Raw genomic sequence first — 57,053 nt, 5'->3', positions numbered from 1 at the left:
GTAGGCCCGAGCCTTGCGCCGGCCACGCATGCGTGCGGCGTGCCAGGGCACGACGCCCAGGGCGCCCATGGGGACGAGCACGACCGTGGGCACCCGGCCGTAGCCGCGCGGGAGCCGGTTCAGCAGCGGTTCCATCACCGCCGTACCGGCCCAGGCGCACACCTGTTCAAGGGCGGCGCGGCTCGTGGCGGGGCTCGGGACGGGCTCGGGCGGGGTGTCGTCCTCGGGCGGGCCGCCGGCGTCGCGGCCCGGGGTGCCGGTGGCGCGGTAGGCGGTGAGCGGGGGTGCGTCGAGGGTGAGGTGGGGCAGGTCGAGGGCGTCCGTGGTGCCGTCGGCCTTGACGATGACGGCGGCGCCGGAGCCGTGCCGGGGGCCGAGGAGTCCGGGCACCTCCTCCTCACCGGCCACCAGGTAGACCAGTGCGGTCGCGCCCATCGCGCGCAGCGCCGGGCCGATGTCCCCGGGTGAGGGCACGTCGAGCAGGCCGTGCTGCCGGGGGGAGTCGGCCAGTGCCTCCAGGACCCGTCGGCGCAGTCGGCTGGAGGGCCCCGCGACCGCGGTCTGAGCGGCCATCAGCATCTCCTCCCCCACCACGGGCGCACTGCCCGCCGCCTGCCACTCCCGCGCGAGTTCGGTCTTGCCCAGTTCCCTCAGCATGTCGGGCACGGTGGTGACCACGGTCGCCGCGTGCAGGACGAGGCCGCGCCCCGCGTCCAGGGCCTGTACGGCGTCGGCGTGGGCGCCGTCGGCCAGGCACCAGCGCGCCACGTCGAGGGCCTGGCCGCCCGCCAGCCGGGCGGTCTGGGCGGCATGGGCCGTACCGGACTGGAGCAGGGAACTCCAGGCCGCCGCGCGCAGGCAGTCGAGGCCGACGCGGCGGGAGGCGTCGTAGTTCAGGCGTCTCGTGCGGGCGTCGTGCGTGTACTCGTCGCCGCGCAGGCGGTAGGCCCTGGCCAGCGACATGCCGGTGCCGCCCCACAAGGGGTGGTGCGGGCCACCGGCGAGTTTCAGGGTGTGCCGCAGCCAGGCGATGCCCTGGTCCAGGTGGTCGGGGCGGCCGGCCGGAGGTCCCATGGGGAGTCCGGCCATGGTGCAGTGCGCCACTCCCAGCGAGCCCGTGGCCCGGATCCATCGCTCGTCGTCCGGTTCGAGCAGCTCCAGTGTGGCTTCCTGAAGCTCCATGGCCTCCAGCATTCCCTGGTGGTCCATCGCCGGCAGGGCGCGTGCTCCGACCGCGAAGGCCGCCTCGGCCAGTTTGTCGGCCTGGGCGTTGCGCGGCAGCCCCGCGATCCGGCGGCGGATCTCGTGCGCGGGTGTGGCGGCGCCCGCCCCTTCGGCAGCGGGTTCGAAGCGTCCGGTGCGCCGGGCTCGCAGGAGGCCCAGGTGGCTCCGGGCGCCTTCCAGGTTCGATTCGAACGCGAGCATGTCGATGTGTTCGGCGGGCAGTTCCTCCAAGGCCCGTTCGAGCACGCGGATCTGCTCGGCCAGGGCCTCCTCGTCGGCGCTGCGGGCCGCCTGGTGCACACGGAACAGGGCGATCTGGGCGTTCAGAGCCACCCGCTCGTCCGGTCGCAGTGCCGCGGTCCCGACGATGCGCGCCATGTCGTCCACGGCGGTGTCGAAGTCATCCTCTCCGCCGCCCAGTTGGGCCAGATAGGTCCGCAGGATGGCATGGGCGAAGTCGAGGTTCTCGCGGGTCCGGGTGCCGGACGGAACTGCGGCCCTGGCCCGTTCGATCCGGGCGATGGCACGCTCGATGTCGGCGGGGTCGGTGAGGTGCCGCAGGCCGAACGCGCTGTTCTTGACCACGACGTCGGCCTGCCAGATCTCGTCCGCAGGCCCGTGGTCGCGTACCTCCTGCCAGAGCTCCTCCTCGCGCACGGGATCGAAGAGCGGTTGTTCGAGCCGCAGGATCGGCAGCACGCTCAGCACATGTCCCGCGCGCAGGCCGGACATGACGGTGCCCCGGGGCAGCGCCGCCCAGTCCTCGATCAACCGGTCGTACGCCTGCCGCGCCGTCGTACAGCTCAGCCGGTCCAGTACCAGTTGGGTCATGCCGGCCAGCTCCAGGCCGTTCACGACGCCCTCGATCCGCTGCTCGATCTCCCAGCGCAGCGCCTGGAGGTCGTACGGAGTCGTCATCTCGCATCCCCCGCTCCCGATCGCGCATCCCCCGCTCCCGCGGGCCGCGGCGCGGTCCGTGTCCGGTACGGCGCCAGCACCCCGTTGAGCCAGCGTTCCCCCTCCTCGGTCCCGAAGTCGACGCCGGGCGCGCCCGTGGGTTCCAGCACCGGCGGCCCGCCCCGGTCGTCGAAGAGGATCGCGACCCGGTCGGCGGGCTCGCGCTTGGACGGCCAGACGAAGCCCTGCGCCCAGGGCTCGGTGTGCCGGCGGATCCAGTGGCCCCAGTCGCGGGTCTGCGGGTAGTCCGCGCCCTCGGTGTGCACCAGCCACGCGTCCTGCGCCACCGCGGCGAGATCCGCGCCGGACATCAGCGAGACGACCTCGATGTCGGCGGCCAGTCGCAGGAAGGACAGGCTGCGGCGTTCGAACGCCACACGGGGCAGCAGCCGGTGGCCCGCGTCGGAGTCGAACGGCAGTGAACGCAGCAGCACCTCGCAGACGGCGGCACCGACGCCGAAGCCGACGTAGAGGTAGCCGTAGCGGTCGTAAGGGGTGCTGTCGAAACGGCCGCCGTAGTAGAAGGCGTGCGAGGGGCGGGCGTTGTAGGCCGTCGGCGGGCGGTGGGTGGAGTGCACGCGGTACACCGGTGTACCGGCACGCAGGACGGCGCGGGTCGGTTCGCCCGGCAGGGCCTCGGGCGGCGGGTACTTGCCCATGGGCTACTCCTCCCCCTCCGGACCGGCCAGTTCCCGGGCCGCGCCGAGCAGTTCGGCGTCACGGCCACGGCCCAGCAGGGCCGCGGGGGTGCCGTCCCACCATGTCGTACGGGACAGCCACCAGTCGGCGGCGCCCCAGGGGTCGGTGGCTGCGCGCAGTACGGAGTTGACGTCCAGGACGATCCGCCAGGGCATGGCCCCGGCCTCGAACTGGAAGAGGGGCAGCCGTCTGCGGCCGTCCGGGCCGGAGAGGACGATCAGCCGTGGGTCGGCGCTCTCGGTCCAGGGCGTGGACGGCTCGCGCAGCAGGCGTTCGCGGACGGGGCCCAGGACGGGTCCGACCATGGGGTTGCCGTCGAGGACGAGCATGCACAGGTCGGCCGCCGCGTACCCCTCGTACAGCTGCTGGGCCGGGGGCTGCGCCGTGAACCGCCCGGTGTCGCCGTGCTGTCGGAGCCGGGCGGACTCGTCGGCGGGGAGGGCGTCGAGGAGCGTCTCGGCGGCGGCCAGGACGCCGGCCGGGTCCGTGGCGTCCACCCCGGCTCGCAGTCGGGACAGCCGCTCGCTCAGCGTCCGGCGTGTGCCGGGTTCGAGCAGGCCGGACAGTCTCTGCCAGTCGGCCGCGGCGGCCGCGAGCACCATGGAGGGGTTCACCCGCACCTGGTCCCTTTCTCCTCGGTGTGGGCTGACGCGTGTGCGGCGGGGAGCCGTTCGCGCGCGCCCAGCGTGTGGGCCAGCAGGTCGGCGACCAGGGGGCGGCGGACGACGAGGTGGAGGTCCGTGTCCCGGTCGGTGCCGGCGTCCAGCGCGGCCCACAGGGCACTGACGCCGGTCTGCGGGGGCAGTCCGCCGCGGCCCGCGCCGAGCAGGGGGAAGCAGATCGACCGCAACGGCGGTGTGAAAGCGGCGCGTTCCTCGGACAGCAGGGCCAGGGCGCGGGCCGCGGCCGTGACGACGTCCTGGGCGGCGACGTCGTAGTCGTTGGTGCCGGGCCTCGGGACGGCGACGGCGGCGTGGTACAGACGGCGGATGCCCCGGGCCGCGAGGGCGCCCGGCTCGGTGGGGGCGACGGTGCCGGGCAGTGCGGGGCGGCCCAGCAGCCTTTGTGCCGTGCGCCAGGCGAGCAGCGCGTCGTGCACGGGGTCGGCGGTGACGTCCCCGGCCGTGCCGCGCACGGCGCCGGCGCGGCGCAGGGAGGCGGACACGGAGGCCTTGAACATCGCGGGCAGGGAGAGGTGTGTGTTGGTCGGGGAGACGATCACGTCGACGTTCCGCAGGAGTTCGACGGGGTGGACGTGCAGCAGTACGTCGCGGGAGCCGACGCGGAGGGAGCGGTGCTGCAAGTGCGGCGCGAGGAGGGGTGGTTGAGGCGTGGCCGCGCGCTGCGGGGCGACGCCGGCCAGCCAGCACACCTGTTCGGCGATCTGGGCCAGGACCATTTCCTCCTGGCTCTTGCGGAAGCGCTCGACGCTGACGCTGTACACCTGGGCGGCGAGTCGGCGCCGGTCCGCCGCCGGGCGGTCGCGCAGGCCGGGCGCCAGGCCCAGCGAGTAGCCTGCCGCCTGCTCCAGGTCGCCGCCGCCGAGCCGGGACACGGCCGTGCGCAGCAGGTTCTCCACCTCGACGGGCCAGGCGTCGGTCACGGCGGCGGAGTGCGCGGCGGCCGCCCGGCGGAGCAGCGGGACACCGAGCTCCCGGATCCGGACCAGGCCCTCGACGCGGACCGTCTTCACCTCCCTCAACACGGACGCGACCTCGAACTGCGGTGCACCAGACGACATATGCCCATGATCCGCCGCGCGCCTCACCGGCCACAAGGGCCGGGGGTCCATGAGGGCCGTGGTCTATGGGGACCTGGGGGGGACCGTGGTCCGCGGGGGCCGGGGGTCCATGGGGACCCGGAGGGACTGTGGTCCGCAGGGGCCGGGGGCCCGTGGGGACCGGGGCCCGTGGGGACCGGGGCCCGTGGGGACCGGGGCCCGTGGGGACCGGAGAGGCACGGAGAGCGGGGGCCGTGGTCCGCGAGGACCGGGGGGACCCGGAGGGACCGTGGTCCACGGGACCGGAGGCCCGTAGGGACCGGAGGCCCGTAGGGACCGGAGGCCCGTAGGGACCGGAGAGGCACGGGGAACGGGGGCCGTGGTCCGCAGGGTCCGTGGGTCCACGGGGTCCGTGGGTCCACGGGGTCCGCAGGTCCACGGAGTCCGCCCCGGTCAACCGGCCCCGCCCTTCACGCCCACGGCAGCCACGCCCGCACCTCGAACCCGCCATCCGGCGTGGGCCCGTGCTCCAGGTGGCCGCCCGCCAGGGTCGCCCGTTCCGTCAGGCCGATCAGGCCTTGGCCGGAGCCGGGCACGGGGGGGGCGCCTCGCCCTCGGGGGCCGGGTTGTGCACGGAGACGGTGAGGCCGTCGCCCGGTGCGCCGGTGACGGACACCGTGACCTCCGTGCCGGGCGCGTGCTTGCGGGCGTTGGTGAGGCCCTCCTGAGCGATGCGGTAGGCGGTGCGGCCGACGGAGGACGGGACGGCGGCGGGGTCACCGACACGCTGGTCCAGGGAGACCTTCATGCCGGCCTGGCGGGACTCGGCGACCAGCGTGTCCAGTGCCCCGAGAGTCGGTACCGGCCTGCCCGTGTCGTCCGGCTCGCCCGCCCGCAGCACACCGATGATCTCCCGCAGGTCCTGGAGGGCCTCGTGCGCGCTCTCCCGGATCACACCCGCCGCCCTCGCGGTCTGGGCCGGGGGCGCGTCGGGCCGGAACTCCAGGGCGCCCGCGTGCACGCTCAGCAGCGTCAGCCGGTGGGCGAGTACGTCGTGCATCTCCCGCGCGATGGCCTCGCGGGCGAGCCGCTGCGCCTGCTCGGCCCGCAGCCGCGCCTCCGTCTCGGCCCGCCGGGCACGGTCCCTGAGGCTCACCAGCAACTGCCGCTTGGCCCGTACGAACATGCCCCAGCCGACGATCGCCACCGTGAGCAGCACGGCGAAGAGCACACTCACCAGGTAGGGAATGTCGCCGTCGGGGCGCAGCCAGTAGAACAGCGGGACCAGCGCGACGTTGACACCGCCCACCCAGGCCACGTACCGGAAGGGGCGGTGCACCGCGAGGGTGAACAGGGCGATCACGGCCGTACCGCCCGCGGTGTCCGAGACGAGGCTGACGGGGGTCAGCGCCACGGCAAGCCCCAGCGGCCAGCGGCGGCGCAGCCAGACGGCCGCGCAGGCCAGCGCGCCGATGACCTGGTCGACGACGGCCAGCCCTTCCGGGACATGAGGGTTCTTGACGAGGGCTTCCAGGGCGACCGCCCCCACCAGCACGGCCAGCAGGAAGCAGCAGAAGTCGACGGCCCAGTCGCGCGCGGTGCGCCGGGGCCGACGCCCGTCCCGTTCGGCGTCGGGGTCGAGTTCGTACAGCAGGGCGGACGGGATGAACCATGTGCGTCCGGTGAACAGCGAGGGCGTCTCCCCCGCCGGCACCGTGGCGGCCTGCCCCGCGTTGTCACCACTCACGGTCGACAAATCTACGCAGCCCGGTCCCGCTCCACCGCCTCCCGGGCGGGATCGTCGACCAAAGTCGTCACACCGGAGACTTTCGACGCCGTCGGACGGGCCCGAACCGGGACTTCAGTCACCGGACGCCCGCCCCGCGGCCGATGTGATCGGGGGTCGGCTGGGCGAGGCTCATGGCATGAAGCAGGTACTGGAGATTCTCGGCTTCCTCGCCCTGGTCCAAGGCGTGGCGGGCCTGGTGCACGAGTTCACCGACTGGAACTGGGGGCTCGTGCAACGACTGGGATTCCTCGACGGCTACGAGATCTACGCGAGCGTCACCCTGCTCGTGCTGGGCGTCGCCCTGTTCGCGGCGGCCGAGAGCCGGAAGTCCGTCTGAGCAGCGGACGGACCTCCGGCACCACCCTTGCGGGCCCGGCTCAGCAGCCGTAGTCGACCAGGTCGAACGACTCGTAGTGGTCGGCCGTGTAGTAGTCCTCCTGGTTCTCCTCACCGGTGACGATGCGCCGCGCACCGCGGTTGGAGGAACCGGGGGTCTTGACCGTGTACTCGTGGTAGTACCCGGTCGACTGCTGGGGCAGGATGCCCTCCCGATTCTGGAAGACGGTGCCGTCCTGCTCGTACGGGTAGGGGCCGCCCTGTTCGATCAGGTCGAGCGTGTCGTGGGCCTGGGACGGCAGTTTGCTGTAGCAGATGTCACCGACGGCGGTGGGGGCCGCGTCGGCCGTGGTGGCGGAGACGGTCCCGCCGATGAGGAGAGCGGACACGAGGGCGGCTGCTGCGCCGAGCCGCGAGGCGCGTGGGGGGAAATTCATGCGCTCATGATGACGCGCGTAGACAGTGGCATGTCAATGTCAAGCGCGGAGATTTTCCCGTCAAGTCCGATGAGTTTGCGGGAAGTTAACCCTTTGGAGTGAGGCGGCTACGAGTCCTCCGGCAGTTTGTACTCGCCGTACTCCGGCCGACCCGCCAGGTCGTACGTCTGCATCGAGACGCCCGCGCCGCTGACGCTCCCTCCCGTGTGCCGGAACGCGGTCGGTACGGCGCCCTCCGGGAACAGCCGGAACCCGGTGCCGAGCACGACCGGGAAGGTCAGCAGGTGGAGGGTGTCGACAAGGTCGAGGGACAGCAGGGAGCGGACGAGGGCGCCGCTGCCGTGCACCTGGAGCTCGCCATCGGTGCGCTCCTTGAGGTCGGTGACCTCCTTGCCGAGGTCACCGGAGAGCACGGTGGTGCCCGCCCAGCCGGGGTCCTTCAGGGTCGAGGAAGGGACGTACTTCGGCAGTGAGTTGAGCTTCGAGGCGACCGGATCGGCCGGGTCGGTCACCTTCGGCCAGTAGGAGGAGAAAATGTCGTACGTACGGCGCCCGAGCAGGAAGGCGGCCGGGCGCGCGAAGACGTCGTTGACGAACCGGCCGAAGTCCTCGTCGGCGTACCAGAAGCTCCAGCCGCCGTGGGTGAAGCCCCCGCGGGTGTCCTCCTTGGGCCCGCCGGGGGCCTGGTAGACGCCGTCGAGGGTGACGAAGAGGGTGGAGACGAGCTTGCCCATGGCGGGTGCCTGCCTTTCCGGAACGAAGAGGGTCCGTTGTCATGGGTACAGACCCCGCAGGCACCCGCAACTCATCGCTGGGCCGTACGACACGCGCGCGTCTCGCCGGGGACCTCGATGTACGTTCGCCGCCAGCGTCGCCGTCGGGCGGCCGCTGGGATGGAGGCATGACTTCACAAGGAACTTCTCGAACGACTGCTCAGGCGACTACTCAGACGGCTTCCCAGGAAACCCTGCACGGCAAGGTGGCTCTCGTGACCGGCGGGAGCCGGGGCATCGGCGCGGCGACGGCCCTGCGGCTGGCCCGGGAGGGCGCGGACGTGGCCGTCGGCTATGTGAACGACAAGGAGGCGGCCGAGGAGGTCGTACGGGCCGTGGAGACCCTGGGGCGCCGGTCGGTGGCGCTGCGGGCGGACGCCGGAGACGCCACCGACGCGGCCGAAGTGGTGGACGCGGCGGCCGAGGCGCTGGGCAGGCTCGACGTCCTGGTGAACAACGCGGGCGTGGGGGTTCTCGGGCCGCTGGAGACGCTGTCCCTCGAGGACGTCGACCGGGTCCTCGACATCAACGTACGGGGTGTCTTCCTGACGTCCCGGGCGGCCGCCGCGTGGCTGCCCGAGGGCGGGCGGATCATCACGATCGGCAGTTGCATGGCACAACGCGTGCCGGGGCCCGGAGGGACGCTCTACGCGATGAGCAAGGCCGCCCTGGCCGGTCTGACGAAGGCCCTGGCCAGGGAGCTGGGCGGGCGCGGGATCACGGCGAACCTGGTCCTTCCCGGCCCGATCGACACGGACATGAATCCGGCGGACGGTCCGCACGCGGAAGGCCAGGCGGCGATGACCGCGCTGGGGCGGTACGGGACGGCGGACGAGGTGGCGTCGATGGTCGCCTACCTCGCGGGGGCGACGTATGTGACCGGTGCGGAGTTCTCGGTGGACGGCGGGCACGCGGCGTGAGGCCCACAGGGCGCACGTGACGTTCATGGGGGTGCATGTGGCGTACATGGGGCGCATCGGTGCTGTCAGGCCGGTGCGCCCCATGGGTCGGGGCCGGCTCAGCCGCCGAGCTCCTGGTGTCGCGCCGCGAGACGCCTCGCGCCGTCCTCGGTCAGGGAGCCGAACAGGCGCAGCCGGGAGATGCCGCCGTCCGGGAAGATGTCCACGCGCGCGTGCGTGCCGACGGCCGGCTCCGGGAGGATGAAGCGGTGGTTGGTGTCGGGCTGGAGGCGGGTGCGCGGCAGGATCTCGCGCCACTCCCCGTCCTCGCCGTCCTTGACCGACACGGACGCCCAGCCGGCGCTGTTGCCCTTGAGGTAGGCGGTGTCGATCTCCAGGGCGCGGATCCGCGCCTGCGAGGCCAGCCGGTAGCGGATCCAGTCGTGGCCCTGGTCGCGGCGGCGCCGGGTCTCCCAGCCGTCGTCCATCTTGCGGGAGCGGCCCGGCTGGATGGTGTTGGAGGCGGGCGAGTAGAAGAGGTTGGAGGCGTCCTCCGCCTGCCCGCCGTTCTCCAGGGCGACGACGTCGAAGGTGCCCAGCGTCTGCAGCCACTCGGGGTCCGGGACGACCTCGCCGTACACGCGCAGGCGGGCGATGCCGCCGTCGGGGTGCTGATTCACCCGCAGGTGGGTGAAGCGCTGCTCGGCCGCGACGGAGAAACCGTTCGCCGCGTGGCCGCCGACCGGGGTGCGCGGGACCAGGGTCGTCCACTTCACGTCGTCCCCGAGGAGTTCCTCCGGCGACGGGGAGCCCGGCACGGACGCGCCCTCGACGGACACCGCCTGGGGGTAGTTGCCGCGGAAGTGGGCCGTGTCGACGACGATCCCGCGGATCACGCCGGGGGCGCCGAGACGGACCAGTGCCCAGTCGTGGTCCTCGGCCGTCGGCCACGGATGCCCGGCGGAGGCGCCACGCCGCCGCCGTGTCTCCCAGCCGTCCATGATCTTGCCCTTGTGCCCGAAGTGCTCGGGGTCGAACTCGGCGGGCTCGGGCACCAGGAGGTTCTCGCGCTGGGCGAAGAACTCGTCGTTGGCGGCGAGGACACCGGCCCCGAGGCGCCGGTCGGCGAGGTTGGCGTACTGGGTGAAGGGGAAGTCGGCGGTGCGGTAGTCCGCGTACGGGTCGCCGCCTCCGTAGGGGTTCGCGTCGCCGGTGAAGCTGGGAATCGCCGTCACGGGATGGGTGCCTTTCGGGAGTCGGCCGGTGGGATACGGGTGCGGGGAGGTCTACGGCTGCCGGGTGAGGAGTCGGCCCTTCGGTTCGGTGAACTCGCCGTCCGCGACGATGCGCTGCCCGCGCAGCCAGGTGGACTTCACGACGCCGTACAGGGTCTTGCCCGCGTACGCCGTGACGTGGTTGCGGTGCTGGAGGGCCACCGGGTCGACGGTGAAGGTCTCGTCGGGTGCGAGGACGGCGAAGTCGGCGTCGCGGCCCGCCGCGATGGCGCCCTTGCGGGTGTCGAGCCCGACCAGTTCGGAGGTCCGCGCGGACATCCAGCGGACCACGTCCTCCAGGCCGTGACCGCGCTCGCGGGCCGCTGTCCACACCGCCGCCAGGCTCAGCTGGAGCCCGGAGATGCCGCCCCACGCCGTCGCGAAGTCGTCCGTCTTCAGGTCGGCGGTGGACGGGGAGTGGTCGGTGACGACGCAGTCGACGGTGCCGTCGGCCAGGGCCTGCCAGAGCAGGTCCTGGTTGGCGGACTCGCGGATGGGCGGGCAGCACTTGAACTCGCTGGCGCCGTCGGGGACTTCCTCGGCGGTGAGGGTCAGATAGTGGGGGCAGGTCTCCACGGTGAGGCGGACGCCCTCCGCCTTCGCCTCGGCGATCATGGGCAGCGCGTCACTGGAGGACAGGTGCAGGATGTGCACGCGCGCGTGGAGGGCCTTGGCCTCGCGGATGAGCTGGGCGATGGCGGTGTCCTCGGCGTCCCGGGGGCGGGAGGCGAGGAAGTCGGCGTAGCGGGGGCCGGGCCGCTGCGGGGCGGAGGCGAGGAGGTGGGGGTCCTCGGCGTGCACGATGAGCAGTCCGTCCAGGGCGGCGATCTCGGCCATGGAGCGGGCGAGCGGGTCGCGGTCGAGATGCGGGAACTCGTCCACGCCGGACGGCGACAGGAACGCCTTGAAGCCGAAGACGCCGGCCTCGTGCAGCGGGCGCAGGTCCTTGATGTTGTCGGGCAGGGCACCGCCCCAGAAGCCGACATCGATGTGCGCCTTGTCGGCGGCGACCCGCTGCTTCGTGCGGAGATGCGCGACGGTCGTGGTCGGCGGGAGGGAGTTGAGGGGCATGTCGACGAGGGTCGTGATGCCGCCGGCCGCCGCGGCGCGGGTGGCGGTCCAGAAGCCCTCCCACTCGGTGCGGCCCGGGTCGTTCACATGCACATGGGTGTCGACCAGGCCGGGCAGCAGGACGTGGTCGCCCAGGTCCTCCAGGCGGGCACCCTCCGGTACGGGCGCGTCGTACGAGAGGACGGCCGTGATCGTGCCGTCGGTGACGGCGACCGAGGCGGCGCGCGTCCCCTCGGGAGTGATGACACGCGTCGAGCGGAGCACCAGTTCAGCGTCGGACACCCGAACCCCTTACTTCCACCTACCGGAATTCAACTTCCTGTTGAAGGAGTTTCACTCCCTCTCCCACGCCAGTCAAGGGCACACTGGACCTCGGCGCCTTTCACATGACTACTCCTGGACGTTTCCACAAAGCGGAATTAAACTTCCAGCACGCAGAACGTAGCTACGTACGAGCGGGGAGTCAACCGACTGCCGGGTAGGCTTCTGCTCTTCCGCCGCCAGCCCCGAAAGGAACGCGCCGTGCCGACGTCCAGCGCCAGCACCACCGACTCCGCCCGGTCCTCCGCCAACGGCGGCGTACAGTCCCTGGAGCGCGCCTTCGACCTGCTCGAACGGATGGCGGACGCGGGTGGCGAGGTCGGCCTGAGCGAGCTGTCCGCGAGCAGCGGGCTGCCCCTGCCGACCATCCACCGTCTGATGCGCACACTGGTGGCCTGCGGATACGTCCGTCAGCAGCCGAACCGGCGGTACGCGCTCGGCCCGCGCCTGATCCGTCTCGGCGAGTCGGCCTCCCGGCTGCTGGGCACCTGGGCCCGGCCCTACCTCGCCCGGCTGGTCGAGGAGACCGGCGAGACGGCGAACATGGCGCTGCTGGACGGGGACGAGATCGTGTACGTGGCGCAGGTGCCGTCGAAGCACTCGATGCGCATGTTCACGGAGGTGGGCCGGCGCGTGCTGCCGCACTCCACGGGCGTGGGCAAGGCCCTGCTCGCGAGCTTCCCGGCGGAGGAGGTGCGCGCCCTGCTCCACCGCACGGGCATGCCCGCCGCGACGGAGAAGACGATCACGACGCCGGACGGGTTCATCGCCGCCCTGGAGGACGTACGCCGGCAGGGCTACGCGATCGACGACAACGAGCAGGAGATCGGGGTCCGCTGCCTGGCGGTCTCGGTGCCCGACTCCCCCACCGCCGCGGCCATCTCCATCTCCGGCCCGGCGGGCCGGGTCACGGAGGCGGCGACGGACAAGATCGTGCCGGTGCTCCAGCAGGTCGCGGCGGAACTGTCGGAGGCCCTGGCCAACCAGAGCCCCGCCTGACGTTCGGCACGAGTGCGGGGCTCTAGCCCTCCCCGCGCACCGGCCCCCCGAAGAGGTCCACGGCCCGGCGGACCTCCGACAGGCCGGGCGACAGCGCGCTCACCGAGCCGATCGCGCCGGCGATCAGCAACAGGGAGCGGCGCAGCCGCGGGATCTCAGGGATGCCGGCGACGGCCATCGCGTCCAGCGCGGCCAGTTCCTCCTCGGCGATGACCCGGTCGGCGAAATCGCCGGGATGGGCGGCGAGCCGGCGGCGCAGCCCCGACACGGCGGAGCGCAGCTCCGTCACGCGCGGGTCCTCGTCGCCGCTGGTCACAGGCCCCTGCCGCTTCTGCTCCACGCTCCGCAACACAGTCCTCCCCCTCGCACCTCGTCGTGCGCGTGCCATTCCGACGCGAAGTCCCCCACACCGGGCAGCGATCGGACGCCCGGACGGTCGGTGCGGGCGACAGTAAACGACAGGGCCCACCAGGCGCCAGTCCATTGCGTCATCGACTTGCTCCGCTGCGTGACTTCTCGGCCCGGATCGTGCGGTATGCAGGATCCATGACGACACGGAAGACGCGGGAAGAGGCCCAGGAGGTTGCCGGGCTCCTGCTCGCCGCCGGGGGCGGGCGACGACTCGGAGGGCGGCCCAAGGCACTACTCCTCCATCGAGGGCGGCCGCTCGTGGAGCACGCGGTGCGGGTGCTGCGGGAGGGCGGTTGCTCCCGGGTCCATGTAGTACTGGGCGCCCGGTCCGAAGAGGTGCGTGAACGGGCCGTCCTGCCGGACTGCGTCCTTGTCGACAACCCCGCCTGGGAGCAGGGCATGGGCACCTCCCTGCGAGCCGGTCTCGACTCGCTCGCCGGTACGGGCGCCCGGGCCGCCCTGGTCTCACTCGTCGACCAGCCCGGCATCGGCGCGGAGGCGGTGGCCCGGGTCCTCGGTGCGTACCGGGGCGAGGAATCGCTGGTGTCGGCCGCGTACGCCGGGGTGCGGGGCCATCCCGTCCTGTTCGGTGCCGCCCACTGGGCGGGCATCGCCGCGACTGCCACCGGGGACCGGGGGGCACGCGCCTATCTGAAGGAACACGAGCCGGCGATCGCGCTCGTCGAGTGCGGGGACGTGGCCCGGCCCTTCGACATCGACACCGAGGCCGATCTGGCCCACCTTGAGTGAGCGGGGTGGCACGGAGCGCCACCTTTCCTCGATCCGAAGAGTCTCGACATCAACACACGATTGAACTTCCACTATGAGGAAACTAGTATCCACAGTTCAGAAGCGCCCGAGGGCTCCGCGGGTGCCGAACGCCGTATCCGGGAAGACTGGCACCCGGTGCCGAACCGCCGCCTCGTCTTCGTAGCTCGCTGAAGGAAGTGACCGTTCATGTCCGCACCAGCGCCGTCACCGCTGGCCATCGTCGACGCCGAGCCCCTGCCCCGGCAGGAGGAGGTCCTCACCGAAGCGGCACTGGCCTTCGTGGCCGAGCTGCACCGGCGGTTCACGCCCCGGCGTGACGAACTCCTCGCCCGCCGCGCCGAGCGCCGCGCCGAGATCGCCCGCACCTCCACCCTCGACTTCCTCCCGGAGACCGCCGCGATCCGCGCCGACGACTCCTGGAGGGTCGCCCCGGCCCCGGACGCGCTGAACGACCGCCGGGTCGAGATCACCGGCCCCACCGACCGAAAGATGACCATCAACGCCCTCAACTCGGGCGCCAGGGTGTGGCTCGCGGACTTCGAGGACGCCTCCGCGCCCACCTGGGAGAACGTGATCCTCGGCCAGCTCAACCTGAGCGACGCCTACACCCGGAACATCGACTTCACGGACGCGAAGTCCGGCAAGTCGTACGCCCTGAAGGCGAACGAGGAACTCGCCACGGTCGTCATGCGCCCGCGCGGCTGGCACCTCAACGAGCGTCACCTCGTCGACGCGGACGGCACCCCGGTGCCCGGCGCGCTGGTCGACTTCGGCCTGTACTTCTTCCACAACGCCAAGCGCCTGCTGGGCCTCGGCAAGGGCCCGTACTTCTACCTCCCGAAGACGGAGTCGCACCTGGAGGCCCGCCTCTGGAACGAGGTCTTCGTCTTCGCGCAGGACTACGTCGGCATCCCGCAGGGCACCGTCCGCGCGACCGTCCTGATCGAGACGATCACGGCGGCGTACGAGATGGAGGAGATCCTCTACGAGCTGCGCGACCACGCCTCCGGGCTGAACGCGGGCCGCTGGGACTACCTCTTCTCCATCGTCAAGAACTTCCGTGACGGCGGCGCCAAGTTCGTCCTGCCGGACCGCAACGCGGTCACGATGACGGCCCCGTTCATGCGCGCCTACACCGAACTCCTCGTCCGCACCTGCCACAAGCGCGGCGCGCACGCCATCGGCGGCATGGCGGCCTTCATCCCGTCCCGCCGGGACGCTGAGGTCAACAAGGTCGCCTTCGAGAAGGTGCGCGCCGACAAGGACCGCGAGGCGAACGACGGATTCGACGGCTCCTGGGTCGCCCACCCCGACCTGGTGCCGATCGCCATGGAGTCCTTCGACAAGGTCCTCGGCGAGAAGCCCAACCAGAAGGACCGGCTGCGCGAGGACGTCGACGTCAAGGCGGCCGACCTGATCGCCGTCGACTCCCTCGACGCCAAGCCCTCGTACGCGGGCCTGGTGAACGCCGTGCAGGTCGGCATCCGTTACATCGAGGCCTGGCTGCGCGGGCTCGGCGCGGTCGCGATCTTCAACCTGATGGAGGACGCGGCCACCGCCGAGATCTCGCGCTCGCAGATCTGGCAGTGGATCAACGCGGAGGTCGTCCTCGACAACGGCGAGCAGGTCACCGCCGAGCTGGCCCGCAAGGTCGCCGCCGAGGAACTCGCGAACATCCGTGCCGAGATCGGCGACGAGGCCTTCGCGGCCGGCAACTGGCAGCAGGCGCACGACCTGCTGCTGACGGTCTCCCTCGACGAGGACTACGCCGACTTCCTCACCCTGCCCGCGTACGAGCAGCTCAAGGGCTGAACAGCCGGCGCCTGATCAGTCACCGCTCCGAGTGGCCCAGGGTCTTTCCCGGGGCCACTCGGTCGCGTACGGCCTTCTTCACGGCGGTCGGTTCGGGGAAGCCCTGCTCGCGCCGGTCCCAGACGACCTCGTCGCCGACGCGGACGACGAACACGCCGCCCTTGCCGGGCTTCAGCGCCAGTTCCGTCAGCTCCGCCTCGAAGGTCGTGAGCAGTTCCTGAGCCAGCCACGCCGCCCGGGGCAGCCAGCGGCACTGGGTGCAGTACTCGATCTCCACACGGCCACTCATCCGAGGTGCACCGACCAATCCTGTTGGGCCGCGGGCTTTCCGTGCAGGTCGGGGACCTGCTTGAGCCACGCGGGTCGTCCTTGCTGGGTTCTGGCCGCCCGGGCGGCCTCCTCTGCGGCGAGTTCCTCCCGGGTGGGGAAGCCGGTGGGCAGCCAGGCCCCGGAGGACCGCACGCGCGCGTGGAGGTACGTCACATACGCCTCGCGTGCCTCGTCCGGGCCGGCGAAGCCGGGCTCGTCCGCGAGCCAGGCGTCAGGGACCTCCGCGAGGATGCGGCGCAGCAGCTCCTCGGTCACCCGGGGCGCCAACTCGGCGTCGGCGGCCCGCACATCGGGCCCGTAGTGGCCGAGGGCGTGGTGCCTGAAGTCGTAGGCCTTGGCCGGGTCGGCGCCGTCCCAGCGGTGGTGGAAGACCAGGGCGGCGCCGTGGTCGATCAGCCACAGGCGCGGGGGTGCGACGCCGAGGGTGGGCCAGACCATCAGGTTGGAGCTGTGAACCGTGCGGTCGACGTTCACGGTCAGGGCGTCGAGCCAGACGATCCTGCCCGCCTCCAGCGGGTCCACGGGGAAGACGCGGGCGATCTCCGGGGTGAAGTCCCGGGCACCCGGCAGATAGTCCATGCCGAGGTTCACCCCCGCGCTGACCGCGTGCAGCTCCCGCACCTCCTGGTGGGGCTCGGCGTCCGCTACCGCCGGGTCGAAGTGCACGAGGACCAGTTCCGGGAACCGCAGCCCGAGGGCACGGGCCAGTTCCCCGACGATCACCTCGGCGACGAGCGCCTTGCGGCCCTGGGCGGAGCCGGTGAATTTGACGACGTAGGTGCCCAGGTCGTCCGCCTCGACGACGCCGGGGACGGAGCCGCCGGAGTGCAGGGGTGCGACGTAGCGGGTGGCGGTGACCTCTCTCAGCATGTGCGCCCCTCGCTTCCGGCCTCTGGGATGACCTGAGCATTGTAGGAATTGATCGCCCCGGTGCGGGTGCGCAGGTCGGCGAGCATCGGGGCGTCCGTGCCGTCCAGGGCGGTCAGCGCGCCGCGCCACCGGGTCAGGGCCGCGTGCTCGTCCCCGAGCGCCCTCAGGACGTGTCCCAGCTCGTACTCGGCGAGGCCCCGCCCGTAGGAGTCGCCGCGTGCGGCGGCTTCCCTGATCAGGGCCTCGCACTCCTCCCGGGCGGGTCCGGGTCGGCCGAGTGCCCGCAGGGCCTGTGAGCGGCCCAGGCGGGTCTCCCGCTCGGCGTTCCAGTGACCGGCGCCGGAGGCCGTGGCGCTCAGCGCCTGGTCGAAGCTCCGCAGGGCCTGGGCGGGCTCGCCGAGGGCCAGGTGGGCGCGGCCCGCGTTGCACAGGGCGACCTGTTCGAGCACGGCACTCCCGCCCTGCCGGGCGAGGTCCCGGCTGCGCAGGTGGAGCGAGAGGGCGGAGCGCGGGTCGCCGAGTTCGGCGACGTTCCCCTGGTGGCCGAGGAGGGTCGCCTCCTCGGCCGGCGCGAGGGTGTCGGGACGCAGCGCGAGACACCGTGCGAGCGTCGCCCGGGCCTCGGCGCCGCGGCCGAGTTCCCGCAGCAGCGCGGCGCGGTTGCCGAGGTGCCGCATCCGGGCCGCGTCGTCGGAGAGGTGCCCGCTGAGCTCGACGGCTTCGTCCAGCAGGAGCAGTGCCTGGCGGACACGTCCGGCCGAGTAGTGCGCGGAGGCGAGCTGGCCGAGGGCCCGTGCCTCGGCCGCGGCGTCGCCGCCCGATCTGGCGAGGGCGATGGCGTGCCGCGTCAGGCGTTCCAGGTCCCGGGCCCGGCCGCGGTCGTGCAGATAGGGGAACAGTGAGTTGATCAGTTCCAGGGTGCGGCCGGGTCCCAGGCGTCCGTCAGCGCCGGAGTCGGCCAGGAAGAGCAGGTTCGCCGACTCCGTGTCGCCCCAGGCGAGTGCCGCCGCCGCGTCGGCGAAGGCCGGGGCGTCCCCGGGCTGTTCGGGCGCTCGGCCGGGCCCAGGCCGGAGGGCGGCGGCGCATCGAGCGAGCCGCTGCCGGTACCAGCGCAGGGCCCGTTCGACGGCGTCGGTGTTCCCGGCCCGGGCGTCCGGCAGGCCTGCGAGTTCCCGGGCGAAGTCGCGGACCAGGTCGTGCGGGACGTAGCGGCCCCAGTGCGTCTCCTGGAGCAGCGCCACCTCCGTCAGGCGGTCCAGGGCCTGTTCGGCGCGGCGTTCGGAGGAGCCCGTCGCGACGGCCATCAGCGGTGCGCCGTACTCGGGCAGGTCCAGTGCGCCGACGAGGGCGAGGGCCGTGGCGGCGTCGCGGTCGCGGGGGTCGCCGGAGCCGGTGAGTGCCTCGTGGGCCGCCGTCAGGGAGCGGCGGACGCTGAGGTCCTCCAGTTCGAGGTGGTCCAGGCGGTCCTCCACCCGGTCGAGGCGTTCCACCAGTTTCTCCACCGACAGTGCCGTCCGGCTCCTGAGGCGGGCCGCGCAGACGCGCAGCGCCAGGGGCAGGTGGCCGCACAGGTCCGCGAGCCGGGCGACCGCCCGGGCGTCGGCCGCGGCCCAGGTGCGGCCCGCGGCCCGCTCCAGCAGGAGGGCGCCGTCCCGCGGCGGGAGCGGTTCGAGCCGGACGTGTGTGGCGGCTCCGAGGGTGGCCAGCGGCTGTCTGCTGGTCAGCAGTACGGCGCAGCCGGCGCCAGCCGGGAGCAGGGGGCGCACCTGGCTCACCGATGCCGCGTCGTCGAGGACGAGGAGGGTGCGGGTGGCGGCCAGGGCGGAGCGCAGCAGGGCGGAGCCGGCCTCCTCGTCGCCGGGGATCCGCCGGGTGTCCACCCCCAGGCCGTGCAGAAGGGCGGCGAGGGCGTCGGCGGGTGTGAGGGGGGCGATGCCGGGTGTGGCGCCGTGCAGGTTGAGGTAGAGGCGGCCGTCCGGGAACGCGGGCCTGAGCTGTTCCGCGATGTGCAGGGCGAGACCTGTCTTGCCGACGCCCGGCATGCCGCTGATCACCGCGCACGCGGTGCCGGTGCGGTCCGATTCCAGGGCGGTACGGATCGCGGCGATGTGCTCGGCGCGGCCGACGAACCGGTCGGGCGGCGCGGGGAGTTGCTCCGGCCGCGGGGGCATCCGCCCGGGCACGTCAGGGGGTTCGGACTCGGCGGCGGTTAACGGGGCGTCGGAGGTGGGCGGTTCACGGTGCGGCCGGTGCGTGGCGCTGCGGAGCACCTCCTGGTGGGCGTCCTGGAGGGCCGGGCCGGGCTCGACCCCGAGTTCCTCGGCCAGGGTCCGGCGCAAGGACCGGAAGCGGGCCAGTGCCTCGGCTCGGCGGCCGGTGCGGCCGAGGGCGAGGATCAGCTGGCGGTGCAGCGCCTCCCGGAACGGATGCTCCTCGACGAGGAGGCCCAGCTCGGCTGCGAGCCCTTCCGGACGACCGAGGCGCAGCAGGGCCTCGAAGCGGCATTCCAGCGCCTGGAGCCGCTGTTCCTGGAGGAACGTGACGACGGGGTGCCCGGCGAGAGCGGGCACGTCCGCGAAGGGGGTGCCGCGCCACAGGGCGAGCGCGTCGTGAGCCGCGCGCTCCGCCGCCTCCCAGTCCTCCCGGCTGCGGGCCTCCACAGCCCGGCGCACCCTCCCCTCGAATGCGTCACGGTCCAACTCGTCGACGTCGACGCGCAGTTCGAGCCCGTGGGGCATGGTGCGCAGCCGGGTGCCGCCGGTGTCGCGGAGGTCGCGGCGCAGCCGGGCGACGTGGTTGTGCAGCGAGGCGGTGGCGGTCGGCGGCGGGTCCTCGCCCCACAGCGCCGCCGTCACCGTGTCCGGCGGCACGGTGCGGTTCGGTTCCAGCAGCAGGACGGCGAGCAGCGCGCGGGGCTTCGCTCCCCGGACGACGAAGGCCACGCCGTCGTCGTCGGCCGTCGTCAGTGCTCCCAGTACCTCGAACCTCACCAGCACTCCCCCGCGTTCGGCATCGGCCCCGTGCTCGAAGAGCGTCACACATCGCTGTTAGCGGCGCGTGGGGGCCCTGTTAGGGCCGGTCGGAACGATGCCCTTCCCACGAGCCGAGAGAGGTCGGTGCACATGTCGACACGCCCGCTACGGACGACGCTGGTCTGCGTGACGGCGATCGCGGCGACGGGTACGGCCCTGCTGTCCGCGCCCGCGGCCGCGGCCGCGGCGGACACACGAGGGTCCGGGCACGGCGCCACCCGAGCCGCCATGGACGCCGCCGTCGCGGCGGGTGTGCCCGGTGTCGTGGCGGAGGTGCGCGACACCCATGGGGTGTGGAAGGGCGCCTCGGGCGTCGCCGACCTCACCACGAAGCAGCCGCGCGGCCACGGCGACCGGTTCCGCGCGGGAAGCGTCACCAAGACCCTGGTGGCCACCGTCCTGCTCCAGCTCCAGGCGGAGGGCAGGGTCGACCTCGATGCCACGGTCGACCACTACCTGCCCGGACTGGTGCGGGGGAACGGCCACGACGGCACGAAGATCACGGTGCGTCAGCTGATGAACCACACCAGCGGCATCTTCAACTTCACCGACGACGCCACGTTCGCGAAGAAGGTGCTCGGCATCGACTTCCTGGAGTCCCGCTACGACGACTGGACTCCGCAGCAGGTCATCGCCCTCGCCCTGGAGAACCCTCCCCAGTTCGAGCCCGGCACCTCGTGGAAGTACTCCAACACCAACTACCTGCTGCTCGGGCTGATCGTCGAGAAGCTGACCGGGCGGCCCTACGCCGAGGAGATCGAACGGCGCGTCACCGGGCCGCTGGGGATGCGCGCCACGCGCTTCCCCGGAACCGACCCGCATGTGCCCGCGCCCACCCGGCACTACTCCACCTTCACCGAGGACCCGGGCAAGACCTACGACGTGACCGAGCTCAACCCGTCCTGGGCCTGGGCGGCGGGCGAGATGATCACCAACTCCGCCGACCTCAACCGCTTCTTCGGCGCGCTGTTCGGCGGCAGGCTGCTGCGTCCCGCCCAGCTCCGGCAGATGACGAGGACGGTGTCGACGGAGGGCAATCTGCCGGGCCAGCGCTACGGCCTGGGCCTCATCGAGTACGAGACGAGCTGCGGGGTCCCGGTCTGGGGCCACTCGGGCGGGATCCACGGCTCCTCGACCCAGTCCTTCGGCTCCAGGGACGGCCGCCACATGATCACCCTGAACTTCAACGGGGACTGGGTCGGCGGCGGCAAGAACGTCGTCTCGGCCGAGTTCTGCCCGCCCCGGAACCCTTGATAAGGCTAGCCTTGCCTTACTTTCGCTAGGCTGTACGGACAGATCAACGGACGCGCACACCCCGGGAGCCCTCCTTGGGCGAGCCGTGGCCCGTGGTGATCGAGGAGGTCCACGACCGGCTCACCGAGCGGGACCGGGACATCCTCACCCGCTCCCCGCTCGAGATCGACGAGGTCTATCCGCACTGCCCGCAGTCGCTGCGCCGCTCGGGGGTATGGATCCGGCCTCGTGGCGGACGGGCTGAGATCACGGTTCAGGCACCCCCCTCTCGGCATTAACTAAGGTTAGGCTAACCTTCGCCGCGTGAGATCAGGTGAAGAAACGGCCGGCGGACAGCGTCTGCGCGGGCATCAACTTTCGGCCACGGGTGTGACCGTGTCGTACGACGGCGTGGATGTCGTGCACGACGCGGCGATCGCGCTCCGGCCCGGTGAGGTGACCGTCCTGGTCGGCCCCAACGGCAGCGGGAAGTCGACGCTGCTGCGGACGATCGCCCGGCTGCAGCGGGCCCGCGAGGCCGCGCTCAGGATCGACGCCGGCACCGACGGCCTCGCCCTGACCGCCCGGGAGTTCGCGCGGTACGTGGCCCTGCTGACCCAGGGCCGGCCCACGCCCAGCGGGCTGACCGTGCGGGACCTCGTCGAGTTCGGCCGCTACCCGTACCGGGGCCGCTTCGGCCGCCCGGACCCGGACGCCTCGGCCGCTGTCGAGCGGGCGCTCGCGCTGACCGGAGTCACGGACCTCGCCGAGCGCGGCGCCGACCACCTCTCCGGCGGGCAGTTGCAGCGGGTCTGGCTCGCGAGCTGCCTCGCCCAGGAGACCGGTGTGCTGCTGCTGGACGAGCCGACGACCTATCTCGACCTGCGCTACCAGATCGAACTCCTCGACCTCGTCCGCGATCTGGCGGACGACCACGGGATCGCCGTCGGGGTCGTGCTGCACGACCTCGACCAGGCGGCGGCCATCGCCGACCGGATCACGCTGCTCGAAGCGGGCCGGATCGTCGCCGAGGGCCGGCCCGAGGAGGTCCTGACCCCGGAACGGCTCACCGCCGTCTACGGCATCCGGATCGACGTCGACACAGACCCCCACACCGGCCGACCGCGGACCCGTCCGATCGGCCGGCACCACACCCGTACCACCCGAAGCGAAAGGCTCGGCACCACCTCATGAGACGTCTCCTGCTCACCGCCACCACCACGGCCGCGGCACTCACCCTCGCCGCCTGCGGCACCACCGAGCCCGCCGCGGACAGCTCGAAGAAGACCTCCGAGGCCATCACCCTCACCGACTCCACCGGCGCGAAGGTCGAACTCGACGGCCCGGCCAAGAAGGTCGTCGCCACCGAGTGGAACGAGGTCGAGAGTCTCATCACCCTCGGTGTCGACCCGGTCGGCGTCGCCGACGTCAAGGGCTACAAGACGTGGGACACCGCCGTCCCGCTGAAGAACGAGCCGAAGGACATCGGCACCCGCGGCGAGCCCAGCATGGACACCGTCGCCTCCCTCGCCCCCGACCTCATCGTGGCCAGCTCCGACCTGCCCGACGCGGCCGTGAAGCAGCTGCGGAAGATCGCCCCGGTGCTGGAGATCAAGTCCGCCGACGCGTCCGACCAGATCGGGCAGATGTTCACCAACCTCGACCTCATCGCCAAGGCCACCGGCACCACCGACAAGGCGAAGGCCGCCCGGACGAGCTTCGAGGCCAAGGTCGCCGAGGGCAAGAAGGCCCTCACCGAGGCCAAGCTCGACGGCTCCGACATCGCCTTCGCCGACGGCTACGTCACCTCCAACCAGGTCTCCCTGCGCCCGTACACCGACGGCTCCCTCATCGGGTCGGTCAACAAGCAGCTCGGCCTGAAGAACGCCTGGAAGGTCAAGGGCGACCCGGCCTACGGCCTCGGCACCACCGACGTCGAGGGCCTCACCGCCCTGCCGAAGGACGTGCGGTTCGCCTACATAGGCAACGACGAGGACAAGTCCAGCAACCCGTTCTCCGGCCAGCTGAAGAAGAACGCCGTGTGGACGTCCCTGCCGTTCGTCAAGGCGGACAAGGTGCACCGGCTGCCCGACGGCATCTGGATGTTCGGCGGTCCGCAGTCGATGGAGGCGTACATCGACGCCCTCGTCGACGCGCTGACGAAGTAGCGGGGTCATGGCCGTCACCGAAGCGCCCCCCGTCACCCGTACACCGGCGGCCGCGTCCCGTACGGGCGCGGCCGCGGTGACGGCCGGGCTCGTCCTCCTCGTCGCCGCCCTCGCGGTCGTCGACATCACCCAGGGCACCGCCGCCGTCGGACCGGCGCAGGTGTTCAAGGCCCTGACCGGGCAGGCCGATCCGGGCGACGCGTCCGTGGTCATCGCCTCCCGGCTGCCGCGGATGGCCGCCGGCCTCCTGGTGGGCGTCGTCCTCGGTATCGCGGGCGCCGTCCTCCAGGCCGTCAGCCGCAATGTGCTCGCCTCGCCCGACACCCTCGCGGTGAACGCCGGTTCGTACCTGGCGCTCGGGCTGGTCGGCGCGACCGGCCTCTCCCTGCCCCTGCTGGCCTCCTCGGGCGTCGCCTTCGCGGGCGGGCTGGTGGCGGCGGCCGTCGTGCTCGCCCTGTCCGGGCTCGGCACGGGCACCGTACGGCTGGTCCTCGCCGGCACGGCGCTCGCACTCGGCCTGAACTCCGTGACGGAGGGACTGCTCCTGCTGTTCCCGCAGCAGACGGAGGGCCTCTACCAGTGGAACCAGGGGAGCATCGGCCAGAACGGCTTCGACGGCGTCCTGCAGATGCTGCCCGTCGCCCTGGCGGGACTCGCCGGGCTGCTGCTGGTCGCCCGGCGGGTCGACGCGCTCGCCCTCGGGGACGACGCGGCACGCGGTCTTGGCGTCCCGGTCCACGCCACCCGCGTCACGGTGGTGGTGCTGGCGGCGCTGCTGTCCGCGGCGGCCGTCACGCTCGCCGGGCCCATCGGCTACGTCGGGCTCTGCGCCCCCGCCCTGGTGCGTCCGCTCGCCCGCCGGTTCCGGGGCTTCGTCCGCGCCCGCGCGGCCCTGCCCGTGGCCGGGCTCACCGGTGCCGCGCTGGTGCTCGGGTCGGATGTGCTGCTGCGGACCCTCGTCCCCGCGGACACGGCGGTCGCCGTGCCCACCGGCATCGTCACCAGCCTGGTCGGTGCCGTGTTCCTGGTGGTGACCGCCCTCCGGCTGCGGGACACGGCCGGCGCCGACGCACCGGACCGGCTGCGCACCCCCAGCCGGACGGCGTTCCTGGTCACGGTGGGCGTCCTGGCCGCCGTGGTCGTGGGTGTCACGGTGGCCGGCGTCCTGCTCGGCGACAGCAAACTCCTGCTCGGCGATGTCGCGAACTGGGCGCAGGGGCGGGCCGGTCAGGCCGTCTCCTTCGTACTGGACACGCGGGTGCCGCGGGTGCTCGCGGCGCTGTGCGCGGGCGCGTCGCTCGCCCTGGCCGGCACGCTCGTGCAGGCCGTGACCCGCAATCCGCTCGCGGAGCCGGGCGTTCTGGGTGTCTCCGGCGGCGCCGCGCTGGGTGCCGTGCTGCTCGTGACGACCGTGCCCGCCGTCGGCTCCTGGGGCCTCGCGGGTGCCGCGTTCGGGGGTGCCGCGCTGGCCTCCGCCGTCGTCTTCGGGCTCGCGGCCCGGGGCGGCTACCGGCAGAACCGCCTGGTCCTCGTCGGGATCGGCATGGCCGCCGGCTCCACGGCCCTGATCAGTCTGCTCATCGTGCTCACCGACCCCTTCAACGCCACGAAGGCGCTGACCTGGCTGTCCGGTTCGACATACGGGCGGACCATGCCGGACGTCGTGCCCGTCGCGCTGGTGCTGGTGCTGGGCCTGGCCGTCGCGGTCGCGCGGCGCACCGAGCTGGATCTCGTCTCCCTCGACGAGGACACCCCGCGGCTGCTCGGCCTCGGACTGCCCCGGGCCCGGCTCGGTTTCCTGGTTCTGGGTGTCCTGCTCGCCGCGACCGCGGTCGCATCGGCCGGCACCATCGGCTTCGTGGGTCTCGTGGCGCCGCACGCGGCACGTGCCCTCGTGGGCCGGCGGCATGTGCGGGTGGTGCCGGTCGCCGTCCTGCTCGGTGCCGCGCTCGTCTGCACGGCCGATCTGCTCGGCCGGACCGTCATCGCCCCCGCCCAGCTGGGTGCCGGACTGATGACGGCGGTGATCGGCACGCCGTACTTCCTGCGTCTGCTGGTACGGAGCCGAAAGGCGACATAAGGCACCTAAAAGGTCATCAATGGCTAAAATGCCTCACACCTGCCTGTTGTATGGATCCACGCACAACGGGAGTGAGGGAGCATGGCCAAGGACATCACGGACGCGGGCCCGCCAGCGTCCGCGAGCCTGAAGCCCAATGCGATCGGGTTCCTCGACGCTCTGGTCATCGGGCTCAACGCGACCTCACCGGCGTACTCGGTGGCGGCGGTCATCGGCCCGGTCGTGGCGCTGGTGGGCATCTACGCCCCCGGGGTGATGATCGCGTCGTTCGTGCCGATGCTGCTGATCGCGTCGGCCTTCTACTACCTCAACAAGGTCGACCAGGACTGCGGCACGACCTTCTCGTGGGTCACCCGGGCCATGGGGCCGTGGGCGGGCTGGCTCGGCGGCTGGGCCATCGCCATGACGGGTGTCCTGGTCGTCGGGTCGCTGGCGGACGTCGCCGTGACCTTCTTCCTGCTCGCGGTCGGTCTGGACAGCTGGGCGGACAACGACGCCGTCCGCCAGGTGCTGACCGTGCTCCTCGTCCTGGTGATGACGGCCGTCTGCGTGATCGGCATCGACGTGTCGGCCAAGGTGCAAAACGTCCTCATCCTGGCGCAGGTCGCCTGTCTGCTGGTCTTCGCCGTGGTGGCTCTCTACCGCGTCTACGCCGGCACCGGCACACTCGACGCCATCGAACCGGAGTTCAGCTGGCTCGATCCCTTCGGAGCGGGCGGGGCGTCCCTGACCGCCGCCCTGCTGCTGGGCGTGTTCATCTACTGGGGGTGGGAGTCGGCGGTCAACCTCACCGAGGAGACCGAGGACTCCGCCACCGCCCCCGGCAAGGCGGCCGTGTGGTCGACGGTGCTGCTCCTGGTGACCTACCTCGCGGTCGCGTTCGCGGTCGTGGGGTACGCGGGAACGGCCTATCTGGCCGAGAACGCGGCGGAGGAGGAGTTCATCTTCGCGCTGCTCGCCGAAGAGGTGATGGGCGGCTGGGACTGGGTCGTGCTGCTGGCGGTCTCGACGTCCGCGCTCGCGTCGACGCAGACGACGATCATCCCGGCGTCGCGCACCGGCCTGTCGATGGCCCGCCGCCATGCGCTGCCCGCGCACTTCGGCCGTATCAACCCCCGGTTCCGCACGCCCGACGTGAGCACCTGGTGGGTCGCCGGTATCGCCATCGTCTGGTATCTCGTCCTCTACCACATCAGCGAGAACGCCCTCTTCGACTCGCTGACCGCGCTGTCCCTGCTGATCGCGTTCTACTACGCGCTCACGGGTCTCGCCTGCGCGGTCTACTACCGCCGCCAACTGACCCGCAGTGCCCGCAACTTCTTCCTGATCGGGCTCGGCCCGCTGGTCGGTGCCGGGCTGCTGGCCTGGCTGCTGGTGGAGTCCGTGGCGGACATGTCCGACCCCGCCAACTCCTACAGCGGCGTCTCGTGGTTCGGGCTCGGTCCCCCGCTGGTCATCGGTATCGGCATCATCGTCACGGGCGTGATCCTCATGGTCGTGTGGCGGCTGATCACCCCCGTGTTCTGGTCGGAACACCCCAGCGTGGTCGACCCCGACCTCGTCCCCGGCAAGCACGGCAAGGAGTCCTGAGATGTCGGTGGTCCTCGGCTACGACGAGTCCCCGGGCGCCCGGAGCGCGCTGCGCGTCGCGATCGAGGTGGCGGCCGCGTACGGCGAACCGCTGGTGATCGTCTACGGAGCCGCGGCCCCGGGCGTCACGGGCGAGGAGTACGGCGCTCACCACGAGGCCGTCCGCGAGGCCGGGACCACCGTGCTCGGTCACGCCGTCCGGGTCGCCGACGAAGCCGGCGTGCCGAGCACCGTCGAACTCATCGACCAGCGGCCCGCGCAGGCGCTCATCGACGCCGCGGCACGCCACGACGGCAGGGTGATCGTGGTGGGCACCTGGGGCGAGAGCCCGGTGCGCGGCGCCCTGCTGGGCTCGACCCCCCACAAACTCCTGCACCTCTCGAACGTCCCCGTCCTGTGCGTGCCGGCCACCGCCGGGTCATGAGCCGCCCGGGCGCGGCCTCTTCAGCGGGCTGAAGGCGTACAGGTCGAGGATCTCGGGCCGGGGGGCGACGCCGGGGCCGCCCTCGCGGACCCAGGTGACGATGTCCTCGGTCGCGGCCGGGTCGTTGACCAGACCGAACCACACCGGCCGGGCCCCGGCGGCCCGGCCCGCCGCGGACGGCTGTACGACGATGACGTTGGCCTGGTCGCAGACGTCGAGGCACTCGGAGACCCGCACGGGCGCCGCCTCGCGCAGCCGCTCGGTCTGGGCCGCGTGGTCGACGCCGGTCACCTTGCGGCTGCCGCAGCAGCAGTCCCGGCACACGACGACGCGGCACGGAACCCCTCCGGCCGGGGTTGCGGACATGCCGCACCCTTCCTCTCTCCGGGGAGATCCGCCCCGGTGGTTCGTCGAGGAGGCGACCGCGTGAGTCTCCTGGCTCCCGGCCGAGGCCGGTCACAGTGGCGGGACCGCGCCGGATTCACACCGGCTTCCTCGTTCCGCCGTCGCCATGTCGCCCGCCATCATTCCATGCGGCCGGAGCACCGGTTCGGTCCGTCTCGCCGGCCTGCGCGGACGGGGGCCCCGCAGGTCACGTTCCTTCCCTGAGCGGGTTGGGCAGCGGCAGGTAGCGGGCGTCGGCGCCGTTCGCGCCCGTCCAGCGCAGCAGGAGGTTCGTCTTGGCGGGGAGGGTGGGCGAGGTGAGCAGGCCGGAGATCTCGGGCAGGTCGTGGCGGGCGAGTTCGCGGCGGGCGGCGGGCCAGGGGGCGAAGCCGGGCCGGCGTTCGGCGAGGGCGCCGGCGATCTCGGTGAGGTGGTTGACGACCAGGCAGTACACGAGCCGCTCCCAGCCGGCCTCCCGGGAGACGTCCGAAAGCAGCTTCACGCCCTCGGCGTCCCGGTACAGCGCCTGCACGGGCATGCCGTCGGCGTCCACGGCGACCAGGGTGTTCTGCAGATGGGCCTCGATGACGACGCCGTGCCGGGCGAAGGTCTCCAGCGCCGGGGGCACCACCTGCGCCAGGTACGCCGCCCACCACGCCCCGGGGTCGGCGGCGCGGTCGAGCGGGCTGCCGTCGAAGCCCTCGACGAGTCCGGCGGCGAGCAGCGGGGTCGCGCCGGGCAGGAGACGGCCGGCGAAGCCGTCGCGGACGAGGACGGCCAGGGCCTCGAAGGCGAAGTCCGCGGTGCGGTACCCGCGGTCGCCGAGCCAGGCCGGGGGGCCGTCGAACGTCTCGAAGGCGGCGCACACGGCCGTGTCGGTGCGGCGCAGGGCGAGCAGGTCGTGGCGCCACAGCCGGCGGATGTCGTTGGTGATGCGCACGTCCAGGCTGAACTTCAGGAACAGGTCCTGCTCGGGTGCGTAGAGCGTGCGGATCGCGGCCGTGGGCCAGGTGTCGAAGGCGGTCGTGCCGAGCCGGACCAGCCTCCCGTCCGCGAAGGCGGCGGCGAGCTCCGCGCTCGCCAGGTCGAGCTGCCAGGGGTGGGCCGGGAGCAGCCGGTAGCCGGGCGGGGCGGTGCCGAGGGCGTCGAGGGCCGAGGTGTCGCCCTCCTCGACGACGGTGTCCTCGCGCAGCCCGAGCAGGGTCAGCGGGAAACGGGCGTACGCCTCGGGCGCGTACGGCAGCCAGCCCGCGGCCGGGCCGCCGCCACGCGCCTTGGGGGCCGGGTGGTGGGTGTGGCCGGTGAGGAGGCACTGCTCGGAGCGCAGATAGGGATCGTCGGGCGGGGTGGCGCGCTCGCGGGCTTCCAGCAGGGCGGCCACGGCGTCCCTGCTGTCGATCATCTCGGCGGGCAGTTCGTGGTTGGACAGGCCGGTGTGCCGTCGCAGTTCCTCGGCGACGAGTTTGACCAGCTCGGTGTGGCCGACGCACTGCCAGCCGTCCGGCCCCTCGACCTCGGGCTCGGCGGGCCGCCGCGTCCCGCGCACCCGCAGCAGCCGGTCTCCGCCGGGCAGTCGGTAGATCCGGTGCTCGCCGGTCCGGCGCACCGGCCGGGCCACTTCCCGCAGCAGGCAGTTCAGCAGCGGCACGGCGGCGTACGCGTCGGCGGGCGGGGGCATGAGGTCCACGCGATCCACTCGTTTCCCTGCGTTCCTTGTGTTCTCCACGTTCCCAGCGGCCCTTCCGGGACTTCCGGACTTCCTGGCGGAGATGATCAGTATGCCGGTCGCCGTCATCGCGCCGTGACGCCCTATTCGTACCCGAGGAGCCCGCCCGTGCACCGTTTCCCCACCGCCGAGGCCGAGGTCGCCGAGGAACTGGCCGTCGTACGCCCTGGTCTGCTGCCGCGGTACGAGGCCGAACTGCCCGGTGCCCGGGCGGCCGTGCTGTCCCGTCTGTGGCGCGGTCTCGCCCATGATCCGCTGCCCTGGGTGGCCCGCGGGGAGCCGGCCCGGGACGGGCTGACCCTGTTCCTGACCGACGGCCGCCGGCTGCACGGCCCGCCGCCGGATCCGTACGCGACCGGCGACCACGTCACCGTCGTCGGGCTCGACGGCGTGGATTACGACGATCCGGCGCGGCTGGTGACAGACCTCGCCGTTCCGCACTCGGCCTCCTTCGCCGCCGAACTCGGGCACAGTGTCGCCTCGTTGGCCCTGTCGAGAGCGGGGCAGGAGGGCCACTCGGCCGACGAGTGGCCGGGGAACGACTGGGAGTGGGAGCAACGGATCGTCGACGGGCATCCGTTCCACCCCACCTGCCGGTCCCGGCCGGGTTTCTCGGTGGCCGAGCAGCTCGCCTACGGGCCCGAGCACCGGCCGGTCGTGGAGCTGGGTCTTGTGCCGGTGCGGGCGGAGGAGTGCCTGGTGACGGGGGCCTGGCCGCGGGACCTGCGGGACGGGCCGCGTGTGGTGCTGCCGGTGCACCCCTGGCAGGCGGCGCACGTGCTGAAGCGGGCGTGCGAGGAGCGGCGCGCCGGGCATCCGCTGATGTCCCTGCGGACGCTCGCCCTGCCCGGCGGGCCGCATGTCAAGACCTCGCTCAGCGCCCGGCTGACGTCCTCGGTGCGGGACATCTCGCTGCCCTCGGTCGCCGCGTCCGCGCTGCTGTCGGACTTCGCCGAGACGCCCGCCGCGCGCATGGACGGCCTGCTGCACATCACCCGCACCCTGGGCGCCGCGGCGGCCGGTTCCCCCGACTTCGCGGCCGTGCTGCGGGAGTCGCCGCAGACGTACGCCGGGAGCGGTGAACGGGTGCTGCCGGTGGCGGCGCTCGCGACCAGCGCCCTGCCCCGCTCCCCCGCCTGGCTGGCCGGCTTCGCGCGCCTCGCCCTCACCGTCGGGCTGCGGCTGCTGGAGCTGGGCGTGGCTCTGGAGGCGCACGGCCAGAACCTCCTGGTGGTCCTCTCGCCGGAGGGCGATCCGCTGCGGCTCGTCTACCGCGATCTGGCCGACATCCGCGTCAGCCCCGCCCGCCTCGCCCGGCACGGCATCACGGTGCCCGACCTGCCCGCCCGAATGGTCACGGACGACGAACGCACGCTGCGCCGCAAGCTGTTCGGCTCGCTGGTGGCGGGCGCGCTGGCCGGGACGGCGGGGTCGGGGGCGGCGCTCGCGGCGGCGCTGGAGACGGCCGTGGACGACCTACCGCGCACCCCGGACCTCACGGCGCTCCGCACGGACCCCCTGCCCACCAAGGCGCTGACGCTGATGCGGCTCTCGCCGCAGACGCCCGGGGACCAATGGGCGGAACTGCCCAATCCCCTTGCGTGAGACTCGTCTTGCAGCCCGGCTTTTGGAGCACGACCCCGGAGATCAATAAGATCCGCCGATGATCACAAGAAAACGGCTGGCGGCGGGCGTCTGCGCCCTGCTCGCCGCGCTGACGGCCGGGATCGCCTTCCCGGCCGGAGCGGCCGCCGGCGAACCCACGGGCCAGGCCGCCCCCAAGGTCGACCTCGTCCTCGATGTGAGCGGCTCGATGCGGGCGCGGGACATCGACGGACAGTCGCGGATGGCCGCCGCGAAGCAGGCGTTCAACGAGGTACTCGACGCGACGCCCGAGGAGGTCGAACTCGGCATCCGCACCCTCGGCGCCGACTACCCCGGGGACGACCGGAAGACGGGCTGCAAGGACACCGCGCAGCTCTACCCGGTCGGCCCGCTGGACCGCACCGAGGCCAAGACGGCCGTCGCCACGCTCACCCCGACGGGCTGGACGCCGATCGGCCCGGCCCTGCTGAAGGCGGCCGACGACCTCGACGGCGGCGACGGCTCCAAGCGCATCGTGCTGATCAGCGACGGCGAGGACACCTGTGCCCCGCTCGACCCGTGCGAGGTGGCCCGCGAGATCGCGGCGAAGGGCATCGGACTGACCATCGACACACTGGGCCTGGTGCCGACCGCCAAACTGAGCAGGCAGCTGAGCTGCATCGCCGAGGCCACCGGCGGCACCTACACCTCGGTGGAGCACCAGGACGAACTCACCGACAAGGTCAACCAGTTGGTGGACCGGGCGGCCGATCCGGTGGTGACGCCGGTGGCGGCCGAGGGCGCGTCCCGGTGCTCGGAGGCGCCGACGCTGAAGTCGGGCCTGTACAGCGACCGGGAGGAGTTCGGGCAGCAGCGCTGGTACCGGGTGGACGTCCTGCCGGGTCAGGAGCTGCGCGCCTCGGTGAGCGTGGCGGCGGACCGGGCCGTGAACCCAGCCTACGGCGTGCTGTTGCGGGCCGTGACGCTCAAGGGCCGGGAGATCGTGCGCGGCGAGGCGGCGGGCAACGGCCGTACGGATGTGATCTCGACGGGGCTCAGGCACCCCGAGCCCGAGCGCGACGACGCCGACGGTGACAAGCCGGCCGCGGAGGCCGTGTGCCTGGCGGTCACCCACTCCTTCTCGGCGGCCTCCGGCGTGAAGACCACGCCCGGGCTGCCGCTGGAGCTGACCGTCGACGTCGTGGACGGGCCGAGCCGGGCAGGCGACGTGGCCTCCTTCGGCCTCGGCCGCGGCTGGTGGCTGCTCGGCGCGCTGATCCTCACCGGCTTCCTCGCCGGTCTCGTCTGGGGCTGGCTTTCGCGCTGGCGGGTCGCGGTCTGGAGGACCAACTGATGCGAGTGATACGTGCGTTGAGCGCGGCGTTGCTGACCCTGGGGCTCGCGGCCGCTCCTGCCGCGGCCGACGCCTCGCCGAGCCCGTCGCAGGACACCTCGGCGGCGCCCACCCGGGCCGGCACCTCCTTCCGTACCGCGACGGAGATCGAGCAGGGGCAGCGCGCCACGGCGAGCGGCTCCACCGGCGACTACCTGTACTGGTCGTTCCCCGCCGACACCGGGCAGCGCCCCACGGTCACGGCGAAGGTGAAGCTGCCGGACACCCACGCGCCGCAGACCTGGCAGATCGACGTGTACGACGGGCTGCGCCGCCGCCAGGCCTGCCAGTACGGGGCGCAGACGCGCACCGCCGCCGCGGACGCGGCCTCGGTCGAACTCGCCTGTGTGCTGCGCACGGTCCGGGCCTGGTCGGAGCCGTGGGCGAACGACCCGCTGCAGGGCACGTACTACGTCCGGCTGACGGTCACCGGCGTCGCCGCATCCGACCTGGGCCTCCCGGTCGGCTCCGAGGTACGGGTCGACTCCAAGGACATCGGCGGATCCGCGGCGGTGGACGGCTCGCTGGCCGAGCCGCTGGTGCCGGGGATCGCGACGCGGTCCGGGGACGAGGAGGAGTCCTCGGCGGTGCTGGCCGGGCTCCAACCCGAGGACGGCTGGGCGTCCGGCTGGTGGTCGGACCGGTGGGTGTGGACCGCGGTGGGCGGCGTGCTGGCCGCGCTGGCGGGGGTCGCCGGGTACACGCTGACACGCGGCTCGGGGCGGCCGTCACGGGTGCCGCCCGCCGCCTGACCTGCCCTGGACTCTGAAGGCCCGCTTCGCGCGGGCCTTCTGTCATGTGTCGCGCAGTGCCTTGGCGAGCGTGCCCTCGCCGCTCACCTCGACCCGGCCCTCCCTGACCGCCTGGACCAGGCTCAGCTCGCCCCGGCCGATGGCCGTACAGGTGCCGGTGTCCAGCACCAGCCGGGCGTCCGGCTCCCCGGGGGCGGGCCCGTCGCCGTACACGGGTCCGTCCTCGGCACCGGCGTAGAGGTGGAAGTGCCCTTCCTCCAGACGGACTTCGACCAGCCCCTCCCCGTCCAGCCGGCGCAGCAGCGGCAGGGCGAACCAGTGCGCCCGCACGGCGTCCGTCGGCCGCCGCTCCCCCAGGTCCCCCTGCCCCCACTCCCCCAGCGCTTGCAGCACCGGCAGCAACCCCCGCCCCCGCTCGGTGAGTTCGTACACGGAGGCCGCGCCGGGCGGTGGCAGCCGACGCCGGGTCGCGAGGCCGTCGCGCTCCATGTCCCTGAGCCGGGAGGCGAGTACGTCCGTGCTGACGCCGGGCAGGTCCGCGTGCAGATCGGTGTAGCGGCGGGGACCGGCGAGGAGCTCCCGGACGATCAGCAGGGTCCAGCGGTCGCCGACCAGGTCGAGCGCGCGGGCGGCGGAACAGTACTGGTCGTAGCTTCGGCGAGGTGGCATGCGACGCAGTCTAGACAAGTTGTTGGACTTTCCAAGCAGCTACTTGGTAAAACCAAGCAACACCAATCGGCCGAGGGGAAGCGCGCGCATGGAGTTCCGGCAGTCGAGCAAGCTCAGCGAGGTCTGTTACGAGATCCGCGGCCCGGTCATCGAGCACGCCAACGCGCTGGAGGAGGCGGGTCACAGTGTGCTGCGCCTGAACACCGGCAACCCGGCGCTCTTCGGGTTCGAGGCGCCGGAGGAGATCGTCCAGGACATGATCCGGATGCTGCCGCAGGCGCACGGCTACACCGACTCGCGCGGTGTGCTGTCCGCCCGCCGGGCGGTGGCCCAGCGCTACCAGACGCTGGGCCTGGAGGTCGGCGTCGACGACGTCTTCCTCGGCAACGGCGTGTCGGAGCTGGTCTCCATGGCCGTACAGGCGCTGCTCGAGGACGGCGACGAGGTCCTGATCCCCGCCCCGGACTTCCCCCTGTGGACCGCGGTGACGACTCTGGCCGGCGGCAAGGCGGTCCACTACCTGTGCGACGAGCAGGCCGACTGGTATCCCGACCTGGACGACATGGCGTCGAAGATCACGGATCGGACCAAGGCGGTCGTGATCATCAACCCGAACAACCCCACCGGCGCGGTCTACCCGAAGGAGATCGTCGAGGGCATCCTCGACCTCGCCCGGCGGCACGGCCTGATGGTGTTCGCCGACGAGATCTACGACCAGATCCTCTACGACGACGCCGTGCACCACTCGGCCGCCACCCTCGCCCCCGACCTGGTCGTTCTCACCTTCTGCGGCCTGTCGAAGACCTACCGGGTGGCGGGCTTCCGCTCCGGCTGGCTGATCGTCACGGGCCCGAGGCAGCACGCCAAGGACTACCTGGAGGGCCTCACCATGCTGGCCTCCATGCGACTGTGCGCCAACGCGCCCGCCCAGTACGCCATCCAGGCCGCGCTCGGCGGCCGGCAGTCCATCGGCGACCTCACCGGGCCGGGCGGGCGGCTGCTGGAGCAGCGGGACGTGGCCTGGCAGAAGCTCAACGAGATCCCGGGCGTGACCTGCGTGAAGCCGAAGGGGGCGCTGTACGCCTTCCCGCGCATCGACCCCAAGGTGCACAAGATCCACGACGACGAGAAGTTCGTCCTCGACCTCCTGCTGCGCGAGAAGATCCAGGTGGTCCAGGGCACGGGCTTCAACTGGCCGAGCCCGGATCACTTCCGGATCCTGACCCTGCCGCACGCGGACGACCTGGAGGCGGCCATCGGACGGATCGGGCGATTCCTCGGCGGGTACCGCCAGTAGGCCCGGTTGTCAGTGGCGGGTCGTAGCCTTCGAGCAAGTGGGGCGAGTGCCCCGGGGCTGTGCCGGAGAGGAGCGCGCCGTGACCCGACCGCCGACCGCCGCGCAGCGGCGTGTCATCGACGCCGCCGACCCGGTCACCGGACGGCTCAGGGGTACGGAGGCGCAGCTCGCGGCGCTGGTGAAGCGCGGGCTGGCCTTCCGGCACCCCCGGCCGCCGCACGATCACTTTCTGACCCCGGAGGGCCACCGGGTACGGCAGGGCGTGACGGGGACGCCCGGGCCGGCCGGGGAGGCCCCCGCGTCGGCGGGCGTCTTCGCGGCGCGCGTCGGGGGCGAGGAGACGGTGCCGGAAGCCGGCGGGCCGGTCCGGCGGCGTGAGGTGCACAGCGCCTGGCAGGGCCTGCTGGAGCTGCGCCGGATGACCAACCCGGACGGGGCCACGGACCGGCCGTGCGGCTGGGAGCGTGCGCATCTGGCCGAGGCCGCCGCGCTCGCCCTGGAGGCGGCCGGGCACCAGCCGGCCGCACAGGGCTCCGAGGAGGGGTACCGGGTGCGGACCACCCCGCAGCCGGAGGCCGTGGCCGTGTACGAGCCGGACGGCGAGGCACTGCGCGCCTGCGCGGCGACCCTGGAGGGGGCAGGCTGGCAGGTGAGCGACCACCGTGAACCGCGCACCGGAAACCGGTATCTCCTGGCTTCGCCGCGCCGAGCGTGATGGGCATGCCAAGATCGGTGGATCGTTGCGCGATGCACGAGAGTCCGGTGCGAGAGCGTCCGGTGCGAGAGGGGAATGCCGTGAGCGAACCGTTTTCCGTCCCTGTGACCGTCCGCGGTTACGAGACCGACGTGCAGGGCCACCTCAACCAGAGCGTGTACCTGAACTACGCGGAGCACGCCCGCTGGTCGTTGCTGCACGCCGCGGGGATCAGCCAGTCCGCGCTCACGGGAACGGGCGTGGGCCCGGTGGCCCTGGAGACGACCATCCGCTACAAACGTGAGCTGCTCGCGGGCGACGAGGTCGAGGTGACCTGCGCCTTCGACTGGGGCAGCGGCAAGACGTTCCGTATCGAGCAGACCGTCCGCAAGACCGACGGCACGGTGGCCGCCGAGATCACGGCGGTCGGCGGCGTCCTGGATCTCAAGGAACGCAGGCTGGTCGCCGACCCCGCGAAGGTCTTCAAAGAACTGGCCACGGACCCGGGCCTGTTCGGCCTCTAGGCGGCGCGGGTCGCGCCGGTGATCTCCTCCCCCGCCTCCATGGGATGGGTGACGTCCTGGGCGTCCTTGTTGCCCAGGTGGTTGAAGACCAGGTTCAGCAGGACCGCCGCCACACACCCCGTGGAGATGCCCGAGTCCAGGACGATCCGCGCCGTCTCCGGGAACGCGTGGTAGAACTCCGGCGCCGTGATGGGGATGATCCCGACGGCCAGGGAGACGGCCACGATCAGGACGTTGTTGTCCTTGTCCAGGCCGGCCCTGACCAGGGTCTGGATGCCGCTGGCGGCGACCGAGCCGAACAGGACCACGCCCGCGCCGCCGAGCACCGGGCGCGGTACGACGGCGATCAGCGAGGCGGCCATGGGACACAGGCCCATCAGCACCAGGAAGCCGCCGCCGGTGGCGACGACGTACCGGCTGCGGATCCTGGTCATGGCGACCAGGCCGATGTTCTGCGCGAAGGCGCTGCACATGAAGCCGTTGAAGAGCGGGCTGATCGCCGAGCCGAGGGTATCGGCGCGCAGGCCGGCCGCGATGGTCTTCTCGTCGGCCGGGCGGTCGACGATCTCGCCCAGCGCCAGCATGTCGGCGGTCGACTCGGTCATCGAGACCACCATCACCACGCACAGCGAGATGATCGCGGCCAGCTGGAACTGCGGGGCGCCGAAGTGGAACGGGGTCGGGAAGCCGATGACGGCCGCGTCCGCGACCGGAGCGAAGTCCGTCGCGCCGAACGGGATCGCGATCAGCGTGCCGGCGACCAGGCCGAGCAGCACCGCGATCTGCTTGACGAAGCCGGTGGTGAAACGGCGCAGGAGCAGCACGATCAGCAGGGTGACGGCGGCCAGCCCCAGGCTGGTCGCCGAACCGTAGTCGTGCGCCGCCGGGTCGGGTCCCTGCGCCCAGCCGAAGGCGACCGGGAGGAGGGAGATGCCAATGAGGGTGATGACCGTGCCCGTGACCACCGGCGGGAAGAAGCGCACGGCCTTGCTGAAGAAGGGGGCCGCGATGAACCCCAGGAGTCCGGCGACGATGACCGCGCCGAAGATGATCGGCAGGGCATCGGACTTGTCCTCGGTGGAGGCGACGATCGCGGTCATGGGGGCGACACCGGCGAAGGTGACGCCGTTGACGAAGGGCAGCCGGGCGCCGATCTTCCAGATGCCCAGGGTCTGCAGGAACGTGGCGAGGCCCGCGGTGAACAGGCAGGCGCCGGTGAGGAAGGTCAGATCGGTGGCGGACAGGCCGATGGCCGCGCCGACGATCAGGGGTGGGGCGACGACTCCCGCGTACATGGCGGCCACATGCTGGAGGCCGGTCGTCGCCATCTTGAGCGCGGGGAGTTTCTCGTCAACGGGGTGGTCGGCCACAGCGGCGTCCCTCCGGTCGGGTACACGGCCGCGTCGATGGCTGCCGTGGGTGTCAAGGAGGTGGTGCGGGTGGTCGTGCGGGACCGGACATGCGGATGACGGGAGGACCGTTCCGGGGCGCACGCATCCGCGCGCCCCGGAGACGGCACCGTGGTCCCCGCTCGGGTCCACGGCCACCGGCCGGGAGCCGTCCCTCCCGGCCGGAGTCATCGGGGTGTTCAGCCCTGCGCGGCGATCCTCGCCAGCCGCTGGGCCTCGTCCCGCGTGGCGCGGGCGATGGCGTCCTCATCGGCCGTGAGCAGCCGCCCGTCCTCGACGATCTGCCGGCCGTCGACGAAGGAGGCGGTGACCGGGGCCGCCGCGCCGAAGACCAGGGCGGTCACGGGGTCGGCGATGGAGGCGTGGGCGACCGTGTCCAGCTTCCACAGGACCAGGTCGGCGAGCTTGCCCGGCTCCAGGGAACCGGTCTCCGCCGCCCGGCCCAGGACCTGGGCGCCGCCGTGGGTGCCGAGGCGCAGGGCCTGGCGGGCGTTCAGGGCGGCCTCCTTGCGCGGGCCGAGGCGGTTGATGAGGAGGGCGTTGCGCAGCTCGGTGTGGAGTTCGCCGGACTCGTTCGAGGCGGTGCCGTCGACGCCGAGGCCGACCGGGACGCCGGCCGCGAGCATGTCCGGGACCCGGGCGATACCGGCCGCGAGGCGGGCGTTGGAGGACGGGCAGTGCGCGACGCCCGTCCTGGTCCTGGCGAAGGCGGCGATGTCGGAGTCGTTCATGTGGACGCAGTGCGCCATCCACACGTCCTCGCCGAGCCAGCCGGTGGACTCGAAGTAGTCGGTCGGGCCCATGCCGAACAGTTCGTGGCAGAACTTCTCCTCCTCGACGGTCTCCGAACCGTGGGTGTGGAGCCGTACGCCGAGACGGCGGGCGAGCTGGGCGCCGTCCCGCAGCAGTTCGGTGGAGACGGAGAAGGGCGAGCAGGGCGCGACGGCGACCTGGGTCATGGCGTCGAAGGAGGAGTCGTGGTGCTGCCGGACGGTCTCCTCGGTCGCGGCCAGCGCGCCGTCCAGGGTCTCGACGGCGAAGTCCGGGGGCAGGCCGCCGTCCTTCTCGCTGCGGTCCATGGAGCCGCGGGCGAGGGTGAAGCGGACGCCCATGTCGCGGGCGGCGCCGATGATCGCGCCGGACAGGTCGCCGGAGCCCCGCGGGAAGACGTAGTGGTGGTCCATGGCGGTGGTGACGCCGCCGCGGGCCATCACCGCGAGCGAGCCCTGGGCCGCCGCGCGCACCATCGGCTCGTCGATGCGCGCCCAGACGGGGTACAGCGCGACCAGCCAGTCGAAGAGGTTGTGGTCCGTCGCCAGACCCCGGGTGATCCACTGGTAGAAGTGGTGGTGGGTGTTGATCAGGCCCGGGGTCACGAGGTGACCGGAGGCGTCGATACGGCGTACGACGTTCTCCAGGCCGTCGGGGGCCGTGCCCGCGCCGAGCGACTCGATGCGGTTGCCGGCGAGGACGACGTACCCGGAGGCGTACTCGGTGTCGTGCGCGTCGACGGTCGCGATCGCGCAGTTCTCGATGACGATGCGCCGGTCTGCTGCCATGGTTCGTCCTTTGCGCTGATGTGGAGAGGGCACGGCAGGACCCCGGGAGTTTGAGTGCCGTGGCCGGAGAGTCGGGTTCCCCGGCCACGGGTGCCGAAAGAGGGAGCGTCAGAGGTTGGTGAGGTCCACGGGGATGCGCGGCTCGCAGCCGTCCCGCAGGATCGTCGCCTCGATCAGGCCGTAGGGGCGGTCGGCGGCGAAGTACACCTCATTGTCGTTCTTCAGCCCGAACGGCTCCAGGTCGACCAGGAAGTGGTGCTTGTTCGGCAGGGAGAAGCGGACCTCGTCGATCTCACCGCGGTTCTCGATGATCCGCGAACCCATCTGGTACAGGGTCTGCTGGAGCGACAGCGAGTACGTCTCGGCGAAGGCCTGGAGCATGTGCTTCTTCGTCTGCTCGTAGGACTTCTCCCAGTTGGGCATGCGCTGGTCGTCGTCGGTCCAGTTGAATCGCCAGCGGCCGGAGACCTGGGTGGCCAGGATGCGGTCGTAGGCCTCCTTCAGCGTCGTGTACTTGTCCTTGACGTAGCCCCAGAACTCGGAGTTGGTCGAGTTCATCACGACGAGGTCCTTGAGGCCGGAGACGACCTCCCACCTCTCACCGTCGTAGGTGATCTGGGTGAGCCGTGTCTCCTGGCCCTTGCGGACGAAGGAGTGCTTGACCTCGTCGGCGCCGATGAACCGAGAGTTGGCGTCGGCGGCCTCGATCCGCTCCCAGGCGTACTCCTCGATGCGGATCCGGGCCGTCTTGATCGGCTCCTGCGAGGTGACGAAGTGCCGGGCGAGGTGGATGCCGAACTGCTCGGCCGACTCGATGCCGTGCTCCTTGGCGAACGCGTACACCGTGTTCTTGGTGGTGTCGGTGGGCAGGACGTTGGCGTTGGAGCCGGAGTAGTGGACCTCCTCCATGTCGCCGCTCAGCGACACGGACACGTTCAGGTCCTTGATGTGATGGGTGGCGCCGTCCCGCGTGATCTTGACGACTCGGTTCTCGGCCTTGCCGTACTGGTTCTGTCCCAGGATGGTGGGCATCTAGCTAGCTCCCTCGGTATACGGAGTAGCCGAACGGGTTGAGCAGCAGCGGTACGTGGTAGTGCTCGCCCGGTACGACGGCGAACGTGATCGCCACCTCCGGGAAGAACACACCGGCGCCGCTGTCCCGATTCGCGGGGGCGTCCTGCTGCGCATCGGCTTGCTTGTTCGCGACGTTCGCGAACTTCTCGAAGTACGGCTCCACCGCGAAGTCGAGCCGTACGTGGGTGGTCCCCTCCGGCAGGGCCGGGAGGTCCTTGCACCGGCCGTCCGCGTCGGTCGCGGAGCCGCCGAGCGCCTGCCATGCAGCGTCCCGGCCGCTACGGGCGGAGAGCTGGACTGCGACGGCCTCGGCGGGGCGGCCGATGCTGGTGTCCAGGATGTGCGTGGACACGGAGGCGGTGGTGCTGGTGCTCATGGTCAGGCGTCCTCTTCGGTCTTCCTCGAAGATCAGTCTTCTTCGACGAGGCGGGCGAGCCGGATACGGTTGATCTTGCCCAGCTCGGTGCGGACGATCTCCCGCTCCCGCTCCGGCGGGTTGCCGATCCGTTCCCTGACCGCGTCGCGCATCTGCTCGCCGGTCCGGCCGGTGGCGCAGATCAGGAAGACATGGCCGAACCTCTTTTGGTAGGCGAGGTTCAGCTCCAGCATCTCCGCCTTGAGCGCGTCGGAGGCGCCGGACATGCCGCGCTGTTCCCGGGCCGAGGTGGGGTCGCCGGTCTTGGGGCGGCCGATGGGCGGGTGGCCGGCCATCGCTTCCTCCAGGTCCGCGACCGTCAGGTCCGCCATGGCTGCGTCGCTCGCGGCGTACAGGTCCTCGGGGGTGGCGTAGGGGCGGGCGGCGAGCAGTCGCTTCGCCCACGCCGTGGAAGCGCACGCCTCGTGGAGCGCGGCGCGGGCCGCGTGCTCCTCGACGGTGTTGAACCGGGCCAGGCCCGGCGGCGTGGAAGGGGAAGTCACGGGAGCCTCCGTGGCCGGTTACGGCCTTCGTGCTGAACGGGCGTGCCGATAGCTAACGCCCTCCCGCGACGACACGTCAACAGTTTGTTGAAAATTGGCGACGAGGATACGGACGAGGTACGGCGGCCGGTCAGGCGCCCTTCTCGCGGTTCAGGTAGTTGTAGACGGTGAAGCGGCTGACGCCGAGGGCGCTCGCCACGGTCTCCACCCCGTGCCGCACGGAGAAGGCGCCGCGCGCCTCGAGTATCCGTACGACCTCCTGCTTCGCCTTGCGGTCCAGGTCGGCCAGCGGGCCCTTGCGGCGCTCCATCGCGGCGAGGATGTGATCGAGGGAGTCGGCGAGCTGTGGCAGCCGTACGGCTACGGCGTCCCTGCCCTCCCAGGCCAGGACGACGTCGTCGGGGCCGGCCTCGTCCGGCGGGATCATCTCCCCGCCCATGGCGTCGACCAGGGGCTTCACGGCCGCGATGAACGGCTCGTCCCCCGCGCCGCTCATGCCTCGCCCTCCTCGGCCACGTTGACCTGGAGCGAGATCCGGGTGGCGCCGGCCTCCAGGGCCTTGCGGAGCAGGGCGTCCACGGCGGTGAGCACCTCGTCGGCACCGCCCTCCGCTGTGTTGCCGAACGGGCCGACGTCCACGGCGTCCAGCTCGGCGGCCTCCACGACCTCGCGGGCCACCAGCGCGTGCGCGGGCGCCTCGTCCAGGTCGAAGGGCTCGGTCGTGAACTCCACTCTCAATCGCACTGCGCCCCCATAAAATCGCTCTGACCTGCACATTCTCTCAGTCGTCCGTCTGAGAGGGCACATCCGGGGCACTCCCCGTCGCCAGGGCATCAAACGCCCGGTCCACCGCCGCCCTGGTTCGGTCCTCCGACTCAGGGAAGAGGTGACTGTAGACGTTCAGCGTCATCGCGGCATTGGTGTGCCCCAGCCGCTCCGACACGACCTTAACGGACTCCCCTGCTGCGATCAGCAGAGAAGCGTAAGCATGACGCAGAGCGTGGGGGCCGGTGCCCTTGCCTCACGAATTCACGGCCTCGGGTCGCGCTGGTGACAGGGTGTGAGAAATGGCCCGGAGGGCGCCTCTACCTGCAATCGCGCGCACGTGAATGATCGAGGCCAGAGCAGGATGGTTTTTCTGGTTCGGCTTCGTGCTGCGTATCCTCGGCTGGAATCGGGAATTCCAGGCGGGCGCGTTCAGTCGGTGCGCGGCCGTTCGGACAGACGCCGACCGAGGAGGGCCAGCACCGTGCCCATCAGGCCGTCGGTCGTCCCACGGCCGCCGAGGTCGGGAGTCGCCGCGTCGCTTCGTGCCGCCTCGCCCACACACGCGCGGAGCATGTCGGCGGCTTCGGTGTGTCCGAAGTGGTCGAGCATCAGCACCACGGACATGGCCGCGGCGCAGGGGTTCGCCACGCCTTTCCCCGCGATGTCCGGAGCGCTGCCGTGCACCGGTTCGACGAGGACGAAGCCGGTTTCGGGGCATATGCTAGCGCTCGCCGCGAGACCCAGTCCGCCCATCAGAGCAGCTCCGATATCACTGATGATGTCCCCGAAAAGGTTGGACGCCAGCACACCTTCGTAGGGCGTCGGGTCGCGCACCAGGTTGTAGCAGAAAGAGTCGACGTACTCCTCGGAGCCGATCATTTCGGGAAAGGCTCCGAGCTCCTTTCGGAAAACATCCACCCAGAGACCACCGGTGTTTGGCACGGCATTGGACTTGTGCACCAACGTCACTTTTCGCCGACCTTTTTCACTGAGCCGGCGCAGACAGGAACGTACGAACTTCTCGACGGTGTCGCGGGTGTAGACGCACTCGTCGATCGCGACGTTCACCACGCCGGCCCGGCCCACCGTCCCGCCGACTCCGACATAGAGCCCCTGGGTGTTCTCGCGATAGAGATCGATGACGCCATCGCTCAGGACTATCGGCCGATGGTTGACGTACAGGTCGAGCTCCCTGCGCAGCCCGAGGAGGATCTCACGCCCGTGTGCCATGTCGGGGATCCGCGGGTCGCCGAGTGCTCCCAGGAAGACGCAGCCGTAGTCCTTCGACAGCCGCTCGACAGCGCCGGTCGGCAGTCCCACGCCGCTGGCGATCCACTCGTCGGCTCCCCAGCCGAAGACGTCGTATTCGAGATCCAGACCGAACGCGTCACTGAGCAGGGTCAGCGCAGGGAGCGTCGCCGGAATCACTTCCTTGCCGATCCCGTCGCCCGGGACCACCGCGATCCTCATGAGTCCGCCCTCGGCGTGAACATGTCTTCGACAGAGCTGAGCCGGCCGGCCACCGCGGTGGCCGCGACGACGTAGGGCGAGGCCAGGTATACCTGGCCCGGTCCCGAGCGCCCGGGGAAGTTCCGGTTCTGCGCGCTCACGGTGACCTCGGCCGGGCTCTCCGACACACCGGGGCCGGCGTTGATGCACGCCCCGCAGGACGGCGGCAGCACGCTCACACCCACATCCCTGAACAGGTCGATGTAGCCTCGTTCGACCGCGTACCGCATGACGTCCTCGCTGCCGACCTGGATGTACGCCTGCACGCCGTCCGGCACCGTCACCCCACGGGCGCGAGCCAGCTCGAAAACGCTCGCGTACATGTCCATGTCGTACGCCTTGCCGCCGGTGCAGGAACCGCCGTAGACCTTGTCGACTCTGACCCCCTCAGGGACCGAGGCCAGAGGCACGGAGTTGCGCGGATCCCCCGGCAGAGCCACCATCGGCACGATCAGTGCCAGGTCGATGTCCACGACGGCGGAGTACTCCGCATTCTCGTCCGAGACCGCGGCCCCGCCGCCGTCGGATGCGGGAGAGCGTCGGCCGAGGTAGTCGTACGTGACGTGATCCGGTTCGAACATGCCGGTCATGGCCCCGGCTTCCACCGCCATGTTGCACAGGGTGGCGCGCTCGTCGACGTTCAGGCCCTCTCCCCCCCGACCGCCGAACAGGAGTGCCTTGCCCAGAGTCCGGCTGCCCTCGATCGACGGGTGCGCCAGCAGTGAGAGCATCAGATCCTTCGCGCACACTCCTTGGCTCAGCCGGCCCACCAGATTGACCTTGATGACCTCGGGAACCTTCACGAGGATCTCGCGGTTGTACCAGGCATTCGCGATGTCCGTCGCGCCCACTCCGAAGGCGAGAGCACCGACAGCGCCTGCCGTGCACGTGTGACTGTCCGTGCCGATGATCATGTCTCCCGGCCGGGCGACGTGCTCCAGGATGTAGTTGTGGCAGATGGCGCGGCTGCCCCCCATTTCCGAGGAGCCGATGAAGTTGCCGCCGCTGAGGGCCGCGAATTCCTGCTGGCGCCTGCCCAGATTCTCCACCCGCTCGATCAGTTCCAGGCCGTTGTCCCGTCGCTTCAGGACGGATTCCGCCAGCGAGAGGTGGTCCTGGAAGAAATAGCATGACTCCGGCTCGGCAAGCACGGCCTCCGCTCCGAACTGACGCACAAACATCCCCGCGGCCATGGGTGTCACATATTCGTGCGAGAATCTCACGTCAGCCTCGGCGAAGTAGGATTCCCCGACCCGCACGCTCTCGCTGTCACCACAGGGGTTCCGGGACGAGAGCCGCCGCTGGATGATCTTTTCCACAGCGTTCAGCGGCCTCTTCACGGAAAACGCCGACCTGACGTCACTCTCCGCGCCGTTGCGGGTCTCACGGTTGAAACCGAACAGCCCGCCCAGGTCAATGATCGCGCGTTCGATCTCGTTCGCGCGTTGCGTGAACGCCCCCAGCGGAAGTTCCTCGCCCGCCAGCAGGGCGTCCAGTGCGCCGAAGTCGTCGCAGGTGATGATGCCGACATTTCGGCAGTTCTGCTGGTAGATCCTCTCGAAGGAGCGGGCGAAGACGATCTCCACTCCTGCGTATTTCTCGGCGTACACGGCGTGCTCCCGGGACGAACCACAGCCCTTGGCTTCGCCGCTGACGATGACCTGCGGCGCGAACGACTTCACCGCTCCTTGCGCGAAGGGCTTTCCGCGGAGACCGAGATACGCGTAGTCGCCCAGCTTCTCGTCGTACCAGTAACAGCACCAGCCCGGGATAATCTCGTCCGTCGAAATGCTGTTCATGAGCGGGGCCTGGAGCAACTCCGACGTTGCCGGGACGGTACCACCGTCCACCAGCTGAGCCCCAATGAGTTCCGTGTCCTCGGTCAGGACCAGGACTTCGCCGCGCAGGCGGATCGAACGCTCACGGCCGACGCCTCCGGCTTCACTCAGCGGTCGCAATGATCTGCCTTATCAGTTCGTCGGCCAGAGGAGCGGAGCTGGTTTTCGCCTTCGCCAGGACCTTCTTGATCAAGGAGGCGTCGTCTTTTTCGTATCCGTGAACCGTCAGCCAGTACTTCACGTTGTTGACACCAGATGAAGCATCGATCATCACTTCCTGTTCACGGCCCAGGAAGCTGGCGGGAACACTCGAGTAGACACTGTCCTTGACGAGAACGTCTCCCTTTTCATGAGCTTTCAGGATCGCGGCTCCGTGGACTCCGGCGCTGGTCTTGAAGACGTCACTCCCCATCGCGGGGTAATTCTGTGGAATGTCGACACCCAGCACGGGCGCTGCATAGGCGCAGTAGTCACGGAGTGCCTTGAGGTCGTACGTCGCGTGCCCGTCCAGGTGGCTGTTCACCATGAGCTGGTCGAGGGAGGCGTTGCCCGTTCGCTCGCCGATGCCCAGGATCGTGCCGTGCACGCGCTCGCACCCCATGGCGAGAGCGGTGAGGGAGTTGGCGAGCGCCAGACCCCGGTCGTTGTGCCCGTGCCATTCGAATCCGATTGGATGGCCTCGGTCCGCGAAGTACTGCTGCGACCAGTGAATGAGTGATCGCGTCCCGCTCGGCAACGCGGCGCCCACCGTGTCGCAGAGAGTTATCCTGCGGACCCCTGCCTCGATGGCCGCGTCGTATACGCCGGTGAGGACCTCGGGAGTGCACCGCACCGTGTCCTCCAGGACCAGGACGAACTCCACATCCTCCCGTCGGCACTCAGCCGCCGACTGAATGATGTTGCGCCTGATCGACGCGCTGTCCCAGTCTTCGACGTACTGCCGGATGGGGCTGACCCCGATGAAGAGATACGCATCGACCGCTACTCCAACGGTCTGCGCTATCTCGCATATCGCGTGAATGTCCGCCGGGTGAGTCCGGCCAGCATATCCCTGCGTCAGCTCGTATCCGTTCGCGGAGATGTGGCGGGCGATCTCGATACATTCCCGTTCGGCGGCCGAATCCGATCCCGGAAAGCCGAGATCAGCCGAGCGGACCCCCGAGCGGACCATGTGGTCGACGATGGTCAGTTTCTGCTCCAGCGTCGGGTTACGGATGTTCGGCGCCTGGAGTCCGTCGCGCAGAGTCTCGTCGAAGAAGGTGCCTGAATGCGTGGGCGTCGGCTGGGCGCTCTCGCACCTGATGCTGTTCCAGTTGAACCAGACATCCGGCCTCAGGTTCGAACTCTCGCCAATGATTCCGCTCACTTCGACCTCCGGTTTCCCGAATAGTCAGAAATATTGAGGTTTCCTTGTCGGCCGGACCTCCGGTCGCCAACGTGCCACTGACCCAAGCGCATTCGCCCCGCCTACCCGCCCGGCTCTCGCCAGAGCCTCGACGGCTCCGTCAATGCGAACACAAGCTACGGTCCGCCGTCCTCACCGGATCCTCGCCCGGTCCTCGGCCATGGGCCGGCGCCGTTGACCAGACCCGGCAGACCCGGACCTGCCCGGCGAAGTCCGCCTATGCGAACCAAACGAGCCGATTCAGGGACAACACTCAGCCGTCAAAAGTTCCAGCAAAGTCGTGTCAACCGGATCGGCGTTGCGGGCAACTCTTCCACAGACCCGGGATCGCTCGCCCGCGAGCGGACCAGGGGGAAGCACGGTGGGCGACCAGCCGGTGAAGCGAATACGGATCAGCCGATCGCCTTATCGGAATTCACCCTGCCCTAAACACAGAAAGTCCATCTGAACAGCGCGAAAACCAGTGGCTGAAATCAACACGGGGGATAAGTTGACTTCTGTTTCTTTCGAGATCCTTGGACCACTGCAAGTACGCTCCGGTGATCACCCTGTCTCGTTGGACGGATCACGGCAGGAGAGGGCACTCGCCGCACTCCTGCTGAGCGCCAACCGGACTGTGACCATCGAGCATCTGATCGATGTCGTCTGGGAGGAGCCTCCGGCAACGGCACGTCGGCAGATCCAGGACATCGTTCCGCGACTTCGGCGGAAGCTGCTCAACAATGGCGCCCCCAGCGACATCATCTCGACCCGGCGCCCCGGGTATCTGCTCCGCCTGGAGGGCAATGCCCTGGACGCGCACGCTTTCGACGAGCTGGCGACCGCCGGACATGAACTGATCCCGGTGGACATCGCCGCGGCGGCCGCCAAGCTGCGTGAGGCGCTGTTGCTGTGGCGCGGCGAAATGCTGACCGGTATCGGGAGCAGCAGGCTGGAGAGCGCGGCCCGCATCTGGCAGGACCGGCATCTGACCGTCTGGGAGGAGTGCCTGGCACTGGAATTGGCGCTGGGCCACCACGACGTCACCACCGAACTTCGTACTCTTGTTGACCGGTTTCCGCTGCGAGAGCCGCTGGTAGGCCTCCTGATGCTCGCCCTGCACGCGGCGGGGCAGCGCGTCGAGGCCCTGGCCGCCTTCAGGGCTCTGCAGAAGAGACTGGCCGGCGAACTCGGCCTTGATCCCGGGGGCGATCTGCAACAGGTCCACACCGCGATCCTGCGCTCCGGCCCTCATGCGGAGTTCGTGGCCGACCCCATCGCCCAGCTGCGGCGATTCAGGTTCACCGGTCAGATGGAGCAGGGGACTCGTCCCTCAGCGGTCGCCGACGGCCCACTCGTCGAGGCGCACGTCCCCACATCCCGACCGTGCGGCGGACCGGCCCATCCGACCCCCGGGGCAGCCCCCGTCGAACCGACGGTCGGCTCCCCCCAGCCGTCCGAACCGGCCACTTTCCCCCCGGCCGGCCCGGGACCCTCCGCTCGGGCAGACCACCGCCAGGAGGCCGCGGTCGAGCACCGCCATCGGTCGGCGGCAACGCCGGACCACCTGTCCGGCCGACCGGGTTTGCCGACACCGGCTCAACTTCCCCTGGCGGCACGCGATTTCAGCGGTCGCACATCCGAACTCGCTCGGCTCGACACGCTCGCTCGTGACGGCGCCGCGTCCACGGCCATGCCCGTCCTTGCCATCACGGGAACCGCCGGCGTCGGCAAGACCGCGCTCGCCGTCCACTGGGCGAGCCAGGTGGCGCATCGCTTCCCCGACGGGCAACTCTACGTCGACCTGCGTGGTTTCGCCCCCGATCAGGAGGTCACAAGCCCGGCGGACGCGGTGCGCGGCTTCCTCGACGCCCTCCAGGTTCCCGCGCACAGCGTTCCCGCCGGTCTGGCCGCCCAAGTGAACCTGTTCCGCAGTCTGTTGGCGGGGCGGCGGATGCTGATCCTGCTGGACAACGCCAAGGACTCCGAGCAGGTCCGTCCCCTGTTGCCGGGGGCGTCCGAGTGCCTGGTCGTGATCACCAGCCGCAACCGTCTGACGAGTCTGGTGGCCGCCGAAGGTGCCCGCCCGATCGCCCTGGGGATGCTCACCACCCAGGAATCGCGGCAGTTGCTCGCCGACCGCCTCGGACCCGACCGGCTGGCCGTCGAGCCCCGGGCCACGAACGAGATCATCAACTCCTGCGCCGGTCTGCCCCTGGCGCTCGCCGTGGTGGCCGCCCTGGACACCACCCGCACCACTCCCCGCCTACAGTCCATGGCCGAGCAACTGCGGGACGACAACGCGCGGCTGGGCACGCTCACCACGGGCGACCCCGTCACCGACGTCAAAACGGTGCTGTCCTGGTCCTACGACAGGCTCAGCCCCGAGGCGGCACGGCTGCTCCGACTGCTCGGGCTGCACCCGGGGCCCGACATCACCGAGCCCGCGGCGGCCAGCCTGGCCGGTGTCCCGGCGCCGCTCGTGCGCGGGCTGCTGACTGAGCTGACTCAGGCGAACCTGACAGAGGAGCACTCCCCGGGCCGGTACTCCCTGCCCGGGCTGATGCGCTCGTACGCCTCCGAACTCGCTCACACCCTCGACGACGAGACCCAGCGGCAAGCGGCCGTGCACCGGATGCTGGACCACTACCTCCGCACCGGACAGGCAGCGGCCCGTCTCCTGTCCCCGCACCGGACGTCCACAGCGCCGTCCCGCGCCCGCGCGGGAGTCGTTTTCGAAGAGCTGGACAGCCGGCTGTCGGCCCTGGCGTGGTTCACCGCCGAGCGCCAGGTACTGCTCCGTGCCGTGAGCCTGGCTGCCGATGCCGGCTTCAGCACTCACGCATGGCGTCTGGCCGTCGAACTCGCCGACCACCTCTACGAGCGCGACGACGCCCGGCACGACCGGACACCGTCCCAGGACGACGCCCTGAACGTGACCGTGAACGTCAACAACTTGGCCTGCCACGGTGCGCCCCAGCACGCCGCCCGCCCTCCGGGGCACGACAGCCTGCAGCAGAACAACGGTCACCGCCACGAAGAACTCTCGCTGTCAGGTCCCGGGGGCGTCCGCCAGGGCGGCCTTCCCCGGTTCGGGGCCACTGATTTCTGACAGCAAAATGGACAACTTCCTCCGTGCACCCGGAGCAGTCGGTCCGGCTCACCTGCCTGCCCTTATCTCATCCTCTATGGAGAAATTGTGCTTTTGGAGCAGCAGGCCGTCCTTCTGCTGGTTGGAATACTAGCGGGAATCGCCTGCACCGTCGTCAACATCGCCTCGCTTATTTCTTATCCGGCGCTCCTTTCCATGGGTTTACCGCCGGTGGTAGCGAATGCTACGAACACAGTGTCGCTGGTCTTCACTGGTTTCGGCGCCACACTGGGATCACGACCGGAACTGGAAGGACAGCGGTCCCGGGTCATTCGTTTCGGAGCCATCAACGCCATTGGTGGAGCCGTGGGGGCCGTGACATTGATCGTGACGTCTCCTGACATTTTCCAGTTCATGGTTCCCATTCTCGTGGCCGGAGCTTCGATGTTGCTTCTCCTCCAACCGAAGATTAATCGGGCGGCGGCCGGTCCGGTGAGCGCGGACTGCGACGGCGGCGATCATTTCTCATTCCTCTCCATGTCCGGCATGTTCGCAGTCTCGGTCTACACCGGATACTTCGGAGCAGCCGGAGGTATTCTCGCAGTGGCGCTGCTGGGAGTCATGATCGACGAACCGCTGGTCCGCATCAACGCCATAAAAAACGCCACCAACATCCTGGCGAACAGCACCGCGTCGGTCATCTTTATCATCTCGGGATCGGTCCACTACGGCGCTGCGCTGCCCATGGCAGCCGGGTTTCTCCTCGGAGGCGGCATAGGCCCCTTGCTCGCCCGGAAAATCTCCCGTGGCCTGCTGCGTTCACTCGCCGGGATCAGCGGACTTCTCTTCGCGGCAAAGCTGGGGGTCGAAGGATATGGCTGAGCCGTCAATTCGTACCACGGTGAACTGGAAGCAGCGGGGGTATCATCCGAGATGGTCCTGGTAGACCGCGACAAGGAACTCACCTATCTGAAGTCCGCCCTTGCCGAGACCCGGACCGGCAGGAACCGGATGGTCGTCATCGAGGGCGGCGTGGGGTGCGGCAAGAGCGAACTGCTCCAGACCTTCGCCGAGCACGCCACTGAGCAGGGAGCCGTCGTCCTGCACGCTGTTGGTCTGCGTCAGGGCGAAGCCCGGCCGCTCGGCCTCCTCCGCCAGCTGGCGGGCCAGCTCCCCACGCCGATCTCGGACACGAACGTCCCCGAGGCTCACGCGGACACCAGCGTCGAGCACTTCGGCGAGGCGCTGCACCTCCTGGCTAAGACCGCACCGGTCGTGGTGTGCGTGGACGACGCCCAGGACGGGGACAGCCTCTCGCTCCGGCACCTCCTGCGGGCGGCTGCTCGGGGACGAGCCACGCGCATCCTCCTGGTCCTGACGGACTGCCTCCACCTGCCGCACCAGAACCCGGTCATGAAGACCGAACTGCTACGGCAGTCGAACTCTCTGCGGGTACGGCTGGATCCGGTGAGCAGGGAGGGCACAGCCGCGATGCTGAACGTGACGCGGGAAACCGCCGAGGACAGTGCGCTGGTCGACCAACTGCACACGATCAGCGCCGGAAACCCACTGCTGCTGAGGGCGTTGTTGGAGGAGCTCAGGCCGTCCGGCCCCTCGGCACAAACCGACCCGACGCCCGGCGAGGTCCTCCAGCCCCTCGAAGGAGGGCTGTACGGCCAGGCCGCCCTGGCCTGCCTGTATCGCAGCGGCCCGGTGGCGCTGACGTTGGGACACGCCCTCGCCGTCCTCGGTGAGGCGAGCACCCCGCAGCTGCTGTCCCGCATGGTCGAGAAGCCGTCAGCGCTGGTCGACCGGAACCTGCACGCGCTCAGAGCCGCCGGCGTCATCGGCGCCGACGGGTTCCGGCATCCGGCCGCCGCTGCCACCGTCCTGGCGGACATCACGTCGTCCCACCGTGCCTTGCTGCACCACCGAGCAGCGGTGGCGCTGCGGGAGGCCGGGGCGTCGTCGTCACTGACGGCGCGGCACCTGCTCAGCTCCCACGCCCAACCGGATGCGCGACGAGCCACCGAGCCGTGGGAAATCGTCACGCTGCGGGACGCCGCCGAGAAGGCACTCTCCGAGGGTGACGCGGACACGGCGATCAGCTTCCTCGAATTGGCCGGTGACGGCTGCACCGACGAGCCGCAGCGTATCGAGATCCTACTGAGGACGGCCCTGATCACCTGGCGGATCAACCCCGCGGCGGCCGAGTACCGTTACCTCCCGCAGCTCATGGAGTCCATGCGGTCAGGTGCCCTGTCACCGGCCGCACTCGGATCTCTGGGCAAGCTCCTCGTCGTACAGGGACGGGTCGCCGACGCGCTCGAGGTGCTGGACCGCCTCAGCCCGCGCTCGGACGCCTCCGCCGCTACGGCGGGCATCCACCCGCAACTCACGTCGATGCTGGTGCGCTACGGCTATCCAGGGGTCGAAATCCCTGACGAAGGGAGGCCGTCCGTCCCGGCACAGGAGGCGGACGACCTCTCGTACGAACGCGTACTGGGGCTGCCCCTGCTCAGGAAGTCGGCGGAGCACCTTCTCACCGGCACCAGCAAGGACCGGGCCGGGGCAGCGGAGAACTTCCTGCGGGCCACCGCCCTCACGGACTCGACGGCAGGACCGGTGTGCAGCGCGATCGAAACGCTGCTGCACGCCGACCGTCTGGCCGACGCGGAGTGCTGGTGCGACATGTCACTGGACGAGGCCACGCGCCGGGCCATACCTGGCTGGCAGGCCATGTTCGGCTTGCTCCGGGGCCAGATCGCCTTACGGCAGGGGAAGTTGGAGCAGGCCGTCACCTCGGTGGAGAACGTGCTGAGGGTGGTGCCTGAGCGCAACGGTGGCATGCTCATCTGCGGCACCGCCTCGATTCTCGCCCTCGCCTATACGGAGATGGGCCGTTACGACGACGCGGCGCGGCAACTCGACCAGCCAGTGTCTGAGGAGTGGCGCAACAGCCTTTACTGGCTGGGCTGTCTCCGGGCGCGCGGCTGGCTCCACCTGGCCACGAACCGCCCGCACGCGGCCTTGTCGGACTTCCTGAGCGTGGGGCAGCATGCCCGTCGATGGGGAATCGACCATCCTCTGCTGGTGTCATGGCGGGCTGACGCGGCTCATGCCTGGCTACGGCTCGAAGAGCCGTCCGAGGCGGCGCGGTTGCTCGCGACGCCCGGCAACCAGGTCACCCTTCAGGCCCCGGGAGCCCGGGTTGTCCTCTCCCGTGTGCATGCTGCCGTCGCCCCGGCGGAGGAGCGCGCGCGCCTGCTGTCGCAGGTCGTGGAGCGGCTGCACGCCTGCGGTGAGCGCCTGGAGTTGGCGAAGGCCCTGGGCGACCTCAGCGAGACGTACCAGGCGCTCGGCGACGCGGCCCGGGCCGATTCGGTCCGGCGCAGGGCCTGGCATCTCGCCAGGGAATGCGGGGCGGAACCGCTGTGTGCAAAGCTCGCCGTCGGCAGCCGGACTCCTGACCGGGCGGTCGAGGAGGAAACCGTGTCCGTCGGTGCGGGGGGCGACGCGGAGCAGGGCGCGGCAGTCGTCAAACTCACGAAGGCGGAACACCGGGTGGCCTTGCTGGCCGCCTACGGGCGCACCAACCGCGACATATCGAAACAGCTCTACATCACTGTCAGCACGGTGGAACAGCACCTCACCCGCGTATACCAGAAGCTCCGCATCACGACGCGGCAGGAGATTCCGGTGAATCTTTGACTGCGGTTGAACCTCAACTGCTGTGCGTTCCCGGGCGGTCTGGTGCGTTCGGACGCGAACAGACCATCACCCGTTATCGCACGCGTGCCGCCACGACCCGGCTGATCATGTCGAGGATGGTGGCGTGGTGCTGCCAGAGGAAGAAGTGGTCGCCGGCGCAGGTCTGGACGAGAGACCTTTTGGTGGTCTGTTCGCTCCATCCCCGAACGCCCTCGGCCTCGACCATCGGGTCGTCCGCGCCGCTGAACACGAGCAACGGACAGTCCAGTGGTGGCTCTTCGGTGTATTCGTACCTTTCGCACAGTGCGAAGTCGGCGCGAAGGGCGGGCAGGACCATGTCGAGTAGGTCCTGGTTGTTCAGGACGTCCATGGGCATTCCGCCGTAGTCCACCATGACCGAGGCGAACTCGCGGTCCGGGAGGTGGGATATGGGCGGCCGCTTGTCCTTCGCCTGCGGCGCCTCCCGCCCGGATACGCTGAGCACGACCGGCTGCGGGCCGCCACGCCGACGCAGGGCCCTGGCGGTTTCGAAAGCGATGAGCGCGCCCATGCTGTGCCCGAAGAACGCGAACGGCCGCCCCTGGGAATCGTCCAGCACGGCAGCGGCGACATCGTCGGCGAGGGCCGAGGCCGTGGTGTACATGGGGTCACCCAGGCGTTCCTGACGGCCCGGCAGGACGAACGACCGGATCTCGATACCGGGCGGCGCGCTCGAAGCCCAGGGCTGGAAGATTCGGCCCACGCCGCCGGCGTACGGCAGGCAGTACACGACCGTGGCCGATGGACGCGCGGTCCACCGCAGGACAGGCAACGGCCGGGTCTGCTGGTCTGGCATGGGTTCCTCCCGCACATTCCGTACAACTTCTTTTGAAAACGGCCCTTGGCGACCAGCGGTGCATCCGCTGCCACTGGTCGCCAAGGGCCGCCCGCGCCGACTTCGAGTGCGCGCTAGCGCTTGTCTCGTTCCATTGCCTCGACCAGGCTCTTCGGCCGCATATCGGTCCAGTGCTCGTCGATGTACTCGACGCACTCAGCCCGACTGGTCTTGGGTAGCGCGATATCCCAGCCGTCCGGGACGTCAACGAACACCGGCCACAGCGAATACTGTCCCTCGGCATTCACCAGGACATAGAACTCGCCGTCCTCATCATCGAACGGGTTGTTAGCCATTTGAATCCTCCCTGGCGTCAGCACGGTTGCAGTCGATATCCACGAGTACAGATCGCAGTGCACAGCCTACTGCATCCAACGCTTCCGGAACAGTCATTTCGTCATGCGTGCGATCGACGTCGTACGTAAGCAACTCGCCCTCAACGTACGGCATCCAGGACTCGGCCGAGCCTCGCGGCTTTTCCCTCTTCGCCGCCGCTTTGAACAGCAGCATGTCTCCTTGATAGACGTCCGGAGTAAAGGACCGGATCAACCATCCGTTATTCCTGACGACCGCGTCCACGGCAGCGAGCCGGTCCTGTTCCAGTCCGGCAAGAACCTCGGCGTCCTGCAATCCTGCGGCATGCGCGGCAGTCAACAGCGAGATCTGGCCACCCACCGGCACATCAGCATTTTCTTCGCTTTGCGGGTAGGCGTCGAGGAGGGCGAGCAGGTCGACCTGTTCACCATCGGCCTGAAGAGTCGTGGCCATTTTCTGGGCGACCACACCGCCGAAGGACCAGCCCAGCAGGCGGTAAGGCCCCTCGGGCTGAACCGACTTGATGTGGTCCAGATAGTCGGCCACCATCTCTTCGATGCTCCCGGACACTTCATCCGCCGGGTTGAGGCCTCGCGCCTGGAGGATATAGATCGGATATTCCTCTGGCAGCCGCGCTATCAACCCGCTGTAGCACCACCCGATACCGCTTCCTGGATGGACACAGAATATGGGGGGCTGATCGCCGGTCGCCCGCAGCGGCACCAAGGTGTCGAATTCGTTCACCTCGGGATGCCATTCCCTGGCCAACGCGGCCACCGTAGGCGCCTCGAACAGATTGCGGATGGACAGCTCCATTCCGAGGACCGAGCGGACCTGGCTGATCAGCTGCATCGCCAGCAGCGAATGCCCGCCCAGGGCGAAGAAGCTGTCATCAATGCCGACCTTCGGCAGCCCCAGCACCTGCGCGAACAGCCCGCACAACACCTCCTCCCGCGCAGTACGCGGACCACGCCCGGACGTCATGCCCGACAGATCCGGCACGGGGAGCGCGGCACGATCCAGCTTTCCGTTCGCTGTCAACGGCAAGCTGTCCAGGGCGACCAGGACCGAGGGCAGCATGTACTCCGGCAACCGTCCCCGCAGGCTTTCGCGCAGGGCCACGGTGTCCACCCCGCCTGTGGCGGCTTCGGCGTCCGTGGCCGGGTGTTCCGGGATGATGTAGCCGACGAGGCGCTTGTCGCCGGCACGGTCTTCCCGCACCACCACCACCGCCTGAGCCACACCGGGGTGTTCGGCCAGGACTGTTTCGATCTCCCCGGTCTCGATCCGGAAACCACGGACCTTGACCTGATCATCCGCACGCCCGACGAACTCCAGCTGCCCGTCCGCACCCCACCGCACCAGGTCACCCGTGCGATACAACCGCCCACCCGCCGCACCGAACGGATCCGCCACAAACCGCCCCGCCGTCAGACCCGCACGATTCAGATACCCCCGCGCCAGACCCGCACCACCCACATACAACTCACCCACCACACCCGGAGCCACCAACCGCAACCCCCCATCCAGCACATACACCCGCGTATTCCACATCGGGCGTCCGATGGGAAGAGAGTCCCTGGTGAATTGGGTTCCCGGGGGAATCTGGTAGTCGATACAACCGACGGTGGTCTCGGTGGGGCCGTAGTGGTTTATCAGCTGCGTGTCAGGGCTGTTGCTGCGCCACTGCCGCACAGCCTCAGCGGTCAACAGCTCACCGCCCAGCATCAGCTGACCCGTGGCCGTGGCCGGGAAAAGTTCCGAACCCTTCAGGAGAACTTGGAGGTGACTCGGAGTCATCTTCACGAAGGTGATCGACTCGGGGGCCTGCAACTCCTCGGTCGGCCACTGGCTGTTGGAGGGGAGGAGGCGTAGACAACCGCCCGCGATCAGAGTGCCGTAGAAGCTTGTCACTCCGATATCGAAAGACATCGGAGCATGGATGAGTGCCTCCCCCGACAAGCCCGCATACGTCTGCGAGGCCCTGGCCACATAGTTCACCAGTCCGGTGTGTGTGACGCTGACGCCTTTGGGGCGGCCGGTGGATCCGGAGGTGTAGATGACGTATGCCGGGTTGGCGGGCCGCAGGGAGGTGAGGCGTTCCCTGTCGGTGAGGTCCTGTCCGGCTGCCGCCTGCACGGCCGTGGTCACGGCCGGCTCGTCGAGACACAGCAGCCGGACACTGTCCGGCAGGGACAGTACGGGCACTGCTGCCCGTGTCGTCAGCACGCACACCGGCTCCGCGTCCTGGACCATGAACGTGATCCGCTCGCCCGGGTAGTCGGGGTCGATGGGCAGATAGGCGCCGCCGGCCTTCAGCACCGCCAGCACCGCCACCACCATGTCCACCGACCGCGGCA

Annotated in this window: 49 protein-coding genes, 2 pseudogenes and 1 riboswitch (1 of these 52 running past the window's edge); of the genes and pseudogenes, 21 read left to right on the top strand and 30 right to left on the bottom strand. The window is 70.6% G+C overall.

The genetic code is table 11. From position 1 onward, the window contains the following. The 5 genes and pseudogenes from ACWIF2_RS14455 to ACWIF2_RS14435 form a co-directional block, all read right to left on the bottom strand. Window positions 1-2,142, bottom strand: the 5' portion of a protein-coding gene (locus ACWIF2_RS14455) for a CHAT domain-containing protein (protein WP_454360560.1). Its footprint begins 714 nt before the window's first position; 2,142 of the gene's 2,856 nt are visible here — the first part of the coding sequence; the start codon lies at window positions 2,140-2,142; the stop codon falls past the left edge of the window. Next, on the bottom strand, window positions 2,139-2,840 hold the full coding sequence (locus ACWIF2_RS14450; protein WP_454360558.1) for an RES family NAD+ phosphorylase: 702 nt from the start codon (window positions 2,838-2,840) through the stop codon (window positions 2,139-2,141). The genes ACWIF2_RS14455 and ACWIF2_RS14450 overlap by 4 nt, the downstream gene beginning before the upstream one ends. A 3-nt stretch (window positions 2,841-2,843) precedes the next feature. After that, a complete protein-coding gene (locus tag ACWIF2_RS14445; RefSeq protein WP_454360556.1) occupies window positions 2,844-3,500 on the bottom strand; it encodes a hypothetical protein in 657 nt (218 codons plus the stop codon). Further along, window positions 3,491-4,621, bottom strand: coding sequence for a hypothetical protein (locus ACWIF2_RS14440; RefSeq protein WP_454360554.1), 1,131 nt, complete (start codon window positions 4,619-4,621; stop codon window positions 3,491-3,493). The genes ACWIF2_RS14445 and ACWIF2_RS14440 overlap by 10 nt, the downstream gene beginning before the upstream one ends. 449 nt (window positions 4,622-5,070) lie before the next feature. Continuing rightward, window positions 5,071-6,347 (bottom strand): annotated as a pseudogene (locus ACWIF2_RS14435) (sensor histidine kinase). 178 nt (window positions 6,348-6,525) lie between these two features. On the opposite strand from ACWIF2_RS14435, the gene ACWIF2_RS14430 reads away from it, so the two are divergent. Then, window positions 6,526-6,726 (top strand): hypothetical protein, encoded by a 201-nt coding sequence (locus ACWIF2_RS14430; RefSeq protein ID WP_454360552.1) that lies wholly within the window; start codon window positions 6,526-6,528, stop codon window positions 6,724-6,726. Between the two features lie 40 nt (window positions 6,727-6,766). On the opposite strand, the gene ACWIF2_RS14425 is transcribed toward ACWIF2_RS14430, so the two are convergent. Together ACWIF2_RS14425 and ACWIF2_RS14420 are read right to left on the bottom strand one after the other, a co-directional pair. Beyond that, window positions 6,767-7,162, bottom strand: a complete 396-nt coding sequence (locus ACWIF2_RS14425; protein WP_215117651.1) for a ribonuclease domain-containing protein — start codon at window positions 7,160-7,162, stop codon at window positions 6,767-6,769. 107 nt (window positions 7,163-7,269) lie between these two features. Beyond that, window positions 7,270-7,896 carry a dihydrofolate reductase family protein gene (locus ACWIF2_RS14420; protein ID WP_454360550.1) on the bottom strand — a complete coding sequence of 209 codons (627 nt, stop codon included), beginning with the start codon at window positions 7,894-7,896 and terminating at the stop codon, window positions 7,270-7,272. 254 nt (window positions 7,897-8,150) lie between these two features. Here ACWIF2_RS14420 and ACWIF2_RS14415 point away from each other — a divergent pair, with 254 nt between their 5' ends. Further along, window positions 8,151-8,855: an SDR family oxidoreductase gene (locus ACWIF2_RS14415; RefSeq protein WP_454360548.1), complete on the top strand. Its 705-nt coding sequence runs from the start codon at window positions 8,151-8,153 to the stop codon at window positions 8,853-8,855. Between the two features lie 98 nt (window positions 8,856-8,953). On the opposite strand, the gene alc is transcribed toward ACWIF2_RS14415, so the two are convergent. Beyond that, window positions 8,954-10,069, bottom strand: coding sequence for an allantoicase (alc, locus tag ACWIF2_RS14410; protein WP_454360546.1), 1,116 nt, complete (start codon window positions 10,067-10,069; stop codon window positions 8,954-8,956). 51 nt (window positions 10,070-10,120) lie between these two features. Continuing rightward, entirely contained in the window at window positions 10,121-11,461 is a 1,341-nt protein-coding gene (gene allB / locus ACWIF2_RS14405) for an allantoinase AllB (RefSeq protein ID WP_454360544.1), read from the bottom strand. Window positions 11,462-11,701: 240 nt separating this feature from the next. On the opposite strand from allB, the gene ACWIF2_RS14400 reads away from it, so the two are divergent. Continuing rightward, window positions 11,702-12,499: an IclR family transcriptional regulator gene (locus ACWIF2_RS14400; protein ID WP_454360542.1), complete on the top strand. Its 798-nt coding sequence runs from the start codon at window positions 11,702-11,704 to the stop codon at window positions 12,497-12,499. A 22-nt stretch (window positions 12,500-12,521) separates the two neighbouring features. On the opposite strand, the gene ACWIF2_RS14395 is transcribed toward ACWIF2_RS14400, so the two are convergent. Next, window positions 12,522-12,815: a DUF5955 family protein gene (locus ACWIF2_RS14395; RefSeq protein WP_454360584.1), complete on the bottom strand. Its 294-nt coding sequence runs from the start codon at window positions 12,813-12,815 to the stop codon at window positions 12,522-12,524. Window positions 12,816-13,045: 230 nt separating this feature from the next. Here ACWIF2_RS14395 and ACWIF2_RS14390 point away from each other — a divergent pair, with 230 nt between their 5' ends. After that, window positions 13,046-13,660 (top strand): nucleotidyltransferase family protein, encoded by a 615-nt coding sequence (locus ACWIF2_RS14390; RefSeq protein WP_454360541.1) that lies wholly within the window; start codon window positions 13,046-13,048, stop codon window positions 13,658-13,660. Between the two features lie 207 nt (window positions 13,661-13,867). Then, window positions 13,868-15,493, top strand: a complete 1,626-nt coding sequence (gene aceB / locus ACWIF2_RS14385; protein ID WP_454360540.1) for a malate synthase A — start codon at window positions 13,868-13,870, stop codon at window positions 15,491-15,493. Between the two features lie 19 nt (window positions 15,494-15,512). Here the strand turns inward: aceB and ACWIF2_RS14380 are convergent, their stop codons facing one another. From ACWIF2_RS14380 to ACWIF2_RS14370, 3 genes are read right to left on the bottom strand one after another with little or no spacing between them, the layout of a single operon-like run. Continuing rightward, window positions 15,513-15,782 (bottom strand): SelT/SelW/SelH family protein, encoded by a 270-nt coding sequence (locus tag ACWIF2_RS14380; RefSeq protein WP_184588795.1) that lies wholly within the window; start codon window positions 15,780-15,782, stop codon window positions 15,513-15,515. Then, entirely contained in the window at window positions 15,779-16,693 is a 915-nt protein-coding gene (locus tag ACWIF2_RS14375) for a HipA family kinase (RefSeq protein WP_454360539.1), read from the bottom strand. The genes ACWIF2_RS14380 and ACWIF2_RS14375 overlap by 4 nt, the downstream gene beginning before the upstream one ends. Continuing rightward, window positions 16,687-19,731: an AfsR/SARP family transcriptional regulator gene (locus ACWIF2_RS14370; RefSeq protein WP_454360538.1), complete on the bottom strand. Its 3,045-nt coding sequence runs from the start codon at window positions 19,729-19,731 to the stop codon at window positions 16,687-16,689. Before ACWIF2_RS14370 ends, ACWIF2_RS14375 begins: the two co-directional genes overlap by 7 nt. A gap of 84 nt (window positions 19,732-19,815) precedes the next feature. Between ACWIF2_RS14370 and ACWIF2_RS14365 the strand changes: the two genes are divergently transcribed. The 7 genes and pseudogenes from ACWIF2_RS14365 to ACWIF2_RS14335 all read left to right on the top strand — a co-directional run bounded on the left by ACWIF2_RS14365 (window position 19,816) and on the right by ACWIF2_RS14335 (window position 27,220). Further along, a complete protein-coding gene (locus ACWIF2_RS14365) occupies window positions 19,816-20,979 on the top strand; it encodes a serine hydrolase domain-containing protein (RefSeq protein ID WP_454360537.1) in 1,164 nt (387 codons plus the stop codon). Window positions 20,980-21,053: 74 nt separating this feature from the next. Next, a pseudogene (locus ACWIF2_RS14360) lies at window positions 21,054-21,137 on the top strand (pyridoxamine 5'-phosphate oxidase family protein); the annotation flags it as partial. 145 nt (window positions 21,138-21,282) lie between these two features. Then, window positions 21,283-22,152 carry an ABC transporter ATP-binding protein gene (locus ACWIF2_RS14355; RefSeq protein ID WP_454360536.1) on the top strand — a complete coding sequence of 290 codons (870 nt, stop codon included), beginning with the start codon at window positions 21,283-21,285 and terminating at the stop codon, window positions 22,150-22,152. Next, window positions 22,149-23,126, top strand: a complete 978-nt coding sequence (locus tag ACWIF2_RS14350; RefSeq protein ID WP_454360535.1) for an ABC transporter substrate-binding protein — start codon at window positions 22,149-22,151, stop codon at window positions 23,124-23,126. Before ACWIF2_RS14355 ends, ACWIF2_RS14350 begins: the two co-directional genes overlap by 4 nt. A gap of 7 nt (window positions 23,127-23,133) precedes the next feature. After that, window positions 23,134-25,206, top strand: coding sequence for an iron ABC transporter permease (locus tag ACWIF2_RS14345; protein ID WP_454360534.1), 2,073 nt, complete (start codon window positions 23,134-23,136; stop codon window positions 25,204-25,206). 81 nt (window positions 25,207-25,287) lie between these two features. Then, window positions 25,288-26,796, top strand: coding sequence for an APC family permease (locus ACWIF2_RS14340; RefSeq protein WP_454360533.1), 1,509 nt, complete (start codon window positions 25,288-25,290; stop codon window positions 26,794-26,796). 1 nt (window position 26,797) lies between these two features. Further along, on the top strand, window positions 26,798-27,220 hold the full coding sequence (locus ACWIF2_RS14335) for a universal stress protein (protein ID WP_454360532.1): 423 nt from the start codon (window positions 26,798-26,800) through the stop codon (window positions 27,218-27,220). On the opposite strand, the gene ACWIF2_RS14330 is transcribed toward ACWIF2_RS14335, so the two are convergent. Then, a complete protein-coding gene (locus ACWIF2_RS14330; RefSeq protein ID WP_454360531.1) occupies window positions 27,215-27,586 on the bottom strand; it encodes a (2Fe-2S) ferredoxin domain-containing protein in 372 nt (123 codons plus the stop codon). The genes ACWIF2_RS14335 and ACWIF2_RS14330 overlap by 6 nt on opposite strands. A gap of 46 nt (window positions 27,587-27,632) precedes the next feature. Next, a riboswitch (cobalamin riboswitch) is annotated at window positions 27,633-27,755 on the bottom strand. A gap of 57 nt (window positions 27,756-27,812) precedes the next feature. Next, a complete protein-coding gene (locus ACWIF2_RS14325; protein WP_454360583.1) occupies window positions 27,813-29,282 on the bottom strand; it encodes an IucA/IucC family protein in 1,470 nt (489 codons plus the stop codon). Between the two features lie 156 nt (window positions 29,283-29,438). Between ACWIF2_RS14325 and ACWIF2_RS14320 the strand changes: the two genes are divergently transcribed. From ACWIF2_RS14320 to ACWIF2_RS14310, 3 genes are read left to right on the top strand one after another with little or no spacing between them, the layout of a single operon-like run. Next, the gene (locus tag ACWIF2_RS14320; protein WP_454360530.1) at window positions 29,439-30,935 is read left to right on the top strand and encodes an IucA/IucC family protein; all 1,497 of its coding nucleotides are present in this window, start codon (window positions 29,439-29,441) and stop codon (window positions 30,933-30,935) included. Between the two features lie 58 nt (window positions 30,936-30,993). Then, on the top strand, window positions 30,994-32,268 hold the full coding sequence (locus ACWIF2_RS14315) for a vWA domain-containing protein (RefSeq protein WP_454360529.1): 1,275 nt from the start codon (window positions 30,994-30,996) through the stop codon (window positions 32,266-32,268). Then, window positions 32,268-33,059, top strand: coding sequence for a hypothetical protein (locus tag ACWIF2_RS14310; protein WP_454360528.1), 792 nt, complete (start codon window positions 32,268-32,270; stop codon window positions 33,057-33,059). The genes ACWIF2_RS14315 and ACWIF2_RS14310 overlap by 1 nt, the downstream gene beginning before the upstream one ends. A gap of 42 nt (window positions 33,060-33,101) precedes the next feature. On the opposite strand, the gene ACWIF2_RS14305 is transcribed toward ACWIF2_RS14310, so the two are convergent. After that, the gene (locus ACWIF2_RS14305; protein WP_454360527.1) at window positions 33,102-33,728 is read right to left on the bottom strand and encodes a winged helix-turn-helix transcriptional regulator; all 627 of its coding nucleotides are present in this window, start codon (window positions 33,726-33,728) and stop codon (window positions 33,102-33,104) included. A gap of 88 nt (window positions 33,729-33,816) precedes the next feature. On the opposite strand from ACWIF2_RS14305, the gene ACWIF2_RS14300 reads away from it, so the two are divergent. From ACWIF2_RS14300 to ACWIF2_RS14290, 3 genes are all read left to right on the top strand, one after another. Then, window positions 33,817-35,025 (top strand): pyridoxal phosphate-dependent aminotransferase, encoded by a 1,209-nt coding sequence (locus ACWIF2_RS14300; protein ID WP_454360526.1) that lies wholly within the window; start codon window positions 33,817-33,819, stop codon window positions 35,023-35,025. Between the two features lie 79 nt (window positions 35,026-35,104). After that, on the top strand, window positions 35,105-35,740 hold the full coding sequence (locus ACWIF2_RS14295; protein ID WP_454360525.1) for a hypothetical protein: 636 nt from the start codon (window positions 35,105-35,107) through the stop codon (window positions 35,738-35,740). An 80-nt stretch (window positions 35,741-35,820) separates the two neighbouring features. Beyond that, window positions 35,821-36,243, top strand: a complete 423-nt coding sequence (locus tag ACWIF2_RS14290) for a thioesterase family protein (protein WP_432968712.1) — start codon at window positions 35,821-35,823, stop codon at window positions 36,241-36,243. On the opposite strand, the gene ACWIF2_RS14285 is transcribed toward ACWIF2_RS14290, so the two are convergent. The 11 genes from ACWIF2_RS14285 to ACWIF2_RS14235 all read right to left on the bottom strand — a co-directional run bounded on the left by ACWIF2_RS14285 (window position 36,240) and on the right by ACWIF2_RS14235 (window position 46,684). Continuing rightward, window positions 36,240-37,613 (bottom strand): nucleobase:cation symporter-2 family protein, encoded by a 1,374-nt coding sequence (locus tag ACWIF2_RS14285; protein ID WP_454360524.1) that lies wholly within the window; start codon window positions 37,611-37,613, stop codon window positions 36,240-36,242. The two genes, ACWIF2_RS14290 and ACWIF2_RS14285, sit on opposite strands and share 4 nt — an antisense overlap. 218 nt (window positions 37,614-37,831) lie before the next feature. After that, entirely contained in the window at window positions 37,832-39,211 is a 1,380-nt protein-coding gene (locus ACWIF2_RS14280; RefSeq protein ID WP_454360523.1) for an 8-oxoguanine deaminase, read from the bottom strand. Window positions 39,212-39,319: 108 nt separating this feature from the next. Further along, on the bottom strand, window positions 39,320-40,243 hold the full coding sequence (gene pucL / locus ACWIF2_RS14275; protein ID WP_454360522.1) for a factor-independent urate hydroxylase: 924 nt from the start codon (window positions 40,241-40,243) through the stop codon (window positions 39,320-39,322). 4 nt (window positions 40,244-40,247) lie between these two features. Continuing rightward, a complete protein-coding gene (gene uraH, locus ACWIF2_RS14270) occupies window positions 40,248-40,661 on the bottom strand; it encodes a hydroxyisourate hydrolase (protein WP_454360521.1) in 414 nt (137 codons plus the stop codon). Window positions 40,662-40,693: 32 nt separating this feature from the next. Continuing rightward, window positions 40,694-41,203, bottom strand: a complete 510-nt coding sequence (gene uraD, locus ACWIF2_RS14265) for a 2-oxo-4-hydroxy-4-carboxy-5-ureidoimidazoline decarboxylase (RefSeq protein ID WP_454360520.1) — start codon at window positions 41,201-41,203, stop codon at window positions 40,694-40,696. 130 nt (window positions 41,204-41,333) lie between these two features. Then, on the bottom strand, window positions 41,334-41,699 hold the full coding sequence (locus ACWIF2_RS14260) for a helix-turn-helix domain-containing protein (protein ID WP_454360519.1): 366 nt from the start codon (window positions 41,697-41,699) through the stop codon (window positions 41,334-41,336). Next, window positions 41,696-41,947 (bottom strand): thiamine-binding protein, encoded by a 252-nt coding sequence (locus tag ACWIF2_RS14255; RefSeq protein ID WP_454360518.1) that lies wholly within the window; start codon window positions 41,945-41,947, stop codon window positions 41,696-41,698. Before ACWIF2_RS14255 ends, ACWIF2_RS14260 begins: the two co-directional genes overlap by 4 nt. 37 nt (window positions 41,948-41,984) lie before the next feature. Further along, window positions 41,985-42,200: a tyrosine-type recombinase/integrase gene (locus tag ACWIF2_RS14250; RefSeq protein ID WP_454360582.1), complete on the bottom strand. Its 216-nt coding sequence runs from the start codon at window positions 42,198-42,200 to the stop codon at window positions 41,985-41,987. Window positions 42,201-42,400: 200 nt separating this feature from the next. After that, window positions 42,401-43,441, bottom strand: a complete 1,041-nt coding sequence (locus ACWIF2_RS14245; protein WP_355861603.1) for an isocitrate/isopropylmalate dehydrogenase family protein — start codon at window positions 43,439-43,441, stop codon at window positions 42,401-42,403. Beyond that, window positions 43,438-45,162: an aconitase family protein gene (locus tag ACWIF2_RS14240; protein WP_454360517.1), complete on the bottom strand. Its 1,725-nt coding sequence runs from the start codon at window positions 45,160-45,162 to the stop codon at window positions 43,438-43,440. The genes ACWIF2_RS14245 and ACWIF2_RS14240 overlap by 4 nt, the downstream gene beginning before the upstream one ends. Window positions 45,163-45,421: 259 nt before the next feature. After that, the gene (locus ACWIF2_RS14235; protein WP_454360516.1) at window positions 45,422-46,684 is read right to left on the bottom strand and encodes a LeuA family protein; all 1,263 of its coding nucleotides are present in this window, start codon (window positions 46,682-46,684) and stop codon (window positions 45,422-45,424) included. A 595-nt stretch (window positions 46,685-47,279) separates the two neighbouring features. Between ACWIF2_RS14235 and ACWIF2_RS14230 the strand changes: the two genes are divergently transcribed. From ACWIF2_RS14230 to ACWIF2_RS14220, 3 genes are all read left to right on the top strand, one after another. Beyond that, window positions 47,280-49,814: a BTAD domain-containing putative transcriptional regulator gene (locus tag ACWIF2_RS14230; RefSeq protein WP_454360515.1), complete on the top strand. Its 2,535-nt coding sequence runs from the start codon at window positions 47,280-47,282 to the stop codon at window positions 49,812-49,814. A 93-nt stretch (window positions 49,815-49,907) separates the two neighbouring features. Then, window positions 49,908-50,675 (top strand): sulfite exporter TauE/SafE family protein, encoded by a 768-nt coding sequence (locus tag ACWIF2_RS14225; protein WP_454360514.1) that lies wholly within the window; start codon window positions 49,908-49,910, stop codon window positions 50,673-50,675. A 51-nt stretch (window positions 50,676-50,726) separates the two neighbouring features. Beyond that, window positions 50,727-53,504, top strand: coding sequence for an AAA family ATPase (locus ACWIF2_RS14220; protein ID WP_454360513.1), 2,778 nt, complete (start codon window positions 50,727-50,729; stop codon window positions 53,502-53,504). A gap of 73 nt (window positions 53,505-53,577) precedes the next feature. On the opposite strand, the gene ACWIF2_RS14215 is transcribed toward ACWIF2_RS14220, so the two are convergent. The 3 genes from ACWIF2_RS14215 to ACWIF2_RS14205 all read right to left on the bottom strand — a co-directional run. Next, on the bottom strand, window positions 53,578-54,339 hold the full coding sequence (locus ACWIF2_RS14215) for a thioesterase II family protein (RefSeq protein WP_454360512.1): 762 nt from the start codon (window positions 54,337-54,339) through the stop codon (window positions 53,578-53,580). Window positions 54,340-54,452: 113 nt separating this feature from the next. Next, the gene (locus ACWIF2_RS14210) at window positions 54,453-54,674 is read right to left on the bottom strand and encodes an MbtH family protein (RefSeq protein WP_165343780.1); all 222 of its coding nucleotides are present in this window, start codon (window positions 54,672-54,674) and stop codon (window positions 54,453-54,455) included. Further along, a partial coding sequence (locus ACWIF2_RS14205) for an amino acid adenylation domain-containing protein (protein ID WP_454360511.1) occupies window positions 54,667-57,053 on the bottom strand: 2,387 nt, incomplete at its 5' end. The genes ACWIF2_RS14205 and ACWIF2_RS14210, both read right to left, overlap by 8 nt.

The sequence above is a fragment of the Streptomyces sp. NPDC055506 genome, from assembly GCF_053643595.1.
The sequence above is the reverse complement of the archived record's forward strand: the minus strand, read 5'-3'. Positions and strand labels throughout refer to the sequence as shown.

Excerpts from the sequence above, each read along its gene's own strand:
- ACWIF2_RS14335 (WP_454360532.1), top strand. The coding sequence starts at position 26,798 with ATGTCGGTGGTCCTCGGCTACGACGAGTCCCCGGGCGCCCGGAGCGCG.
- ACWIF2_RS14340 (WP_454360533.1), top strand. The coding sequence starts at position 25,288 with ATGGCCAAGGACATCACGGACGCGGGCCCGCCAGCGTCCGCGAGCCTG.
- pucL (WP_454360522.1), bottom strand. The coding sequence starts at position 40,243 with ATGCCCACCATCCTGGGACAGAACCAGTACGGCAAGGCCGAGAACCGA.
- ACWIF2_RS14345 (WP_454360534.1), top strand. The coding sequence starts at position 23,134 with ATGGCCGTCACCGAAGCGCCCCCCGTCACCCGTACACCGGCGGCCGCG.
- ACWIF2_RS14430 (WP_454360552.1), top strand. The coding sequence starts at position 6,526 with ATGAAGCAGGTACTGGAGATTCTCGGCTTCCTCGCCCTGGTCCAAGGC.
- ACWIF2_RS14450 (WP_454360558.1), bottom strand. The coding sequence starts at position 2,840 with ATGGGCAAGTACCCGCCGCCCGAGGCCCTGCCGGGCGAACCGACCCGC.
- ACWIF2_RS14210 (WP_165343780.1), bottom strand. The coding sequence starts at position 54,674 with ATGGCTAACAACCCGTTCGATGATGAGGACGGCGAGTTCTATGTCCTG.
- aceB (WP_454360540.1), top strand. The coding sequence starts at position 13,868 with ATGTCCGCACCAGCGCCGTCACCGCTGGCCATCGTCGACGCCGAGCCC.
- ACWIF2_RS14300 (WP_454360526.1), top strand. The coding sequence starts at position 33,817 with ATGGAGTTCCGGCAGTCGAGCAAGCTCAGCGAGGTCTGTTACGAGATC.
- ACWIF2_RS14215 (WP_454360512.1), bottom strand. The coding sequence starts at position 54,339 with ATGCCAGACCAGCAGACCCGGCCGTTGCCTGTCCTGCGGTGGACCGCG.
- ACWIF2_RS14375 (WP_454360539.1), bottom strand. The coding sequence starts at position 16,693 with ATGCTGAGAGAGGTCACCGCCACCCGCTACGTCGCACCCCTGCACTCC.
- uraH (WP_454360521.1), bottom strand. The coding sequence starts at position 40,661 with ATGAGCACCAGCACCACCGCCTCCGTGTCCACGCACATCCTGGACACC.
- ACWIF2_RS14280 (WP_454360523.1), bottom strand. The coding sequence starts at position 39,211 with ATGGCAGCAGACCGGCGCATCGTCATCGAGAACTGCGCGATCGCGACC.
- ACWIF2_RS14350 (WP_454360535.1), top strand. The coding sequence starts at position 22,149 with ATGAGACGTCTCCTGCTCACCGCCACCACCACGGCCGCGGCACTCACC.
- ACWIF2_RS14245 (WP_355861603.1), bottom strand. The coding sequence starts at position 43,441 with ATGAGGATCGCGGTGGTCCCGGGCGACGGGATCGGCAAGGAAGTGATT.
- ACWIF2_RS14310 (WP_454360528.1), top strand. The coding sequence starts at position 32,268 with ATGCGAGTGATACGTGCGTTGAGCGCGGCGTTGCTGACCCTGGGGCTC.
- ACWIF2_RS14325 (WP_454360583.1), bottom strand. The coding sequence starts at position 29,282 with ATGCCCCCGCCCGCCGACGCGTACGCCGCCGTGCCGCTGCTGAACTGC.
- ACWIF2_RS14425 (WP_215117651.1), bottom strand. The coding sequence starts at position 7,162 with ATGAATTTCCCCCCACGCGCCTCGCGGCTCGGCGCAGCAGCCGCCCTC.
- ACWIF2_RS14315 (WP_454360529.1), top strand. The coding sequence starts at position 30,994 with ATGATCACAAGAAAACGGCTGGCGGCGGGCGTCTGCGCCCTGCTCGCC.
- ACWIF2_RS14220 (WP_454360513.1), top strand. The coding sequence starts at position 50,727 with ATGGTCCTGGTAGACCGCGACAAGGAACTCACCTATCTGAAGTCCGCC.
- ACWIF2_RS14380 (WP_184588795.1), bottom strand. The coding sequence starts at position 15,782 with ATGAGTGGCCGTGTGGAGATCGAGTACTGCACCCAGTGCCGCTGGCTG.
- ACWIF2_RS14440 (WP_454360554.1), bottom strand. The coding sequence starts at position 4,621 with ATGTCGTCTGGTGCACCGCAGTTCGAGGTCGCGTCCGTGTTGAGGGAG.
- ACWIF2_RS14420 (WP_454360550.1), bottom strand. The coding sequence starts at position 7,896 with ATGGGCAAGCTCGTCTCCACCCTCTTCGTCACCCTCGACGGCGTCTAC.
- ACWIF2_RS14365 (WP_454360537.1), top strand. The coding sequence starts at position 19,816 with ATGTCGACACGCCCGCTACGGACGACGCTGGTCTGCGTGACGGCGATC.
- ACWIF2_RS14390 (WP_454360541.1), top strand. The coding sequence starts at position 13,046 with ATGACGACACGGAAGACGCGGGAAGAGGCCCAGGAGGTTGCCGGGCTC.
- ACWIF2_RS14260 (WP_454360519.1), bottom strand. The coding sequence starts at position 41,699 with ATGAGCGGCGCGGGGGACGAGCCGTTCATCGCGGCCGTGAAGCCCCTG.
- ACWIF2_RS14330 (WP_454360531.1), bottom strand. The coding sequence starts at position 27,586 with ATGTCCGCAACCCCGGCCGGAGGGGTTCCGTGCCGCGTCGTCGTGTGC.
- ACWIF2_RS14305 (WP_454360527.1), bottom strand. The coding sequence starts at position 33,728 with ATGCCACCTCGCCGAAGCTACGACCAGTACTGTTCCGCCGCCCGCGCG.